Source organism: Amycolatopsis sp. NPDC051903 (genome assembly GCF_044452505.1).
GTDB lineage: Bacteria > Actinomycetota > Actinomycetes > Mycobacteriales > Pseudonocardiaceae > Amycolatopsis.
The window spans coordinates 113,679-169,303 of record NZ_JBITBT010000018.1; the positions used below are offsets into that span (position 1 = coordinate 113,679).

A 55,625-nucleotide genomic window follows, 5' to 3' on the forward strand; every position below is an offset into this window, starting at 1 on the left:
AGCCACAAGACGTGCGACCAGGGATCGCGGCGCTGGCCGAGCGCCTGCGGGCGGCACTGGGTCCCGATTCGGTCATCGACGATCACCAGCGGCTGCGCACCTACGAATGCGACGGCCTCGCGCACTACAAGGTCACGCCCGCGCTCGCCGTGCTCGCCGAAGACACGGCCGCCGTCGAGGAGACCGTGCGCGCCTGCGCGGAGGCCGGCGTCCCGTTCGTCGCCCGCGGGTCCGGCACGGGCCTCTCCGGCGGTGCGCTGCCGCGCGCCGACGGGGTCCTCATCGTCACCTCGCGCATGCGCCACATCATCGAGATCGACCGGGAGAACCAGCGCGCGGTGGTCGAGCCCGGCGTGATCAACCTGGACGTTTCCCGGGCCGCGAACCCCGAGGGGTACTACTACGCGCCGGATCCCTCGAGCCAGCAGGTGTGCTCGATCGGCGGCAACGTCGCCGAGAACTCGGGCGGCGCGCACTGCCTCAAGTACGGCTTCACCGCCAACCACGTCACCGGGCTCACCTTCGTGACCACCGAGGGCGAGGCCGTGCACTTGGGCGGCAAGGCGCCGGATCCGACCGGGTACGACCTGCTCGGCGCCATCGTCGGTTCGGAGGGCACGCTCGGCATCGCCACCGAGGTGACGGTGCGGCTGACCCGGTTGCCGGAAGCGGTTCGCACCCTGCTCGCGGCCTTCCCGGGCACCGACGACGCCGGCGCGGCGGTTTCGGAGATCATCGGTGCCGGAGTCGTGCCGGCGGCCATCGAGATGATGGACGCGCTGGCGATCGAAGCGGCCGAAGCGGCCGTGCACTGCGACTACCCCGGTGGTGCGGGCGCGGTGCTGATCGTGGAGCTCGACGGACCGGCCGACGAGGTCGAGCGGCAGTTCGAGGAGGTCGAGCGGCACTGCCGCACGCACCGGGCGTTCGAGATCCGCATCGCGAAGGACGACGTGGAGCGCGCGCTGTTCTGGAAGGGGCGCAAGTCGGCGTTCGCCGCCGTGGGGCGGATCAGCCCTGACTACATCGTCCAGGACGGCGTCATCCCACGCACGGCGTTGCCCGAAGTGCTGCAGCGGATGGCGGAGCTCTCGCGCACCAGCGGCGTCCGGGTCGCCAACGTCTTCCACGCCGGTGACGGCAACCTGCACCCGCTCGTGCTCTTCGACGACGCGGTGCCCGGCGAAGCGGAGCGCGCGGAGGAGGTCTCAGGGGCGATCCTGGATCTCTGCATCGAGCACGGCGGATCGATCACCGGCGAGCACGGCGTCGGGTCGGACAAGGCGAAGTTCATGCCGCGGATGTTCACCGAGGAGGACCTCGACACGATGCAGCTGGTGCGCTGCGCGTTCGACCCGGCCGGACTGGCCAACCCCGGCAAGGTGTTCCCGACGCCGCGGCTCTGCGGCGAGGTGCCGGGCCGGCACAAGGGTGCGCATCCCTTGCAGGAAGCCGGAATCGCCGAGGTCTTCTGATGACCGCAACCGACACGGAAGTGCTCGACGCGCTGTGCGCGGCGACCGCGAAACACGCCCGTCCCGCGGCGGCGGATGACGAGGTCGACGGCGTCGCGCCGGCGTTCGTCGCGGCACCGGGCAGCACCGCGGAGGCGGCGGACGTCATGCGGATCGCCGCGGCGCACGGCCTCGCCGTGGTCATCCGGGGCTCGGGGACGAAACTCGGCTGGGGGCAGCGGCCCGCGAAGGCCGATCTGGTCGTGGACACCGGCCGCCTGGACCGCGTCGTCGAGCACAGCGCCGGCGACCTCGTCGTCCACGTCGACGCCGGCCTCCACCTCGCGAACCTGCAGGACCGCCTCGCCCCCGCGGGGCAGCGGCTCGCGGCCGATCCGGTGGTGCCGCCCGGTGCGGCCGGCGCCGGCACGGTCGGCGGGCTCATCGCGACCGCCGCGTCCGGCCCGCTGCGGTTCTCCCACGGCGCGGTGCGCGACCTGCTCATCGGCATCACAGTCGTCCGGGCGGACGGCGTGGTGGCGAAGGCCGGCGGAAAAGTCGTGAAGAACGTCGCGGGTTACGACCTGGGCAAGCTGTTCGCCGGGTCCTGGGGAACGCTCGGCCTGGTCACCGAGGCGGTGTTCCGGCTGCACCCGCGCCCGGTGCTGGCCCGCTGGGTCGTGCTGCCGGTGGACTCGGCCGGCGTCGCGTACGAGCGGCTGCGGCGAGTCTTGCACGCCCAGCTCGTGCCGAACGCCGTCGAACTCGACCGCCCGCCCGGCGGCGCGGGAACGCTCGCGGTGCTCGTCGAGGGTATCCCGCAAGGCGTCGCCGGCCGCGTCGAGAAGTTCCTCGACCTACTCGGAAACGGTGCGCAGCCTCAGGAAACCGCGCCGGAGTGGTGGGGCCGGGCCCCGTGGCAGCGAGGAGACGTGGCCCTGCGCCTCACGCACCAGATCACCGGCCTGCCGGCCTTGCTGAACGCGCTCGACGAACAGGCTTCGCGGCACGGCCTGCCGGTTTCGGTGCGCGGTTCGGCGGGCGTCGGTCTCCTGTACGCCGCGGTGCCGGGGTCCGCCGACCCGGCCGTGGTCGCCGGGCTCGTCCAGGCCCTGCGGGACCGTTCGGCCGCCTGGGGCGGGGACGTCGTGGTGCTGGACGCTCCGCCGGCGGTCAAGGCGGCGCTCGATCCGTGGGGGCCGGTGCGCGGCGTGAGCCTCATGCGCCGGGTCAAAGATCAGTTCGACCCCGAGCACCGGCTCGCTCCCGGTCGCTTCGCCGGAGGGATCTAGATGGCCGAGCCTGCCTTCGATGACCACCACCCGCCGTCGGCGGAGCTCGTCGGTGACTGCGTGCACTGCGGGTTCTGCCTGCCGACTTGCCCCACGTACACGCTGTGGGGCGAGGAGATGGATTCGCCGCGAGGGCGGATCTACCTGATGGAAATGGGCCTCGGCGGCGAGCCGATGACCCCGGAGATGGTGCAGCACTTCGACGCCTGCCTCGGGTGCATGGCCTGCGTGACCGCGTGCCCGTCCGGGGTCCAGTACGACAAGCTCATCGAAGCCACGCGCGCGCAGGTGGAGCGGCGGCACCACCGCCCCGCTCGCGACCGGCTGATGCGCCGCGCGATCTTCAGTGTTTTCCCTTACGCCAAGCGGTTGCACGCCCTGCGCGGTCCGCTGCGGGCCTACCAGGCCACCGGCCTCAGCCGCCGGCTGCGGCGCGGCAGCCTGCTGCGCAGGGCTTTCCCGGCGCTCGCGGCGCTGGAATCGCTGGCACCGGAGCTCGAGCCGTTCGAACCGGTGCCGGAACGGTCTCCCGCCCAGGGCGCGAAACGGGGCACCGTCGGCTTGCTCCTGGGCTGCGTGCAGCGGGAGTTCTTCCCCGGCGTCAACGCGGCGACCGCCCGGGTGCTGACCGCGGAGGGCTTCGACGTGGTCGCGCCCGCCGGGCAGGGGTGCTGCGGCGCGCTGAGCGTCCACAATGGCCGGGAGCAGGAGGCGCAGTCCTTCGCCCGCAAGCTGATCGACACCTTCGAGGCCGCCGGGGTCGAGCAGGTCGTGGTCAACGCCGCCGGGTGTGGTTCGGCGATGAAGGAGTACGCGGACCTCCTCGCCGACGATCCCGCCTACGCCGAGCGCGCGCGAGCGTTCGCCGAGGGAGTCCGTGACATCACGGAATTCCTGGTGGAACGGGGCACAGTCGCCACCCGCCACCCGCTGCCGGTCATGATCGCGTACCACGACGCCTGTCACCTCGGGCACGCGCAGGGCATCCGCACGCAGCCGCGCGAACTCCTGCGGGGGATTTCGGAACTGCAGCTGCGGGAGATCGCCGAGGCCGACCTGTGCTGTGGTTCCGCGGGCATCTACAACATCCTCCAGCCCGAGGCCGCCGGGGAACTCGGGGAGCGCAAGGCGCGCAACGTGCTCGCCACCGGCGCCCCCCTGCTCGTGACGGCCAACCCGGGCTGTCTGATGCAGCTGGCCGCCTCCGCCGAGCGGCTCGGTGCGCAGCTGAAGGTCGCCCACACCGTCGAGGTCCTCGATGCCTCGATCCGTGGCCTCCCGGCGCACGCTGTCGGACGGTCCCGCTCCGGGACCTGACCCGGCACACCCGAAGTTGTCGTCCTCACCAGTGAGGTGACACACGTGTACCAGCACATTCTCGATCCTGTCGCGGGTTCGCTCGCGTGGTCGTCGCTCGTGGCGGCCATCCCGCTGATCGTGCTGTTCGTCCTGCTCGGCATCCTCCGGATGGCGGCGTGGCTCGCGGCGCTGATCTCCCTGGCGGTCGCGCTCGGGGTGGCGATCTTCGTCTACCCGATGCCGGCGGGCCCGGCGTTCCTCTCAGCGGCCGAAGGCGCCGCGTTCGGGTTCTTCCCGATCCTGTGGATCGTCATCAACGCGATCTGGATCTACAACATGACCGTCCGCACCGGACACTTCGACGTGTTGCGGCGTTCGTTCGCCCGCGTCAGCGACGACCAGCGGATCCAGGGCGTGATCGTCGCGTTCTCGTTCGGCGCGCTGCTCGAGGCATTGGCCGGGTTCGGCACCCCGGTCGCCATCACCAGCGTCATGCTGATCGCGCTGGGCTTCCGGCCCTTGAAGGCCGCGGTGGTCGCGCTCGTGGCCAACACCGCACCCGTCGCCTTCGGCGCGCTGGCGGTGCCGATCACCACGCTGGCGACCGTCACCGGCCTGCCGCTGCACGACTTGTCCGCGATGGTCGGACGCCAGACCCCGCTGCTGGGGTTCGTCGTCCCGCTCGCGCTCGTGTTCATCATCGACGGCACCCGCGGCGTCCGGCAGACCTGGCCCGTCGCGCTCGTGTGCGGCGTGGTGTTCGCCGTCGCGCAGTTCGCGATCTCGAACTACGTCAGCGCCCCGCTCACCGACATCGTCGCGTCGCTGCTGAGCGCCGGCGCGGTCGTGCTGTTCCTGCGGGTCTGGCGGCCGGTCGAGGGGTTCAGCGAGGCCGGCGCTCCCGGGGGCACCCGCAGTGCCGGGGGCACAGACGGGCGTGCGGCGGCGACCTCGACGGCCACGCTCGCCCGCGAGGCGCCCCCAGCCGGTCCACCGAGCGGAGGTGGCGGCGATTCCGACGTCGGACGGCGTGACAGCGGAGCCGAGGTGTTCCGCGCGTATGCGCCCTACCTGATCATCATCGTGGTGTTCGGCCTCGCGCAGATCCCGGCGATCCAGCACGCGCTGACCAGCGTCACGCGCACCTTCGCGTGGCCGGGGCTGCACATCGCCTCCGCGAGCGGGAAGGTCTCGACGCTGCCGCTGTTCAAGTTCGACTGGCTCGCCGCGGCCGGCACGCTGCTCATCATCGCCGGGCTGCTGACCATTCCCGTCATCCGCATCCGGCCGGCCACGGCGCTGCAGACCTACTTCGCCACGTATCGCCAGCTCGCTCCCGCGATCGTGACCGTGATGGCCGTGCTCGCGCTCGCCTACGTGATGAACGCCAGCGGGCAGACCACGACGCTCGGTACGTGGATGGCGGGGGCGGGCGGGGTCTTCGCGCTCATTTCGCCGATCCTCGGCTGGCTGGGCGTCGCCGTGACCGGTTCGGACACGTCGTCGAACTCGTTGTTCGGTGCGCTGCAGGTGGTCGCCGCGCAGAAGGCCGAGCTGAGTGCCACGCTGCTCGCCGCCGCGAACTCGTCCGGCGGGGTGCTCGGAAAGATGATCAGCCCGCAGAACCTCGCGATCGCCGCGGCGGCGGTGGGCATGTCCGGGAAGGAGGGTGACCTCTTCCGGAGGGTGTTCCTGTGGAGCGTGGTTTTCCTCGCGGTGATGTGTGTGCTGGTTTATCTGCAGTCCACACCGGTGCTTTCGTGGATGGTGCCGTGAACCGGAGGGCCTGAGGTGTGGCCGTATTCGGTGAAATGCTCAGGAAAGTCGCTTTTGGCAGACTGTGAATGAATATCCGCCCTGAAATGGTTTAAGGGGAGCTCTGCGCACGAATTGTGGCAAAGCTCCCCTTTGGGCCTTGAGTCCTGTTCAGTGATGGGCAGCCGGAGTGAGTGGGAAGAGGGGGAGAAGAGTCCGCTTCCAAGTGAAATTGACAACTCCGGCAAAAGAGGCATACCAGGCGAGTATGGCCGTCACCAGACCGAGCCAGCCGCCCACCTGCCCCATTGTCGGCGCGCCCGCCAGTTCCCCGATCGTCAGGAAGAGGAACGTCAGGGTCAGGAAGACGAACACCGCCAGCACGGCGCCGTTGACCCGGGCCGCGGCCACGGTCATGTACGCCGTGAAGATGGTCCACGCCAACAGGAACAACCCGGTCGCGGTCGCCGCGCTCGCCCCGAGGCTGGGCTCGACGAACTTCACGTACGCGGCGAAGGCCATCCAGAAGGCCGCGAACGAGGTGAACGCAAGAGCGCCGAAAGTGTTACCTTTTCGGAACTCCCACATTCCGGCGAGGAATTGGGTGAGCCCGCCGTAGAACAACGCCAGCGGAAGCACGACAGCTTCCAGCGTGGTGTTCTCGATCAGCCCGGCGTTGAACACGCTGAGCACAAAGGTCGTCATCGCGAAGGCGGCCAGTCCTAGCGGGGCGGGATCGGCGATGTGCGCGCCCGGATCTTCTCGGGCGGCCGTCGCTTCGACCGTGGCGGCTTTTTCTGTGTGTACCATCACCACTCCTTCCGCGACTCACCGGCTCCGCGCCGGTGTCATCATGCGTAACACTTCGGGAGGGTAGTCCGCAATCGCGGAATCGGCGCGCTGAACGAAATCGGTCAAGCGAATTCGGTCAGGCGAGCGTGGGCCGAGCACATTGTGGGCAGGAATCAGCGGGAGCCGGCCATTTCCCTGCGCAATATCGGCAGTAGTAGCGGCGCGCCCACCAGGCTACTCCCAGTGCCGGTACCGTCGCAATGAGCAGCAGGCCGACGACCAGACACGCGGTCACGCCGAGGAGGTCGCCGACGGCCACCAGTGCCACCGCGGCCGCGACCACGCCCGAGAGCGCGAGCACCACGTGCAGTGACGCGGGCCCGCCGCGCCGCATCCCGGCGAGCCGGCGATCCAGGCGGGGATCCTCCGCGCGCAGCGCGCGTTCAAGCCTCCCCAGCTCCTGCACTTCGTCGTCACTCAGCACCGCGGACTCCTTCACGACTGCGTGACCAGGATAACCGCCGGCGCACCAAGATCGGCCCGCGGTGTGCGCCCGCCGATTCACCGTCGCCGGCGGCGAACGGTACCCGTCCGAGTGAATTGCGGGTTGTTCACGGACCTCGCCGGTTTCCGGTGTCGCGCTCGCTGGGCGTTGACTGACTCGATCAGTCAATCAATACTGGGCGAGTGCGAGGACGGGTACCGGCGCGGCCGGTGGGGGAGATCGCCGAAGCGGCGGCGCGGGTGTTGGTGGAGAAGGGCTACCGGGCGGCCGGGGTGTCCGACGTGTCGGCGGCCCTGGGGCTCAGTCACGGCGCGATCTACACGTACGCCAAGAGCAAGGAAGCCTTGCTGTACCTGGCTTTGCTGCGCCTGATCCGGCCGGAGTCGCTCGAGGAGCTGGCCACTCCGGTGCCCGCACCGACCCCGGAGGAGATCGTGGCCCTGGTCGAGGGCTGGGCCACCGGCCAGGCGGCTTTCCCCACGCTGATCGCGGCGGCCGGCCGCCGACCGCGCTCCTCGGCGGTCGCCGAGGAGTTCGGTGGCATCGTCGACGAGCTGTACGGGTTCGTCGAACGCAACCGCCACCTGCTGGCCCTGGTCGAGCGTTGCGCTCCCGACCTGCCCGAACTGGCGCAGTACTACTTCGTGCACCAGCGCAGGACGCTGCTGGCGACCCTCGCTGACTACCTGCGCCGGCGGATCCGCTCCCGCGCGCTGCGCCCGGTGCCGGACCTCTCCGCCGCGGCGCGGTTCATCGTCGAAACCATCGCCTGGTTCGCGTGGCACCGGTCCGGCGATCCCGACTCGGCAATGCTCGACGACGAAGCGTGCCGCCGCACCGTGCGCCACCTGCTGCTGTCCGCGTTCTTGCCCGGTCCGGACGCTGCCGAACACTGACCTGAGAACTGGGGAGAAGCCATGCACGACATCGAAAAGCCCGCGGCGGACGAAGTGGCCGGCGCGAGCGGGTCGGCGCCGAGTTCGTCGGGACCGAGCCGGTCGGCATCGGGTCTGTCGGCGCCGCGCGGCTCGGCATCGAGCGCGCCAGCGCAACGGCCGTCGGCGCCGACCGGGTCGGCGCCGAGTCAGTCCGCGCAGAGCGGGTCGACATCGAGTTCGTCGGAGGCGAGTTCGTTGCCATCAAGTGTGTCGGCACCACGCCCGGCCGCGCCGCGGTCGTCGGCGCCGAGTGAGACGGCGCCGAGTGAGACGGCGCCGAGTGAGACGGCATCGGGTCCGTCGGCGCCGGGCTCGTCGGGACGGAGTTCGTGGGGACTGAGTTCGTCGGCGGCGAGCGGGTCGGCATCGAGCGCGTCGGGATCGAGCGAGTCGGCACCGAGTGGGTCGGTATCGGGTCGGTCGGCATCGGGTCCGTCGGCTCCGAGTGCATCGGCATCGGGTCCGTTGGCATCGGGTGGGTCGGTCGGGGGTCTGTCGGCGCCGGGTGGGTCGGTCCCGGGTCCGTTGGCATCGGGTGGGTCGGTCGCGGGTCTGTCGGCTCCGAGTGCATCGGCATCGGGTCCGTTGGCATCGGGTGGGTCGGTATCGGGTCCGTTGGCATCGGGTGGGTCGGTATCGGGTCCGGCGGTATCGAGTGGGTCGGCCCCGGGTCTGTCGGCGCCGAGTGAGTCGGCACCGGGTCCGTCGGCCCTGGGCGCGTCGGCACCGAGCGGGTCCGCGCCGAGCGAGTCCACACCGAGCGAGTCCACACCGGGTTCGTTGGCGCCGAGACCGGGTGCGCGGCTGGCGTGGTGGCCTGTGCTGGCGGTGGTGGCTGTGGCGGGCGCTGTGCACCTGGCGGTGGCGACCCGTTTCGGGTGGCACCGCGACGAGTTCTACTACGTCATCTCCGGACGGCACCTGGCCTGGGGATACCCCGATCAGCCGCCGCTGACTCCACTGCTGGCCCGGCTGGCCGCGGATCTGCCCGGTGGCGTGTTGCCCCTGCGGCTGCTCGCGATCGCCGCGCAGTTGGGGTGTGTCCTGCTGGCTGCCAAGCTGGCCGCCGAGTTCGGTGGCCGGGTTCGCGCTCAGGTCGTCGCGGCCGCGGCGGTCGCGGCGTGCCCGGTGTTCGTCGCGGCCGCGATGTTGTTCGGCACGACGGTGCTGGATCAGCTGGCGTGGGCCGCGGTGCTCGTCACGGTGGCCAGGGCCGTCCGGCTGGGCACGGTGCGAGCGTGGCTGCTGGCCGGGGTGGTAGCGGGTCTCGGGTTGGAGAACAAGGACACCGTCGGGGTGTTGCTGCTCGGCATCGGGGTGGGGTTGGTGCTGTACCGGCGTGCGGTGCTGCGTACCCCCGGGCCGTGGCTGGCCGCCGCCGTGGCCGCGGTCCTGGTCGCGCCGAACGTGGTGTGGAACGCGCGGCACAGCTGGGCGCAGCTCCGCATGGCGGCGGTGCTTTCGGCCGAGCAGGGCGGCCCGCTCGGTGCGCTGGCGCACCTGCCGCTGCTGGTGGTGCTCGCCGGTCCGCTGCTCGTGGTGTGGGTTTTCGGGCTGCGATGGCTGGGTTCGGCGGCCGGCCGCGACCACCGGTGGGTGCTCGTCGTCGCGGTGCTCGCGCTGGTGGTTTTCACGGCCAGCGGCGGAAAGAGCTATTACGCCGCACCGGCCTTGATCGGGCTGTTCGCGGCCGGCGGGATCTGGGCCGAAACCCGCGCCAAGGCTCGCGGCGCCCGGCGGCGATGGGCGGCTGCGATCGCCGTGTCCGGGGTGCTGGCCGTGCTGATCGGCCTGCCGGTGCTCCCCGTGAGTGCGGACGACGCGCTCCGCCCGATCAACCCCCAGCTCGTGGAAACCTACGGCTGGCCCGATTTCGTCCGCCAGGTCACCGCGGCGGCCACCACCCTGCCGCCCGGCGCGAGCATCTTCACCAGCAACTACGGCGAAGCCGGCGCGCTGACCACCCTCGGCCCGGCCGCCGGCCTGCGGCTGCCCGTGTCCAGCGCGCACAACGGCTACCTCCTGTGGGGCCCGCCCCCGGGCACGCCGGACACCGTGCTCTGCGTGGGCGAATGGAACACCGCCTACCTGCACCGGTTCTGGTCCGACGTCCGGGAAATCGCGCCCCTCACCCTGCCCGGCGGCCTCCTGGACGAGGAAACCACCCACCACGCGGCGATCTACCTCTGCCGCCAACCCCACGGCAACTGGGCGCAACTGTGGCCCGCCTTGCGCCATCTCGACTGACGCTTGCCGGCGGTGGCGAGAGGAGCCCCTGATGCAGACCGCCTCGACTGGCAAGCCTGATCAGCCGAGGTCCGCCAGAGTGACTGTATAACGACCTATTCACCACGTCTTATCAGACGGCGATCCGGTGCTCGTCACCTCCGCGGCCTCGGCCAGTTGCAGACCAGCTCAAGATGAGGAACCCGCAGGCGAACGTTCACCCCTGCTCCGGCTCCAGGCCCTTCCGTTCATGATGTCGAGGCCGCCGGCGGCACGCGCTCCGCCGGCGGCCAAGACATCCTCAGGCGCGAGAACCTCGGCTCATGACCGGACCACGCCCGTCAGCGCGGCCACGGCCGCGGCGGTGCGGCGGCCGCTGGTGAAGCAGGCGATGCCGAACTGCTCCGCGAGCTGCAGGCTGCGCGGGGAAGGGCGGGTGTAGCTGTAGATCACCAGCGGCACCCGGCCCGCCAGTTCGGTCAGCTCCGCGGCCTCCCGTTCGAGCTGCTTGGCGTCGGCGAGGGTGGCGACCAGGACGAGGACGTCGACTTCGCCGCTGTCGGCGAGGAGGCGCAGGATCGGGGTCACGCCGCCGCGGCTGAGGACTTGCGCGGTGGTGTCCACGGGGTTCGCCGGGCTGCCGTAGGACGGGATGAGGGTCCGCAGCCGCGTCTGCAGGCCCTCGCTGAGCACGGGCAGGTCCAGGCCCGCGAGGACGAGGTCGTCGGCGAGCCAGGTGCCGGCGCCGCCCGAGGTCGTCACGACGCCGACGCGGCGGCCGGCCGGGGTGCGGGTCCGCGAGAACACCAGGGCGAGGTCCACCAGCGCTTCCTGGTCGGCGGCCGCCACGATGCCGCCTTCGCGTATGGCTCGGGCGAATTCGGTCGCGTCGCCCGGGTCGTGCGCGGTGTGGGCGAGTGCGGCGCGGCGCCCAGCGGCGGTGCTGCCGACTTTAGCCAAGATCACGTGCTTGCCGCGGGCCCGCGCGGCCAGGCCGATCTTCGCCAGCCGTTCCGGGGCAGCCAGGCCTTCGACGAACAGCAGCAGCACCCGCGTCGCCGGGTCGGCCACGAGGTGGGCCGCCACGTCGGCCAGGTCCAGGTCGACCTCGTTGCCGGTGCTGACCACGTGGCTGAACCCGAGCCCGCGTCCGAGGCCGTCGTTGAACAACGCGAACCCCAGCCCGCCGCTCTGGGCGACGACCGCGACGTCCCCGGCGATCAGCCGGTCGAGCCCGCGGTCGTAGTTGATCGTCGGGGAAAACCCGAGCGGGATCGTGTCGACGACGTTCATCGTGCCCTCGGCGTTCGGCCCCAGCACCCGCATTTCGGGGAACCGGTCGCACAATTCGCGCAGCTCGCGCTGGCGCCCGTCGCCGTCGTACTGCTCGGCGAACCCGGAGCTGATGATCACCACGAACCGCACGCCCGCGCGCCCGCATTCGGCGACGACGCCGTTGACGCGTTCGGCGTTCACCACCACCAGCGCGACGTCGACCGGACCCGGCACCGCCTCGATGCCGGGGTAGCAGCGCAGGCCGTCGACGGTGTCGTAGCGGGGGTTCACCGGGTACACGGCGCCGCGGTAGTCGTGCTGGGACAGGATCCGTTGCGGCAGACCGGAAATGATGTCCGGCGTCGCTGACGCGCCGATGATCGCGACCGAGTCCGGGCGCAGCAGCGGGCCCAGGTCGGCGGTCACGCCGTGCGTCCCAGCGCAGCGCCGCCGAGGATGTCGCGCGCGATGAGGAACCGGTGGATCTCACTCGGCCCCTCGACGACCCTGGCCACCCGCAGCCCGCGGAACCAGTGCTCCAGCGGCAGGTCCTTGGTCATGCCCATGCCGCCCAGGATCTGCATCATCGCGTCCACCACGGCGAACCCGGCCTCGGTGCCGTACAGCTTCGCGATCGAGGCCTTCGTCCGCGCGTCGCGGCCCTGGTCGGCGTCCCAGGCCGCCTCCCACGTCAGGTGGCGAGCGGCGCTGATGCGCACCCGCGCGTCCGCGATCGCGAACTGCACGGCCTGCCGGGTCGCCAGCAGCGCGCCGAACGTCTCACGGGACTTCGCCCAGTCGGTCGCGATGCGGACGGCCTCCTCGGCGACGCCGATCGCCTGCGCCGCGTAACGCAGCCGGCCCCGCACCAGCCACTGCTGCGCCAGCCCGAAGCCCTGGCCCTCCTCGCCGACGAGGTTCTCCGCCGGCACGACCACGTCGTCGAAACGCACTTCGGTGGTCCAGTGATCGCGCAGCACGGGCACGGGGGTCACGGTCATCCCGGGAGCGCCGCCGTCGACGATGAGCGCGCTGATCCCGTTGCGCCCGGCGGCGCGGTCGGTGCGGGCGTAGACGATGCCGTAGCGGGCGGAGTCCGCACCGGTGGTCCAGAGCTTGTGCCCGTTGATGCGGTAGGTGTCGCCGTCGCGCGTCGCGGTCGTGCGGATCGCGCGGGCGGGGTCTGATCCGCCGGTCGGCTCGCTGATCGCGGTGAAGGCGGACCAGGAGTTCTCGATCGTGGGCAGCACGTACTGCTCGATCTGGTGCGGGCTGCCCTTGTACAGCACCACCGGCGGCTCGATCCCGAACACGCCGCCGCCCGGGGACGGGAAGCTGTAGCGGTGCTTGGCCATCTGCTCGGTCAGCACCGTGCCCTCGAACGTGCTCAGCCCGCCACCACCGAACTCCTTCGGTGCCTCCAGGCACCAGAATCCGGCGTCCCGCGCCTTCTTCCGCAACGCCGCCAGCTGCTCGGCCGGGATCGCGCGCGCGTCGCCGGGCACCGCCGACTCGGCGGGCACGATCTCCTCGCGCACGAACTCGGCGATCGTGTCCGACAGCATCTTGAGGTCTTCCGGCAGGTCGAAACCCTGGAACGGCAAGGGAAATCCTTTCTGGTCAGCGGCCGAGGTAGACACCGGGGCGCTTCTCCCGGAACGCGGTGAGCGCCTCGGCCGAGTCCTCGGTGGACGTCACCACGGCCATGTGGGACGAGATGAGGTCCAGCGCGGTGCGCAGGTCGCTGCGCGCGGATTGGTAGACGGCCCGTTTGATCGTGCGCACGGCGATCGGGGGAGCGTCGGCGAGCTTGCGGGCGAGCGTGTGCACGGCCGAGGGCAGCTCGTCGTCGTCGACCACGTGGTTGGCGATGCCCAGGCGCGCGGCCTCCTCGGCGTCGATGAAGTCGCCGGTGAGCAGCAGTTCCAGCGCCTTGGCCTGGCCCACGAGCCGCGGCAGGTAGTAGCAGCCGCCGTCGCCGGGCACGAGGCCGACGCGGATGTAACCCTCCGACAGCCGCGCCGACCGGGCGATGATCCGCAGGTCGCACATGAGCGCCATGTCCATGCCCGCCCCGACCGCCGCGCCGTTGATCCCCGCGATCACCGGCTTGTCCAGGTCCTCCAGCGCGAACGGGATGCGGTGGATGTGCTCGCTCAGCTGGTTCTTGCGCTGCAACGGGGCCGCGCGCTCACCGGACATCGACGACAGGTCCACGCCCGAGCAGAACGCGTCCCCCGCGCCGGTCAGCACGAGCACGCGGACGTCCGGGTCCGTGCGGGCGTCGACGAGGATCTGCGCCCACTGGTCGATCATCTCGTGGGTGAAGGCGTTCTTGCGGTGCGGCCGGTTCAGCAGGATCGTGCCGATGCCGTCCGCCTTCGTGTACTCCAGGTCGGCCATGAACAGCTCCTCTAGTCGGTCAGCAGCTTCGAGGGGGACAGCTCGTCGAGGTCGCGCCGCGGCGCGAAGCTCTTGCCGCAGGCCATCACCCCGGCGCCGATCAAGACGAGCGCGGCGGAGATCAGCGGGATCGCGGTCGGCACCGCCGAGTCGATGAGCGCGCCGCCGATGATCGGCATGAACGACAGCGTCAGGAACGAGCAGCCCAGTGAGAACGAGGTCCCGGTGCCGCGCAGTTCGGTCGGGTAGGACTCGGTGGTGTAGCGGGTGTAGCAGCCGAACGTGCCGTTGCCGAAGAACCCGAACGCCACCAGGCTCACCGTCGCGGTGGTGAAGGACAGGCCGGGGATCGCGAGCAGTGCGAGCGCCGCCGCGGCCAGCACCGAGTAGCCCGTCATCAGCCACTTCGAGGGCAGGTAGTCGGCGAGCCACCCCACGAGGATCTGGCTGCCCAGCGCGACCCAGTTGCTCAGGCCGAACAAGAAAGCCGCCCCGCCGAGCGAAAGGTGGTCGACGTGCACCAGATACGTGGTGACCACGCCGATGATCAGCCCGATCCCGCCGTTGATGCAGAACCCGAAGACGCTGGTGACGATCGTCTGCCGGCGCTGCTCGGGCGTGAACAACTTGCGCCAGCCCGGCCGGTGCTCGATCGCGCGCCGCTCGGTCGCGGACTTGACCTGCTTGAACCGCGCGGAGTCCCGCAGGAACCAGCCGGCCCCGAGCACGAGCAGCAACGGGGCGAACGCGAGGTAGAACAGGGGCCGCCAGCCGTGCGCGGGCAGCAGCACCGCGGCGATCGTGCCCGCGATCCCGGCGCCCAGCGGATATCCGGCCTGCACGAACCCCATCAGCACACCGCGCCGGCGCCGGGGTGCTTCCTCGGCGACGAGCGTGTTGATCACCGGTTCGGTGAGCCCGTAGGAGGTCGAAACCAGCAGCCGCACCACGATGAACTGCCACGCGTTGGCCACCAAGGCGGTCAGGCCGCCGAAGATCCCGGTGCCGACCAGGGAGAGCTGGAAGTTCGCGCGGCGCCCGATCCGGTCGATCAGCCGCCCGGCCAGCACCGGGGCGGCGAACGTCACGAACGAGAACACCCCGACGAGATATTCTATTGTGGACAGTGACAGGTGCAGCGCCGGGGCCAGCGCGGGCACGGCGACGCCGAGCATCACGTTGTCCATCGACACCAGTGCCCACGCGAGAAAGGCGAGCACGACCACGAAGGTCACGTAACCGGTGCTGCTGGCGCCGGCCGGCGGGGCGAGGTGTGCGGACCGGGGATGGGCAGAAGTCATGACGGTGCCTCCTTGCACGCGTCGCGGCGCACCCAGGGCAGGGCGGAACCCACCGGCGCGCAGGCCGGTGTCACGGTCCCAGGGGCGCTACCGGTGGGGGTGGGAGAGCACCGAGACGACGTTCTGCTCGCCGGCGCCCCGATGGTCGTCCATGAACTGGATCAACCGGTCTGCATCGCCGCGCCGCAGCGCGTCGATGAGCTTGTCGTGATCGTCCACGATGCGCACCCGGGCGGCGCGCTCGGTGCTGTAGACCAGCCGGTAGGGCGTGGTCTTGTCCCACAGCCGCGCCGTTTCGGCCACGATGTGGGTCAGGCCGGACAGCCGGAACATCCGGAAGTGGAAGTCCCGGTTGAGGTGCCTGAGCTCGCGGGAGGGGTTGTCGATCAGCTCGGCCATCCGCGCGTTGAGCTCGGTGAGCGCGGCCAGCTCGGACTCGGGCACCGACGTGATCCGCCGCAGCAGCTCGGTTTCGAGCAGCCGCCGCATCAGGTAGATCTGGCTCAGCTCGTCCGCCGACAGCCGCGCCACCACGAACCCGCCGCTGGGGGAGGGCTCGACGAGGCCCTCGGCTTCGAGGTTCTTCAGCGCTTCACGCACCGGGACCCGGCTGATGCCCAGCTGCTCGGCGATCGCCGCCTGCCGGATCGGCTGGCCGGGCAGCAGCACGCCGTCGTGCACCAGTTCCCGCAGCGCCAGCACGGCCCGTTCCGCGAGCGAGATCGCCCTTGCCTGAGCGGGTGTCTCGGGCATTCGGGCCTCCTCGCTCGCGGTGAATACAATCATGAATACGCTGTCGTATTCGACCCCGTCAAGCCCCTGACCGTGCTGCGTGGGTTGGGCGAAATGCGGTGAAGGTGACCTTTGACGCGGGCTTCAGCCGTGCGGGAAGCGATCCTGTTCCGCGGTCGGCGACGAGCGTCGCGGCGCTCTCGGTCGAGTGCGGCAGCCGAGGAGCCCGCACGCGGAAAGTCCGGTTCCTCGTGCGCAGCGACAATGACGTATTCCCGGCGAAAGACGCATCGGAAAAGAAAAGGACTGCCCTTTGCCGTGTTTGTCCGTGGCGTTCCGGCGGAACTGCGTGGTGTGCGCGCGGTCACGTTTGCCGGAGCGGGGGTTCGGGCCTACGCTGACCGAGGTTTTGACAGGCACCTCGTTAGGTGAGGCTTCTGTCCGGACACAGGCCACTGATCTGACGACGTCGAGAGACGCCCAAGGTTAGGACAGGTTTCCCCGGGCTAAGGGGTAATCCGAAGTGGCTTCTCGTCGGGAGACGGGACACGCCGGGCAGTGCCAAAGCTCTTACGAGAGGTGGGGTGCGCCGCCCGCGTTCGTCGTGGGTGGCCGTCCGTGCCATGTGTTCGGTGCCGGTGGTCGGCCGGCGCCCGTGGCCGGGTGGAGGTGAGGGCAGTGCCAGACAGTAGTCCGGGTCGAAGTCGACCCCGTTCCCGTTTTCCCGTTTCGCTGTCTTCGCTTTTTCCCGGCATCCGCTGAACCCTGGCCCGCAGCGCCGACACCCCGAGGGGGTGGCTTTGGCGTGCGCTCGCAACGCCCGGGAACCCGGTGCCCTGACCGGTCCCGTCCGGGGCCGTGAGAGGTGGTTTCCATGACCTCGGCCGTGAACCGTTCCGCCGTGCTGGACTCCGCGCACACCGGCGACATCAAGGGTGCCCTGGGCACCATCCGCTTCGACGACGACGGGCCCCGCCGGGGCCTGCCGGCCAAACTCAAGACGCTGCTCGCGATCGTCGGCCCGGGCCTGATCGTGATGGTCGGCGACAACGACGCCGGCGCGTTCGCCACCTACGGCCAGGCCGGCCAGGACTACGGCACCCACCTGCTGTGGACCTTGCTGCTCCTCGTCCCGGTGCTGTACGTGAACCAGGAAATGGTGCTGCGCCTCGGCGCGGTCACCGGCGTCGGGCACGCGCGGCTGATCCTGGAACGCTTCGGGAAGTTCTGGGGAGCCTTCAGCGTGCTCGACCTGTTCCTGCTCAACGCGCTGACGCTGGTGACCGAGTTCATCGGCGTCACGATGGCCGCGGGTTACCTCGGGCTGCCGAAGCTCCTGTCGGTCGTGCTGGCCGCCGGGGTGATCATCGCGGCGGCGTTCACCGGGTCGTTCCGCCGCTTCGAACGCACCGCGGTGCTCTTCTGCCTCGGTTCGCTGCTGCTGATCCCGATCTCCGTGGCCGCGCACCCGCCGATCGGCCGGCTGGTCCACGGTTTCGCCGTGCCCTCGCTGCCCGCCGGCTCGACCGGGATGGCGGCGCTGATGCTGCTGGTGATCGGCATCGTCGGCACCACCGTGGCGCCGTGGCAGCTGTTCTTCCAGCAGTCCTACGTGATCGACAAGCGCATCACCCCGCGGTTCCTGCGCTACGAGAAGGCCGATCTGTGGCTCGGCATCGTGATCGTGGTCGTCGGCGCCGCGGCGATCACGGGCCTCGGGGCGGCGGCGTTCGCCGGGACGAAGGACTTCGGGCACTTCACCGACAGCACCGGCATGGCGAAGGGCCTCGCCGCGTACGCGGGCAAGACCGTCGGGGCGCTGTTCGCCGTGGCGTTGCTGGACGCTTCGATCATCGGCGCGTTCGCGGTGTCGCTGTCCAGCGCCTACGCCTTGGGCGACGTGCTGGGCATCAAGCACTCCCTGCACCGCGGAGTCAAGCAGGCCAAGGGGTTCTACGCCGTCTACGCCGGGCTCATCGGCGTCGCCGCGACGATCGTGCTGATCCCCGGTTCCCCGCTGGGGCTGCTGACCGAAGGCGTGCAAACCCTCGCCGGCGTGCTGCTGCCCTCGGCGACGGTCTTCCTGTTGTTGCTGTGCAACGACCGGCAAGTGCTCGGCCCCTGGGTCAACGGCCGGGCCACCAACGTGTTCACCTCCGTCGTCGTGGGCCTCCTGGTGACCCTGTCGGTGGTGCTGACCGTCGCGGTGCTCTACCCCGGCGTCACGGCGGGGCAGATCCTGAAGATCGTCGCCGTCTGCGCGGGGGCGGGCGGGGCGGCGGGCGGCTACGGCCTGCTGCGCCGGCGTGCCCGCACGGCCGCCTCGCCCGTCGACCGGACCGGTCGTGAGCACTGGCGGATGCCGCCCCTCACCGAGCTGGCCCGGCCCGTGATGACGACCGGGGGCAAGATCGGGATGGGCGCCCTGCGCACCTATCTGGCCGTCGCGATGGTCCTCGTCATCGTGAAGATCGCGCAGGCCGTGCTCGCCGGCTGACCCGGCACGCTGCCGCCCGGTTCCGCGCGGGCGGCAGCGTGCTCCCGGCGAGTCCACAGTGGAATTCCGTGGCCGGCTTGTCCACCCGACAGGATTCCGCCGTGCGGGCGGAACCTCCCAAGGTCGGTTGACACGGGAACCGGAGCCTGACGAGCATGGAGTTCAGATCAGGGCTGACAACGTTGTCAAACGAACCAGCGGGAGCGACGTGACCCAGGTGAATCGCAGACGTTTCCTGTCCGGTGGAATCGCCGTCGCCGGTGGTGGTGTTCTCGGCGCGCTCGGGCTGTCCGGCGTGGCGGGCGCGGCGCCCGGCACCGCGCCCGCCAGTGCCGCGGGCGGCCACCCCCTGCGCCTCGACGGCGACGAGATCACGAGCGGCTGGACCTTCACCGCGGCCGACGCCACGACGGCACCCGCGGACCGGCTGGCGAGCGCGCAGTCCGTCGCCGGCCTGAAGCCGGCCGTCGTGCCGGGGACACCGCTCACGAGCATGATCGCCAACGGCGAGTACCCCGATCCGCTCTACGGCCACATCGTGACCGACACGGTCCCGGACACCCTCAAGGACACCGGCTACTGGTACCGCGTCGCGTTCCCCGTGCCGCGGCTGATCCCGGGCCAGCGGTTCTGGCTGCGGTTCGAGGGCATCAACTACCTCGGGACCATCTGGCTCGACGGCACCGAAGTGGGCACCATCGAAGGTGCGTTCAAACGGGGCGTCTTCGACGTCACGGACATCGTCGCGAAAGCGGACGGCACGGCTCATCTCGCGGTGCTGGTCGGCAAGCTGGATTACGCCGAACAACCGTCGTTGCCGAGCTACGCCAGCGGGGTGACCCGTGGCGGGCGCAACGGCGGCAAGACGGGCATCACCTTGAAGAACGGGCCGACGTTCTTCTGCACGGCGGGCTGGGACTGGCTGCCCACCATCCCCGACCGGGACCTCGGCATCTGGCAGCCGGTCACCTGGTCCACCACCGGTCCGGTCCGGTTGACCGACGTGCACGTCGACCCCGTGATGTCGGCCGATCTGCGCACGGCCGACATCACGGTCGGCCTCACCCTCGACAGCGCGTTCGACAAGCCGAAATCCTTGGTGGTGAAGGGATCCCTCGACGGTCACGACTTCGCGCGGACCGTCACCGTGCCCGCGGGCGCGTCCTCGCTCACACTCACGTCGAAAGACCTCGCCGCTCTGCGGCTGAACCGCCCGAAGCTCTGGTGGCCCAACGGGTACGGCGACCCCTACCGCTACCGGCTGACGATCGGCGTCGAAGCCGGCGGCCAGGTGCACGACGAGCGGACGGTGGACTTCGGTGTCCGGCGGATCGAATACACCCGGCCGATCCAGTCACCGTCCGGCTCGCCGGTCGACTGCCTGGCGGTCACGGTCAACAACCAGCCGATCCTGGTGATGGGCGGCAACTGGGGCCTGGACGAAGCGCTCAAGCGCATCCCGCGGGTCCGGCTGCGCGAACAGGTGCGGCTGCACCGCGACGCCAACCTGAACCTGATCCGCAACTGGAACGGCCAGAGCAGCACCGAAGACTTCTTCGACGCGTGCGACGAGTACGGCATCCTCGTCTGGCAGGACTTCTTCTGCTCGACCGAAGGCCCGCCGCCGGAAAACGTCGCGCGCGACCTGGCCAACATCCGCGACTGCATCGTGCGGTTCCGCAACCACCCGTCGGTCCTGCTCTGGTGCGGCGGCAACGAGGGCCCGCCGCCGCAGCCGCTGATCGACGGCTTGGACGCGCTGGTCGCGGAGCTGGACCCCCAGCGGGCTGCGCTGACCAGTTCGGCCGGCGACACCGGCAAGGACCCGATCGGCGGGTACAGCTCGGGCGGGCCGTACCACTGGGTCACCCCGAGCACCCACTTCTCCCTCAACGACGGCACGCACTGGCCGCCGTTCCACAACGAGGTCGGCTCGTACTCGATCCCGACGCTGGAGTTCATCAGGAAGATGCTCCCCGAGGCGTCGTGGGAGCACCCGGACGATTCCTGGGCCGACCGCGACGTCAACGGCAACGGGGGCAACGGCGGCGGCGCGGGGTACCTCCAGCTCACCGCCCAGCGCTACGGCGAACTGCGCAACCTCCCGGACTTCGCCCGCAAGTCCCAGCTGATGAACTACGAGTGCATCAAGGCGATCTACGAGGCGCACACCGCGAACATGGGCAGTGCCGCACCGGGCAAGCCGTACCCGCGCACCGGCGTCATCATGTGGATGACCAATCCCGCGCAGCCCAGCTTCGTCTGGCAGATGTACAGCCACGACCTCGAGGCGCATTCGTCGTTCTACGCGGTCCAGCACGCGTGCCGGCGGGTGAACGTGATCCTCAACAGCCAGACCCTTGACGTGGTGGTGGCCAACCACACCGGCGCGGCGGTGCGGGGTGCCGTCGCCGTCACGCTGTACGACTTGAACGGGACCGAGTTCGCCGGCGCTTCCTTGCCCGTCGGCGGGGCGGCCGCCGCCGACCACACCGTGATCGGCAGCATCGCCGGGCAGCTGACCGGCGCGCCCTCCGACGTAGCTTTCGTGCGGCTCTCGTTCAAGGACGCACACGGCGCGGAACTGGTCCGCAACTTCTACTGGGTCGAGAACCCCGCGCGGGCAGCGGGATTCGTCAGCCTCGACGACGCGCCCGCGGCCGCCGTTTCCGTCGTGGCCACCACTGAGCACGGGCGCGACGGCCTCGAGCTGACGGTGGACGTCGAGAACACCGGGCCGGCCGTGGCGCTGATGCTGCACCTGCAGGTCTACGACACCCGCACCGGCGACCGCGTCCTGCCGGCCACGTTCAGCGACAACTACCTCAACCTGGCGGGCGGCGAGTCGGCCACGACCCGCGTCCAGCTGACCGGCGACCAGACCCGGCACCGCGACCTCGGCGTCCGCATCGACGGCTGGAAGATCGACCAGCACGCCTCCCGCTTGAAGGGACACGGGCTGGTGGTGACGTTCAACCAGGCGGCGCTGTCCACCCATCCGGCGACGAACACCTTCGGCCGGTAACCGGAACACGCGGGAATGGCCGGCCTCGGCCGGCCATTCCTGTGATCCGGGGTCCAGCCCGTTCGGGCTCGGGCCGGCTAGATGTCGAGGTGGGAATCGACGTCGTCGCCGCGGAGTTCGACGTTCGCGCCGACCGACTTCATCAGGCGCTGCGCCGCCTTGTTGTCCGTGGAGGTCGACGCGACGTACCGGCCGCCGTTGCCTTCGCGGGCCGCGTCGATCAGGGTTTCGGTGACCCACCTGCCGATGCCGCGGCCCCGGGCCCAGCGGGCGACCCAGACCCTGGCCTCGATCTCGACCGACTTGCCGCGGTGGACCGGGTGCAGCCGCGCGGCGCCGACGATGGTGCCGCCGACCTGGATGGTCCAGGCGGTCTCGGTCGCCGTGTCGGGGTTGAGCGAGCGCCGTCGGTGGAACTGCAGGAACGCTTCGCGCCGTTCGGGTGTCCAGCCCGGTGGGCCGTCCACCTCCGGCATGACGTCGATGGGGTCGGCGCCCTTGACCGCCACTTCGAGCAGGCGCGGCAAAGCCTGCTCGTCCAGGGGGGCCAGGACGATCTCGGAATCGGAGCCTCCGGTCACCCGGGAATCTTGCCATGCCGAGCCGCCGGACGCGAAGGCCAGGGCGCCGAGAGGCGGATGTTTTTCCGGCCGCGGGTCTCCGACCTGCACCGCGAGCCCGCGGCCGGGCTCGTGACAGCCGGAGCCGGAGGTCTTCCCGGCGCTCACGGACGGCGCCTGGGCCGGCGCAGGTGCCGGCGGTCGGCGGTCTGGGCCACCGCCGCGGAGGCCACGATCGCGGCCGCGCCGGCCACCCAGAGCGCGGGAAGCCAGATCCGCACGGAGGCGATGTCCGGGTGCAGCCGGACGAAGGCGAGCATGACCAGAGCCAGCGGCAGGGTGGTGGCCAAGACGCTGATCCGGCTGTACCCGAACCGGATGAACAGCGGGAACTGGATCGCGACGTTGAGGGCGAACAACGCCCAGGAGGCACTCAGCATCGTCAGGAGAGTGCGGCCGTCCAACGGCGCAGCTTGGACCCGCGAGAGCAGCAGAGCCAGTGCCGTTCCAGCGGAGGCGGTGCCGAGGAAAGTCGCCAGGGCCCAGGCGTAGTGCCCGTACAGCACCGTCCGGCGGGGCAGCGGCAGGACGGCGTACAGGGTCTCCAGGCCCGCCTTGTCGGCGACGGTGAACGGATACGCGGCTACCTGCGACGTGACCAGCAGGACGAGCGCCGGCACGAGCACGTGGGGACTCTTGACGTCGATCAGCACCACCAGTCCGAACAGCAGGAGGCCCTGGTTGCGGTACGGCGCGACGGTGCGCAGGTCCAGCAGGGCCATGCGCGCGATGCCGGTCATGCCGGCTCCCGCGTGGGCATCGGAGAGCCGGGTTCGCACCGGTGGGGGCCGGATCCGGTGGCAGGGCCCGGATCCTGCGGCGGCCGCGGCGCGCGGGCTCCGATGTGGACGGCGATCTCCTCGAGGGTCGGAGCCTCGACGAGGACGTCTCCGTCGAGCAGATCGGCTTCCTCGGTGCGGACGAGAGCCTGCGCTCCGGCCGGCGTCCGCCGGACCCCGATCAGCTCGACGCCGACGGGGTCGCTGAGGTCGTCCGGGCCGCCGCGCACCACCCGGTAGGCGTCCAGGAGTTCGTCCTTGGTGCCGGTCCGGACGATGCGGCCGTCGTGGATCAGCGTCACGTAGTCGCCGATGCGGTCCAGGTCGGAGGTGATGTGCGTGGAGAACAGCACGCTGTGTCCCTCGTCGACGAGGAAGTCCCCGATGATGCCGATCAGCTCTTCGCGGGCGACGGGGTCCAGACCGCTGGTCGGCTCGTCGAAGACGAGCAGCCGGGCCTGGTGCGAGAGCGCGACGGCGATCATGAGCTTCATCGCCATGCCCCGGGACAGGTCTTTGACCTTGGCCCGCGGATCCAGGCCGAAGTCGTCGAGCAGGCGGCGGTAGCGCCCGGCGTCCCAGCGGTCGTAGAAGGGACGCAGCGTCCGTTCGACCTCGGCCAGCCGCCAGTCGCGCACGAGATAGGTGTGGTCGAGCACCACCCCGACGTCCTGGCGCAGGGCGACCGGTCCGGGCACCGGGTGGCCGAGCAGTTCGATCTCGCCCGCGTCGATCCCGCGCATGCCGAGCAGGCAGCGGATCGTCGTCGTCTTGCCCGCGCCGTTGGCGCCGATGAAGCCCATGACGTAGCCCGTCGGCAGGCTGAAGCTGACATCGCGCAACGCGAAGTTGTCGCCCACCGCGGTGCTCACGCCGCGCAGGGCGAACGCGAGGTCGTCACTCACTGGCAGTCCCTCCGGATTCCGGCCGTGCTCCTGTTTTCCGGCCCTGCTAACGGTTTGCGTCCTGGCTCTCGGCCTCGAGAAGCCCGTCCAGGATCCCGATGACGTCGGCGCGCCGCAGGCCGGCCCGGTGGGCGGCGTCCAGTGCGGTCTGCAGTCCGTCTTCCACCTGGCGCAGCAGCTGCTCCCGGACGAGCTCCGAGTCCAGCGGCAAGACGTAGGCGCCCTTGCCGGGGACCGTGGCGATGAAGCCCTCGGCGGCCAGCTCGGTGTAGGCGCGGGTGGTGGTGATGACGCTGATCCGGAGATCACGCGCGAGGGCGCGGACCGAGGGCAGCACACTGCCCTCGGCGAGCTCGCCCGTGAGGATGGCCGTGCCCACCTGCTCCTTGATCTGGTGGTACAGCGGCACTCCGGCGCTGTTGGACAACACCACCCGCACGACGGACCTCCCGCTCACCGGCTCCTTGCTGACTGTACATGAACACTATATACAGACAGGACGGTGGTGCGGCAAGCGGAATCTCGACTCTGATCGGGCGGGTGCGGCGGGTAAGCCCGGCGCCGGCTCAGCGCTCGTGTCCCCAGTAGACGGTCTTGGACCACGTTTAGAAGTCGACCGCGGCCGGGCCCTGTTCGCGGAACGTGGCCGACGACGAGTCCTTCACGCCGCCGAAGGGCACGTTGAGGTCGAGGCCCGTGGTGGGGCGGTTGACCTTCACGACGCCGGCTTCGGCGTGCGCGGCGAAGTGGTGCGCCAGCGCGAGATCGCGAGTGCACAGGCCCGCAGTGAGGCCATACGGGGAGTCGTTCACCAGCGCGAGCCCCTCGTCGTAGTCGGCGGCCGGGAGGACCGCGACGACCGGGCCGAACACCTCGCGGCGCGCGACGTCGTGGTCGTGGGCGACGCCGGTGAGCACGGTGGCGGGCAGGAACGGCCCGTCGGCCCGCCCGCCCGTCGCGACCGACGCACCCTGTTCGCGCGCCCGCTCGACGGCGGCCAGGTCCGTGGCCAGTTGGTCCGAGCTCACCACCGGACCCATCGTGGTGCCCGCGGCGAGACCGTCGCCGGGGGAGAAGCGGGCGGCTTCCTTGACGAGGGCCTCGGTGAACGCCTCGCGGACGCCCGGTGTGCAGTAGACGCGCGAGGTCGCCGTGCACGCCTGCCCGGTGAGGCCGAACGCGCCCGCCGCGACGATGCGCGCCGCGGCGGCCGGGTCGGCGTCGTCGAGCACGAGGCAGGCGTTCTTACCGCCCATTTCGAGCTGCACGCGGGCCCGCCGCGCGGACAGGACCTGGTGCAGCCGCAGCCCGACCTCGGTCGACCCGGTGAACGAGAGCGCCCGCACCCGCTCGTCGGCGGCGAGCGCGGCACCGACCACGGAACCCTCGCCGTGCACGACGTTGAGCACGCCCGCGGGCAGGCCCGCGGCTACCAGCGCGGCAGCGAGGTGCGTCGCCGACGCCGGGGTCAGCTCGGCCGGCTTGAGCACGACGGTGTTGCCGCTGACCAGCGCCGGCGCGAGCTTCCACGCGGGGATGGCGATCGGGAAGTTCCACGGCGTGATGAGCCCGGCCACGCCGAGCGGTTCGGGCCGGGTGACCACGCTCGTGTCCGGGGTGCCGCTCGGGAAGGACTCGCCCGTGCGCTGCCAGCCGTGCGCGCCGAAGTAGCGCAGCACGTCGATGGCCCGGCGCACCTCGCCGCGCGCCTCGGCCAGCGTCTTGCCCTCCTCCTGGACGAGATCGGTGGCCACTTCCTCGTGGCGGGAGCGCAGCACGTCGGCGGCGTCGAGGAGGATCGCGCCGCGGGCCGGTGCCGGTGTGGCCGCCCAGGCGCGCCGCGCGTCGTCGGCCGCCGCCAGCGCGCGATCCACAGTGGACTCGTCACCGGCCGGGGCGCGCACCGCGATCTCGCCGGGACGGGCCGGGTTGTGCCGTTCCCGTTCGGGCTCGCCCGTCCACCGGCCGCCGATCAGGTGCTTCGCAGTCGTCGTCATGCCGCTCCTTCGCGGTTGTTCAGAGAGCCGGGACCAGGCCGCCGTCGCAGCGGAGTGCGGTGCCGGTGACGTAGGAAGCGGGTGCGCCGCACAGAAATGCGGCCGCCGCACCGAATTCCGCCGGATCGCCGTAGCGGCCCGCGGGGATGGCCGCCCGTGCCGCTCGCCGCACAGCCTCGACGTCCCGGCCGCTGCGCTCGGCGTTGGCGGCGTCCAGCGCCGCGACCCGGTCGGTCGCGATCCGGCCGGGCAACAGCAGATTCACCGTCACCCCGTCAGCGGCGACCTCCCCGGCGAGGGTCTTGAGGTACCCGGCGAGCGCGGCGCGGCCGAGGTTGGACAACACGAGGTTCGGAATCGGCGCGGCGACGCCGCTCGAGCCGATCGCGAGAATCCGGCCCCAGCCGCGCTCGCGCATCGCGGGCAGCAGCCGTGCCACCAGCCGCACGTGCGGGTGCACCAGTGAAGCGACGGCCGAGTCCACGTCCGCCACCGTGGTGCCGGTCGCGGAACCAGGCTTCGGGCCGGGCCCGTTCAGGACCAGTACGTCGATCGGACCGAACCCGGCCGTCGCCGCGTCGGCGAGCCGGTCCGGCCCGTCCTCGGTGGTCAGGTCGGCCTCGAGCCCGATCGCGCCGGGCAGCTGGGCGGCGATGGCCCGCGCCCGTGAGCCCCGCCGTCCGCTCACCGCCACGCGGGCGCCTTCCGCGGCCAGCGCCCGCGCGACCGCCTCGCCGAGCCCACCGGTCGACGCGCACACCAGCGCGGACCGCCCGGTCAGTCCCAGGTCCATCACGCCACCCCGGTCAGCGTCGCGACCGCGTTCACGTGCCGGTTCAGCTGTTCACGCAGCACTTCCGGCAGCGACGCGGCGGGCGGGCGCACCCCCGCCTCCGCGATGAAGCCCCGCCGGCGCAGGCATTCCTTGCGGATCGCCAGCGCCACCTTCGCCTGCTGCTCGAAGTTCACCAGCGGCAGGTACGGCAGGAACGCCTCGCGCGCCGCGGAAAAGCCGCCCGTCCGCCACGCTTCGACGCACGCGAGCAGGCCCTCGGGGAAGGAGAACCCGGTCATCGCGCCCGCCGCGCCCGCGGCCAGCTCGTCGAGGAGCCCGAGTCCGCCGAGCCCGCCGAACACCGGCACGTCGAGGGCTTCGGTGAGCGTCGCGATCGCCGTGGTCGTCGGTGGCGCCTCGGCTTTCACCGCGACCACGCCCGGCGTCGCGGACAGAGCGGCGGCGAGGGCGGACGGTCCGATGTGGACACCGGAGACCAGCGGGTAGTCCTGCACGACCAGCCCGGCGCCGGTGGCCTCGTGCACGGCACCGAGGTGTCGCGAAAGGACGTGCGGGTCCCCGGAGTTGACCTGCACCATCGCCCCGGCCAGCCGCGGCCCGGCGAGCTCGGCCGCCAGCGCGACCTCCTCGATCACCGGCGCGGTCGACAGTCCGGTCGCGCCGACCACCAGCGGCAGGTCGACGCTGTCGAGCACCGTCTCCAGCACCGCGCGGCGTTCGGCGGTGTCGAGCCGGGCGGCTTCGCCGAACACCCCGAGCACGGTGAGGCCCGCGACCCCGAGCCCCGCGTAGTGCTCGACGAGCCGCGCCAGGCCCGGTTCGTCGACCGCGAAGGCCGAGCCCGTGAACGGCGTGGCCACGACCCCCCAGACACCCGCTGCCAGCACCGGCTTCCCGTCCTTCACCGGCCCGGCCAGACGGGCGGGCGCTTCTCCTGGAAGGCCCGCACGCCTTCCGCGCTGTCCTCGCTGTCGAGCGCCGCCATCAGCGCGGGCAGCCGGGCCGCCCACGCCTCCCGCGCGCTCAGCTGCGCCGTCCGCTGCACGATCTGCTTGATCGCCCGCAGCGACGTCGGCGCGCACGCCAGGACGTCCTCGACCCACCGGTCCACGACCGCGTCCAGCTCCGAAGCGGGCGCGACCTCGTTGACCAGGCCCATCCGGTGCAGCTCGGCCGCGCCGGCCCGGCGGCCGGTGAGCAGCAGGCCCATCGCCTGCGTGTGCGGGAGCCGGCGCACGAGCTGCGCGACGCCGCCGCCGAGCGGGAGCCGGCCGACCCGCGGTTCGGTGAGCCCGAACTGCGCGTGCTCCGCCGCGACGACGATGTCGCACCCGAGCACCATTTCCATGCCACCGCCGAGCGCGTAGCCGTTGACCCGCGCGATCACGGGCACGTCCAGCGTCGTGCGCAGGCAGAGCCCGCCGAACCCGGTTTCCGGTTCGCCGGCCCAGAACTGCAGCCCGGTCTTCTCGATCGCGTTCGCCGACATGTCCGCACCGACGCAGAACGCCCGGTCGCCGGCCCCGGTCAGCACGACGACCCGCACCGCGGGGTCGGCCTCGATCGCGTCCCAGATCTCGCCCAGCCGCCGCTGCGTGTCCGGCGCGACGGCGTTGAGCACCTGCGGCCGGTCGATCGTCACCCGGGCGACGTGTTCGTCCACTTCGAACCGCACGTCGTCGCTCATCGCAGCACCCCCGCGGCCTTGAGCGCCTCGATGCGCTCCGCGTCGTAACCGTGTTCGGCCAGCACTTCCTCGTTGTGCTCGCCCAGCCGCGGCGGGACCCGCCGCACCTGCGCGGGCGTGTCGGACAGCCGGATCGGCGCGGCGAGCGCCCGCACGCGCCCGGCCGTCGGGTGCTGCATCTCGAGCACCATCCGGTTCACGGCGGTCTGCTCGTCCTCCAGCGCTTCCGCGAGGCTGCGCACCGGCGCGCAGAGGATGTCCTGTTCCTCCAGCCGTTTCACCCAGTACTCGGTGGTGTTGCCGCCGAACCGTTCCCGGAAGATGGTCTGCAGTTCGGGTTTGTGCTCGAACTGCAACGCAGGCGTCGCGTACTCCGGCCGCGTCGAGAGGTCCTCGGGCAGTTCGAGTGCGGTGCTGATGTCGCGCAGCGGATTTTCCTTGAAGGCGCCGACCATGCACACCGCGCCGTCCGCCGTCGGGAACACGCCGGACAGCGGCATCGCCGCCCAGTTCACCTCCCGGCCGCGGTTGAGCTGCATGCAGGCTTCCTGCATCTGCATGTGCAGCATCGAGTCGTACATCGTCACTTCGACCTTCTGGCCTTCGCCGGTGCGATCGCGGGTGAGCAACGCGAGCAGTACGCCCTGCATCAGGTGCATCCCGGTGGTGTAGTCGCACAACGTCGTCGGGTACACCGACAGCGGCACGTCGTCGGACGCGCGCCGCCACATCACACCGGAGTAGGCCTGCGCGATCACGTCCTGCCCGCCCTTGTGCCGGTACGGGCCCTCCTCGCCGAAACCGGTGCCCGACGCCCAGATCAGGCGCGGGTTGCGGCGCCGGCACTCCTCGTAGCCGAACCCGATCCGCTCCATGACGCCGGAGCGGAAGTTGCTCACCACCACGTCCGCTTCGGCGATCAGGTCGCCGACGACCTGCTTGCCCTCCGCGGTGCGCGTGTCGATCGAGACGCTGCGCTTGTTCCGGTTGATCGACAGGAAGATCGGGTTGTCGGGGCCGTCCGGGTCCGGAATGGACGATCGTGACAGGTCGCCCGCGCCCGGCCGTTCGATCTTGACGACGTCGGCACCGTAGTCGCCGAGCAGCTGGGTGCAGCTGGGGCCCAGGTAGACCTGGGTGAAGTCGACGACGGTGATCCCGTCGAGCGGCAGCGGGGCGGGCATCACGCGACCTCCAGTTCCACGGTGGCGTTCGGGGCGGGTTTGTCGCCGGGATCGGCACCCTGCTCGTGCATCCCGGCCTGGATCAGCGCCGGCTCGACCTCGCGCACGGTCACTCCCCGGTCCACCGCGATCCCGGCGGCGATCCCCGCGGCCTGGCCCATCGCCATGCACGGCGGGATCTCGCGGGAGATCCGCTGGGCGTCGGGGGTGGCCGAGTAGTGCCGTCCGGCGACGAGCAGCTGGTCGACGCCGCGGGGGAGCAGAGCCCGGTAGGGGGTGTAGTAGTCGCGGCCGCGGGCGACCGAATCGGTGAAGTGCCTGCGGTCGTTGATGTCGTCCTTCGTGACGACGTACTCGCCGCGCAGCAGCCGGGTCTGGCGCACCCCCATCTGCTCGGCGACGTCGAGCAGGTAGCAGCGCTCAAAGCCGGGCAGTTCGGCCCGCACGTGCTCGATCACCGCGGAAATCCGTTCCCGCGCGTCGAATTCGGCGGCGGTGAGCGATTCCGGGTCGGCGCCGTCGTAACCGGTGAGGTGCGGGCAGTTGCACCACACGACGCCGGGCACGGGCGTCTTGAGCCACCACAGCTCCCAGGCGCCGCCGAGCATCCGCTTGACCTTGCGGTTGATCGCCCGCGCCGCACGGGGATCCTCCTGCTCGAACCGCTGCGCCGCTTCGGTGTCCACGCCGCCGAGGCGGAACACGAGCGTCACCAGGTAGCTGTCGTGGGTGAAAGAGGCGCCGGCGCGCGACGCGACGTCGATGTCCCCGGTCGTGTCGATCACGACGTCGCCGAGCACCGCCTGCGGACCCGATTTCGTCTCGCACACCACGCCGCGCAGCCGGCCGTCCTCGACCACCGGACGGGAGAACCAGCTGTGCAGCCGCAGGTGCACGCCCGACTCGCGGACCAGGTCGTTCGACACGCGCTTCCAGCCGTCCGGATCGAACGCGACGGCGTAGCAGATGGGTTTCGGGCTCGCGTGCGAGTGGAAGTCGAACGCACCCCAGCGGGCCCACCGGCGCCACATCTCGGGAGACGAGATCCGGTCCGGCTCCGGCGGGTACACGGCGAGCCCGATCCGGTGCAGCCGGTCGACGTACTCGGCGACGATGCCGCGGACGGACACCTCGCTTCCGTTGCACATGTCGTCCAGCACCAGCACCATGCCGCCCGAGGCGAGGCCGCCGAGCGCCGCGTAGCGCTCCAGCAGGGTCACCGACGCTCCGGTGCGGGCGGCGGCGACCGCGGCGCTCACCCCGGCTGGTCCACCGCCGACCACCACGACGTCGCTGCGCCGCACCACGGGTGCGTCGAGCTCGGGCAGGGACACCACGGGGTTCATCGGTTCTCCTCACTCGCCGGCGTAGATTCCGGTGCGGCGCACAGCCGCGAGATAGAGCGCCACGCTGATCAGGCACAGCGCGGCGGTGTAGGCGGGGAACATCCAGCCCGAGCCGTAACGGCCGAGCCACACGAGCAGGTACGACGCGGTGCCGCCGAACAGCGCGACCCCGATGCCGTACCCGAGCCCGACGCCGGTCGCCCGGCACGGCGCGGGCAGCAGCGACGTGCTGACCACGTTGTAGAGCGTCATGTTCAGCACCAGCACGAGACCGCCGCCGAGCAGCACCGCGCTGAACCCGCCGAGTCCCGGCCCCGCGTAGAGCAGCATCAGGAAGACCGCGGGCACGGCCAGCAGCCGCGTGACGGTGAACGTGCGGGACAGCTTCGTGCGGTCGGCCAGCACGCCGGTGAGCACGGAACCGACGACGAGGACCACCCCGAGCAGGGAGGTGATCGCGAAGACCGCGGTCGCGTTCTCCTTGTAGGTACTGCGCGCGAGGGTCGGCAGGCCCACGTTCCACGCGTAGTTGTAGGCCTGCACGGCTCCGACGACGAAGATCATCGCGAGCAGGGCCAGCCAGTGCTTGCCGATCCCGCGCCACACCTCGCGGTTGCTCTGCGCGGGCGGCTGCCCCGTCGACGCGTGCAGGCTCTCCGGCAGCTGCCGTCGCATGTAGACGATCACGATCCCCAGCACCGCACCGAAAGCCATCGGCACGCGCCAGCCCCACGACTGCATCGCGGCGCTGCCGACCGCGGCGCTGGTGGCGAAACTGATCAGGGAGGCGCCCAGGATGCCGAAGTTCACGAACAGGCTCATCACCCCGGCCGCGCGGCCTTCGCGGCCCTTCGCGGTGAGTTCGACGGCGTACGCCGTGGCGAGCGGTCCTTCGACGCCGGTGGAGACGCCTTGCACGATGCGGCAGATCAGCAGGATCACCGCCGCCCCCACGCCGAGGGTGGAGTAGCCGGGGACGACGGCGATGACCAGCGTCGCCAGCGCCATGGCGGCGACCGAGCCGAGCATCACGCGGCGGCGGCCGAACCGGTCGGCGACGAGGCCGAGGAGCACGCCGCCGAGCGGCCGGAACGCGAAGCCGACCGCGAACACCGCGAGCGCGCTGAGCGTCGCGGCGACCGGGTCGTGGCCGGGGAAGAACTCCGGCCCGATGAACGCGGACAGGAGACCGAAGATCTGCCAGTCGTACCACTCGAGGGTGCCGCCGAGGCCGAGTGCGACCAGCGGTCTGCGGGCGGTGAACGAGCCGGTCTGCCGGTCGGGTCGGGTGGACGTGGACGCCATGGTTTCCGCCTTAGGGGAAAGCGGTCGGCAAGAGTGTCTGCCACGAGGGCAGGGCGGGGAAAGCCGGACCGGCGTGGGCGCGGGCCGACCGCGCGACGGGCGCAGTGGCCCGTCGCGTGCTCAGGGAGTGGTGGTCACCAGGTGGGCGGGGTGATCACCCAGACGGCGACGCACGTTTCGCCGCCGGAGTTCACGTACCAGTGCGGGATGGTGGACGCGTACCGGATGGAGTCGCCGGCTTCGAGGTGGTGCCGGACGCCGTCGAGGTACACGTCTTTCGCGCCGGAGAGGATGAGGCCGAATTCCTCACCGTTGTGCCGGTAGGGCGTGTCGCTGCTGTCGTACCCGGGCGGCGTTTCCACCCAGGTGGCCTCGAGGGCGCCGTTGAGATCGGGGGTGAGGAGTTCGTAGAGACCGCCGTCGTCCTCGGCCAGGCCGTGCCCGTCGATGCGGCGCCGTTCGTGCTTGCGCACCACGGGCTCCCGGTGCCCGTCGTCCTCGATCAGCTGGGCGATCGAAATGCCCAGCCCGTGCGCGATCTGCACCAGCGTGGAGAACGACGGATTCGCCTTCCCCCGCTCGACCTGGCTCACGATGCCGGTCGAGACGCCCGACAGGTCGCCGAGCCGCTCGACGGTCAGGCCGCGGTCCTTGCGCAGGGCGCGGATCTTCCCGCCGATGACGTGCAGCATCGACGCGCCGGGCAACCCGTTCGCCTCGTCCGCTGCCGCCATGGCCGCCGCCCCCGTCCTTCACTGGATCGCTGGTGGAGTTCAGCATAGTGAAGGCCTTCACTGAGTCAAGGGTCGTCTTCATCTTTGTGAAGACGGGCACCGTCGACGGGACGGCGACACACCACGGTCTCTGCCCCGATTCCGTGCCGGACCCGGCCAGGATCGCCCCCATGGCGTACCTGCAGCTCACGGCGATCCTGGTCGACGACTACGACGAGGCGATCGCGTTCTTCACCCACGCACTGGGTTTCGAACTGGCCGAGGACTCACCGTCGCTCACCAACGACGGGCGGCCCAAGCGGTGGGTGGTCGTCCGCCCGCCGGGTGGCGAGACCGGGATCCTCCTGGCGCGCGCCGACGGTGACCACCAAGCCGGCGCGGTCGGCGACCAGCACGCCGGTCGTGTCGGCTTCTTCCTCCGCGTGGACGATTTCGAGGAGAGCCACCGGCGGATGCGGGCCGCCGGCGTCGAGTTCGTCACCGAGCCCCGGGTGGAACCGTACGGTCAGGTCGTGGTTTTCCGGGACATCGCAGGCAACCGGTGGGATCTGCTCGGCCCGCCCCGGTCGTGACGGTCAGCGCAGCTGGGCGGCGATCCGCTCCAGGCCCCGCTTGATCAGCTGCCCGTACTCGTCGTCGCCCAGCGCGCCGATCCCGGCTCGCGCGCGGCGGAGGTGGTCACGAGCCCGGTCGAGGTCGCCGAGCTTGCGGTGGCACTCGCTCAGGTTCAGGTGCAGCGACGGGTACAAGGCGGCCACCGGAAGCGGCACCCCGGCCTCCGCCATTCGCGCGTCGGTCAGCAGTTCGGCGGCCGCGAGTGCTCGCTCGTCCCAGACCAGCTCCTGGCGCGCGTCGTCTTGCACGTCGGCCATCGCGTGCGCGAGCGTGCACCGGTGCAGGGGCTCGCCGTGCTCGCCGCCGATCCCGGCCCAGATCTCCGCGAACTCCAGGCGAGCGGCTTCGCGTTCGCCCGCGTGCGCGCGGTGCACCGCCGCGCCGATCCGGCTGAGCGTCGGGTCCGTGATCATCGCGGGCTCCTTCCTCCCGCTCCAGCTTGCCCGGAGACCGCGGCGTGGTCCACAGTGGATCTTGCCGGTTCGCCGAACCCGTTGCAGGCAGCCGTACCGGGTGACCGCCAGCCAGCAGGTACGGTCGGTACCGGCTGGCCGGTACCCGGGTATTCCGGCCAGCAACGGGCGCGCAACGGCCGCTGGCGGCAATGTGCGCGAGCGCCGGCGATGCGATTCTGTCTGCATGGCATCGATTCACGAGCAGTCTCCTCGGGACCCCGACCCCGAGGACCTCACCACGGTCACCGGGCGCACCGGTACGCAGTACCCGTGCCCGGACCTGGCTGCTGTCGACCAGCACATCGCGCAGCTGCGCCAGCAGATCGAGGACACCCCGTCGTGCCGGCGCGATCTCGCGCGCGAGCTCTGGGCCGACATCGACCTCCTGCTGGACCGCCGGATGTGGCTGGAGCTGACGACGCTGACCGCGGCGAGCTGACCGCTCGGCAGACCCGCCCGGCGGCCGACGGTGTCCCCGTCGGTCGTCGGGTGCACCACGTCCGCGCTGTCGTGCCGGCGCGGCACGGACCTGAACACACGAGCGTCCGCGGGCCGGGTTCTGTCGGTGGGCGCGGGTAGCGTTCCGGGTCGTGGACGCACGGGAGCGGATTCAGGAACTCGCCGATCAGGTCGTGGTGCTGCGCGACGCCTACTACCGCGGTTCGCCGGTGGTGGCGGACGCGGAGTACGACGCGGTCGAGGACGAGTTGCGCGGGTTGATCGAGGCGAACCCCGAGCTGGCGCCCGACCCGAATCCGCTGGAGCAGGTGGGTGCGCCGGCGGTGCTGCACGCGCCGATCCGGCACTCGCGGCCCATGCTGTCGCTGGAGAAGGCGACGCGGCCCGAGCAGGTCGCGGCGTTCTTCGACCGTTTTCCGGGCCAGCCGGTGGTGGTGATGCCGAAGCTGGACGGGCTGTCGCTGGCCCTGGTCTACGAGCAGGGGCGGCTGGCGCGTGCGATCACCCGCGGCGACGGGACGACCGGCGACGACGTGACCGTGCTGGTGCGGGCGCTGACCGACGGGATTCCGGACCGGGTCGGTGCGCCGGGGCGGGTCGAGGTGCGGGGTGAGGCGGTGATGCTGCGTTCGACGTTCGCGGCCTACAACACCGCGCACCCGGACAAGCCGCTGATCAATCCGCGCAACGCCGCGGCGGGCACGTTGCGGGCGAAGGATCCGGCCACCGTCGCCGAGCGGCGGCTGCGGTTCTTCGCGTTCGACTTGGACACCGGCCCCGAGGGTGCGGATCCCGACCTGGAGCGCGGGCTGCGGGCGCTCGGGTTCACCGCGGCCGACATGCGGCGCTGCGCCGACGCCGGCGCCGCCCAGACGGTGATCACCACCATCGAGCACCAGCGCAACGACCTCGACTACGACCTGGACGGCGCCGTGCTGCGCCTGGCCGACCGCGATGCCTACGCCGCCGCCGGCACCCGCTCGAGCTCACCGCGCGGGGCGCTGGCGTTCAAGTTCGCCGCCGAGGAGAAGACCACCGTGCTGGCCGATGTTGTCTGGGACGTCGGCAAGACGGGCAAGATCGCCCCGGTCGCCTGGCTGGAGCCGGTGTTCGTGGGCGGGACCACGGTCACGCGCGCGACGTTGGCCAACCAGGAGGTGATCCGCGCCCGCGGCATCAAGATCGGCGACACCGTGCTGGTGCGGCGCGCCGGTGATGTGATCCCGTTCGTCGCGGGTGTGCTCGACGCGTCGAAGCGCACGGGGGCGGAGCGGGACATCGTGGCGCCCACGCGTTGTCCGTCGTGCGGGGAGCCGCTGACCGAGCAGGGCAACAGCCGGGAACTGTTCTGCACCAACGTCGCCTGCCCGGCCCAGACCGTGCGGCGGCTGATCCACTGGGCGTCGCGCGCGGCGGCGGACATCGACGCGATCGGGGGCGTGTGGATCGAACGGCTGGCCGAAGCGGGGATCCTGGAGCACCCGTCGGACTTCTACCGGCTGACGAAGGAGCGGCTGCTGGAGTTCGACCGCATCGGCGAGGTCTCGGCCACGCGCATGATCGAGTCGATCGACGCGAGCCGCCGGGTCGGGCTGCGCCGGGCGCTGATCGGCCTTGCGATCCCGATGGCGTCCGAAGGTACGGCCGCGCGGTTGTGCCGGGCCGGGTTCGCTTCGCTGGAGCTGGTGGCCGAAGCCGGCGTCGACGGGCTCGTGGCCGTGGAGGACATCGGGCCGAAGGTCGCCGCCTCGCTGATCGAGCACCTCACCCGCCTCAGACCCGAACTCGACCGGCTGCGGCAGCGCGGCGTGTCCCTGGACGTGCTCGAGGAGGACCTCCCGCCGGCCGTCGTCGCGGGTGCGCCCCTGGCCGGCAAGACGGTCGTGATCACCGGCGCGATCAGCGACCCGCGTTCCGGGGAGAAAGTCGCCCGCCCAACCTTCCAGCGGCTGTGCGAAACGGCGGGCGCCACCACCGCGGCGTCGGTCTCGGCGAGCACCGACCTGCTCATCACGGGCGCCGACGTCGGGGCGAGCAAGCTCACCAAGGCCGAGAAGCTCGGCGTCGAGGTCGTGGACCAGAGCGTGATCTGGGAACAGCTGATCGCCGCCGGCGTCGTCTGACCCAGCGCGATGCTTCACGATCCGCCGGGTGCTCGGCCGGCCGAGGGCGGTGCGGCGCGGGGATGGAGCTGAGTCCAGGCGAGCAACGCCACCAGCCCGGTCAACCCGAACACGGCGGCCAGCCCGATGGCGGACGCCGCGGCGCCGGCGAGCGGTGACGCGGCCGTCTGGCCGGCGCCGAGCCCGAGGAAGGACCACGTGACGCCGCGGGCGGGCCGCGCGGGGAAGACGCGGGAGGCCCACAGGATGCACAACCCGGTCAGCGCCAGGTAGGTGACGCCGAAGAGCGCGCTGGACACCAGTGCCGCGGGAAGTCCCGGATCCGGCAGGGCGAGGAGGACGATGCCGGCCGCGGCGAGCGTCCACGTCGCCAGGTTGGTGGGGCGCAACCCGATGCGTTCGGCGACCCGGCCCGCCGAACCGCCGAGCAGCCCCGCGACGCCGATGGCGAACCAGCACCAGGTCGCGGCGGCCGGGCTGAGACCGGATTCGGTGAGCCGGGAGCTGGAAAACGTCCAGTAGGGCGCGCTCGTCACCCCGATGAGGACGGAGTTGAGCACCAGCGGCAGCACGCCGCGAGCCGAGCCGGTGACCACTTCGGCGGGTTCGGTTCGCGGCAGGGCCCGCCAGGCGATCAGCGTCAGCACCCCGCCCAGCACGGCGAACGTCGCCCAGATCGCGGGCCAGCCGAAGACGAGCAGGGGAGTGAACGCCGACGCCGCGAGACCCAGCCCGGTGCCGGTGTTGGCCCAGGTCTGCGCCCGGGCACGGACGCGGCGGCCGACGGTCTCGCCGATGACCTGGGCGACACCGGGTGACACGAGCCCCGCGCTGCCACCGGCGATGACGATCCCGGCTCCGAACACCGCGACGTTCGGGGCCAGGGCCATGAGCGCGAGCCCCGCGGTGGCCGCGGCTCCGGCCAGCAGCACCGTGCCGCGCGCGGACCGTGCCGACGTTTTCGGCGACACGAGCAGCCCGAGGCCGTACCCGGCGGTCGACAGGCCGCCGAGCACACCTACGGAGACGGGCGTGAGCCCGAACGTGGCGCTGAACCGCGGCACGAAGGGCCCGTAGGCGTAGCGCGCGAACCCGTAGCACAGGGCGATCACGCCCGCGCCGGCCGCGGCGGTGGACCACCACCTGCCCGTCTTCTCCTTCGCCTTCGTCACCATGCCGCCCACCAAACAGACAGGTCTGTCTGTTGTCAAGCCATGGTACGATCACTGCAGTTCACCAACTAGACTGATCGGTACGGAGGCGACGTGGCCAGGACTCGCCCGGGCGACGCGGGAGCGAAGGTGCTCAAGGCCGCGTCGGCGCTGTTCTACCGCGACGGCATCCACGCGGTCGGCGTCGACACGGTCGCGGCCGAGGCCGGCGTGACGAAGGCGGCGCTGTACGGCAACTTCGGGTCGAAGAGCCGCCTGGTCGTCGCCTACCTGCGTGAGCGCGACCGCCGGTGGCAGGAGCAGATCGACGCCATCACGGCTGAGCACGACGACCCCCGTGAGCGCGTGCTGGCGGTGTTCGACGCGTACGAAGCCTGGCTGTCGCGCGACGGGTACCGCGGCTGTGCGTTCCTCAACGCGTCCGCCGAGTTCCCCGATCCCGCGGACCCGGTCCGGGAAGTGGTCCGCCACCACAAGACCGCGCTGCACGGCTACCTGGAAACCCAGCTCAAGCGACTTGGCTCGGACCGCGCGGAGGAGCTGATGCTCCTGCTCGAAGGCGCGACCGTCAGGTCGGTGGTTTCCCAGGACGCCCAGCCGTTCCGGGCGGCGAAGCGGCTCGCGGAAACGCTGATCGCCTGACGGAGAAGTCCACGTCGTCCGTCCTTTGTAGACGATTTTGTGGTGTCGAGCGTTCGGGTAGCCGGGATCGCTTGGTTCGTGGGAGAGACCCACCTGAGTCATGATCAGACCTTGGCCTCGGCGTGCGTCCGGATTTCGGTCAGCCATTCGCGGTCGGTGGGGACGGTCAGGGCGCCCGCAGGGTGCCGTCGTCGCTGCGTCCAGGCGGCCGGCTCAACAGTTCGAGGGTGTGTGTCGCAACCCGCTCGGCGGGGGAGGTTCCCTCGAGCGCAGGCACGTCGCGGCGAGCGGAGTGCAGCCAGGACCGGCGGATGAGACTCCGGGCGCCGGTCATCCGGTCCGACGGCCGGACCGGGGTTAGTCTCGACGGGTGACCGTGGGCCGGGTGCTCCCGGCGCCACCAGCCGCCGCGATTTCGCGCGGGGGCGGAAGGGACCACAGCATGGGTTCCGCATCGCCGGTCAGCGTCACGACCGTTCGGACACCGGCGGGGCTCGTCGCGCGGGTCAGTGGCGAGCTCGACGGGGGTACCGCGACCGAAAGCGTCCGGCTGTTGTTCGCCGGCGCGGACGTGCTGCCCGCGCCGGAGCTGGTGGTCCTCGACCTCACCGCGCTGTCCATGCTCAGCGCGGCGGGACTGCGCGCGCTGCTGCGCTTCGCGCGCGACTTCCGCGAGCGGGGCGTGCGCATCCACCTCGTGTGCCCCGACGACAGCGTCACCCGCCGGGTCCTGAACGCCGTGAGCGTCGGCGAGAGCATCCCCGTGTTCGCCACGGTCGACCAGGCCCTGAACGGCAGTCCCGCGTAACCGGCGCCGCCTCGACCACCGAACGAGCCTGGTGACTTCCACCGGCACTGCCACGGGGTGGCGGCGCGCTCGCACCCCGTAGCCGGTGGAGATCGCGTGCGACAGTCTCGAACGCGCCGGGTGCGGGGTGCCCGGGCGTCCGCCCATGCCGAAGGCCGTCGACACCGGCCCTGCCGGCGCCGACCATTCCTGCCTGAGAAATGCAGGAAAAGCAGCCGAGAGCACCCCTGAGGGCGGGGGCGCAGTCCCAGCTTCAGCGTAAGCCGGGGTGTGATTCACGGAGCCTCGGCAAGATCCCTCCAGGAGTCCGGAATGTTCTGTCGACGTGGCTCAATGGCTCTCGCGGTGGTGCTCATCGGTGGCACCCTCGCCGCCTGCGGGGCCGGTGAGCCGAAAGCCTCCGCGGGATTGTCGGGAAACGCACTCGAGGCGTGCGTCGCGAAGGCGGCCGAGTTGAAGAAGTCCAAGCTCGCCGAGCCGCCGCTGAAGGTGCTCGCGCCGTTCGAAATGTCGAAGAACAAAGGCAAGTCGATCTGGATCATCAACGCCGCGCGCGTGCCGTTGCTGCAACGGGTGTCGGACGGTGCGCAGGCCGCCGCGAGCGCGGCCGGGATGTCCGTGAAAATCGTCTACGGAGACGGTTCCACCAACTCGGCACAGGCGGCGATGCAGCAGGCCATCGCGCAGGGCGCCGACGGCATCGCGCTCGTGGCGGTCGATCCCGGCACGATCCAGGCTTCGGTCGACCAGGCTTCGAAGGCCGGCATCGTCGTGACCGACGTCGGCAACCGCAGCGTCCAGGATTCCCTGCGTCCCGGTGTCGCCGGTCAGCTGGGCTACGACGTGCCCGCCGAGATGGCGGCGATGGCCGGCTGGATCATGGTCGACTCGAAGTGCTCCGCGAACACCCTGATGTACTCGCCCTCGGCGCTGTCCATCACCTCCGCCGGAGCCAAGGCCTTCCAGGCCGAGTACCGGGAACTCTGCCCGGACTGCGCTTTCGAGCTGAAAGATCTCGATTACGGAAACTTCGCGAGCACGCTGACCGCCGAGGTGCAGACGGATCTGCGGCGCAACCCGGATCTCGACTACATCTTCGCGATCATCGGCTCGTCGGTCCCCGAGGTCGACGCTGGGCTGCGCGGAAACGACCACGTCCGGGTGCTCACGCACGACGGCCTCGACGACAACCTCGACGGGCTGCGCAAGGGAAACACGCACGTGGTCGCCGACTTCGCTTTCGCGCCGAACGAAGCCATCGGCTGGCAGGTGATCGACCAGCAGGGCCGGCTCATGCTCGGGGAGAAGGACGCCGTCACCCTCACCATTCCCACGCGCATGGTCGATGCGAGCGACATCGGCGCCACCAACGGCGACATCTGGCCGAGCTTCACCCGGGCTCAGCAGGCGTACACGGCGGCGTGGAAATAGCGGTCGATCGACGACGGGAAAGGTGCCGGAAATGGTGAAGAGAAGCAGCGGTTCGCTTCGGCGCAGAACCGCACCGGGATTCGTGGCGATCACCGTCGCGCTGGGACTCGCCGGCTGCGGTGCGGGCGAACGCGACAGCGCGGTCACGATGTCCGACCAGGCTCGTACTTCGTGTGTTTCGAATGCCGGGCGCCTGCGCGACTCGATGCTGAAGGAACCGAAGCTGAAGATGCTCGGTCCGTTCGGCATGTCGTCGGCCGCCGGCAAGTCGTTGTGGATCATCAACGCCGCGCGGGTGCCGTTCCTCCAGGGGATCTCCGACGGAGCCGCCGCGGCGGCGAAGGCGGCCGGGATGGAGGTCAAGGTCGTCTACGGCGACGGCACGACCAACTCGGCCCAAGCGGCGGTCCAGCAGGCGATCGCGCAGGGCGCCGACGGGATCGCGCTCGTGGTGGTCGACCCCACGACCATCCGGCACTGGCTGCCGCCGCGGTGCAGGAACGCATCGCGCTGCTGACGGCCGGCTGATCCGGCTTCCCAGCCCTGCTTCGTCGACCCCGTGTCCCATGTGGACACACGTCGGCGGGATCCGTACTCCCTGACCCCCTGAACTGCTCCTCGGAAGTTGTCACCTTGTGTCGCCGATCGAAATAGTTGACGCCAACTAGTTGACTCTGACTAGTCGATACTGGATAGTTGCCGTACGGACCGGAACGGACTGCGGAGGACGAGATGGCGACCCGGCGGAAGGTGTCCAACCTGCTCGGCCTGGCGGTGATGGCGTACCTGAGCCGGCAGCCGATGCACCCCTACGAGCTGGGGCGGACCCTGAAGTCGAACGGCGATGAGCGGTCCATCAAGTACAACCACGGCTCGCTCTACATGGTCGTGCAGCAGCTGGCCAAGGCGGGGTTCGTCGCCCCGCGGGAAACCGAGCGGGACGGCTCCCGGCCGGAGCGCACGGTCTACGCGCTCACCGACGCGGGCCGGGCCGAACTGCGCGACTGGCTGTGTGAGCTGATCGAGCAGCCGCAACGCGAGTACCCGAGCTTCATCACCGCGTTGTCGCTGGTCGCCGGTCTGCCGCCGAGCGAGGTCGTGCCGCGGCTGCGCATCCGGGCGGACGCGCTGGGCGAGCAGCTCGCCGAGGCGCAGGGCGTCATCGACCGCTCGCTGGCCGAGGGGGTCAGCCGGCTGTTCCTGATCGAGGAGGAGTTCCGGGTCGCGATGCTGACCACGGAGCTGGACTTCGTCCGGCGGTTCATCGAGGAAATCAACCAGCCCGACGGCTACGGCCGGATGTGGCGCGAGTTCCACGAGGAGAAGTGACATGACCGGCAAGGTGACGACGGCCCTGATCATCGGCGGCGGGATCGCGGGCCCGGTGGCCGCGATGGCCCTGCAACGGGCCGGGATCGAAGCGGCCGTCTACGAGGCTTACGCGCGGACGGCCGACGGGGTCGGCGCCGGCCTGTCGATCGCGCCCAACGGCCGGCGCGCGCTCGAGGTGCTCGGTGCCGGCCACGTGGTCGACGACATCGGCGTCCCGATGACGAGCATGGTGTTACGCAGCAGTACCGGCAAAAGATTGGCGACCTTCCCCGTCGAAGGGGCGCGCACGGTCGCGCGCGCCGAGCTGTACCGCAACGTTTACGACGAGGCCATCTCGCGCGGCATCCGGTACGAGCACGGCAAACGCCTGGTCCGCGCGGAGCAGGACGCCGACGGCGTGACCGCGCACTTCGCCGACGGCACCAGCGCCCGGGCGGACGTGCTCATCGGCGCTGACGGCATCCGCTCGACCGTGCGCACCCAGCTCGACCCGAACGCCCCGGAGCCGAGCTTCACCGGCCTCAACAGCGCCGGCGGCTGGGCCCGCGGCACCGGCCTGCCCTCCACCCACGGCGAGACGCACATGGTGTTCGGCAAGCGCGCCTTCTTCGGTTACCAGGTCTTCGACGACGGCGACGCCCTCTGGTGGATCAACCTGCCCAGCGCCGAACCCCTGACCGTCGCGCAGATGCAGCGGACGCCGAACGCCGAATGGCTGCGCCGCTTCCGCGAACTCGCGGCCGAAGACAACTCACCCGTCACGTCGATCATCGACGCCGTCACCCCGCAGGAACTGGTGCTCACCGCGGCGTCGGAATACCTCCCGCACGTTCCGACGTGGCACCGCGGCCGCATCACGCTCATCGGCGACGCGGCGCACGCCCCCTCGTCGAGCTCCGGCCAGGGCGCGTCCCTGTCCCTCGAGGACGCCGTGGAGCTGGCCCGCTGCCTGCGCGACCTCCCGACCGCGGCCGAAGCCTTCGCCGCGTTCGAATCCCTGCGCCGGCCGCGCATCGACCGCGTCATGAAAGACACCGAACGCACCAACAGCGGCAAAACGGCGAGCGCCTTCGGCCGCGTCCTGCGCGACCTGCTCTTCCCGGTGGCGATGAAGCTGTTCGCCAAACCGGAGAAGTCGGCCTGGCTGACCGGCTACGCGATCGACTGGAACGCCCCGGTCACCGCGGCACCGGTCGCCGCCTGACCGCCCGGGGGCCGGGCCTCGAACCGGGCCCCCAGGAATCCGACGCGTGGTCGATCACGCCGACCGCTCGGAGGAGTTCGGCAGTTCCTCAACGCACCGCGGGGGAGTTCAGCGCGGCAGCGCCTGGGCGAGCTGGGCGCGTGAGGTGACGCCGAGCTTGGCGAACACCTTGCGCAGGTGGTACTGCACGGTGTGGGCGCTGATGAACAGGCGGGTCGCGATCTCCGGGTTCGACAGGCCGTTGCGGGCCATGGCGGCGATCTGGGTTTCCTGGGCGGTCAGCTCGTCGAAGCGGCAGGCGTCGACGCGCTTGCGGACGGTGCTGCCCGCGGCGCGCAATTCGCGGGCAGCCCGGTCCGCGAAGGCGCCGATGCCCGTGGCCTCGAGCCGGGCGTAGGCGGTGCGCAGGTGCTCGCGCGCTTCGAGGTGCCGGCGTTCCCGGCGGAGCCATTCGCCGTACAGCAGGTGGGTGCGGGCGAGCTGGACGCGCATCCGCGTGCGGCCGAGGTGTTCGAGCGACTCGCGGTAGCGGTCCCCGGCTGCTTTTCCTTCGGCCAGCAAGGCTTCGCCGCGCACCTGAATCCCCAGAGCCCAGTCGCTGCCACAGACAGTCGTCATCGCGGCGAGACGGGCCTGAGCGTCGAGCGCGAGGTCGTGGTGGTCGCTGCGCACGGCAGCCTCGACCAGCTCGGGATACACCCAGATCAGCTGCCCGGGGTCGTGGTCGTATTCGACGGCGCGCAGCCCGGCTTCGAGCGCTTCGCCGTAGCGGCCCAGCCCGTTGCACAGCACCGCCGTGGCCCACTCGGCGAACGTGATGCCGACTCCCTCGCCGCGGTTCGTCACGTCGCCGACGGCGTCGCGGATCACGGTTCGCGCCACCGGTTCGTCGCCGCGGAACGCGGCCAGGGCCAGCGCGCCGTAGGGGGCGAGGTTGCTGCCCGTCAGCTCCTCGATGGCGCGGACCTCGTCGCTCAGCGATGCCGCGCCGACGAGGTCGCCGGAGAACAGCAGCAGGTACGAACGCGACGTCAGCGCGAGGGGGAGTTCGCTCAGTGCGCCGGTGTCCCGGGCTAGTCGGAGGTGCCGGGCCGACAGCGTGTCCCACGCGCCGTCGTCCCAGATCCGCAGCGCGACGATGCTCGCCAGGTACAGCCAGTGCAGCTCTTCCTCGACGGTCAGGCCGGCTCCGAACTCCCGCACGGCTTCACGGAGAACGGGGAGCCCGGCCGCGTAGCCGTGGTTGACGGTCGCCGCCACGCCGTCGAGCAGGAGGTCGGGCCCGCGCCGGTCGTCTCGCGACGGCGGCGCGTCGCCCGCGGCCCGCGCGACTTCCAGCAGGTCCCCGCCGCGTCCCGCGAGGCGCCCGGCGAAGATCGCGGCGAGCAGCGCGTCGAGGTAGGTCGCCCGCGACAGGCCTGGGTCGACGGATTCCAACCGCCGAGCCGCGTTCACCAGCAAGAGGGGCGCGTCGCTGCCGCGATTCGTGACGAAGGCCAGCCGCGCCCGGACGAGGTCGGCCTGCGCCTGCTGGAAGTCGTTCGCCGGCCCGGCCTCGGCGAGGACGAGCAGGTCGACGGTCGCGTCGAGCGCGCCGGCCGCCAGTTCGGCCTGAGCCGCGGACAGCGCTCGATCCACCCGTCGTTCAGGGCCGGGAGTCAGGGTGGCCGCCTGCTGCAGGAACGCGGCCGCCGCGGCGAGGCCGGCGCGGGCCTTCGCGCGATCCGCCGACTGCGCCAGTTCGGCGGCCACCTCTTCGTCGGGTCCGGGAACGGCCCGCGCGCGGTGCCAGGCGCGGCGGTCGGGGTCGGCCCGTGGGTCGGTGACTTCGGCGAGCGCGCGGTGCACGCGGAGCCGGTCGGCCGGCGGCGCGCAGTGGTAGACCGCGGAACGCGCGAGGGGGTGGCGGAACCGGATCCGCGCACCGAAGTCGGCCAGCCCCGCTTCGTGCGCCGTTGTCGCCGCGCCGGTTTCGATCCCGAGCCCGGCGACCGCGCGGTAGACGAGCGAAGGATCACCGGACGGGTCGCTCGCCGCGGTGAGCAGCACGAGCCGGGCTGGCTCGGCGAGTGCGCGGTACCGCCGGCCGAACGCCTCCTCGACGCTGCCCGGCAACGGTGTCGCGCCCGGGAGCCCGAACCCGCCGGCCAGCTCGGCCGGAGTCAGGCTGAGGGGAAGTTCGAGGAGCGCGAGCGGGTTTCCGTCGGTCTCGGCCACGAGCTGATCGCGCACCCGGGCGTCGATCGGGCCCGGGAGCACGTCGTCGAGCAACGCCCGGGCGTCGGCGGGGCGCAGGCCGTCGACGCGCAGGCGGGGCAGCGCGGCGAGGTCGCGGCCGGCCTCGCGGGTCGCGAACACCAGGCCGACGGCTTCGGCGCCCAGCCGTCGCGCGACGAAAGCGAGGATCTGCGCCGAGGTCCGGTCGAGCCACTGCTGGTCGTCGATGAGGCAGAGCAACGGCCGGTGGTCGGCGGCCGCGGAGAACAGGCTCAGCACGGCGAGGCTCACCAGCAGCCGGTCGGGCGCCGGCCCGGCGCTGATCCCGAACACCGCGCCCAGTGCCGCGCGTTGCGGTTCCGCCAGCTCGCCGAGGTGGCCGAGCAACGGTGCGCACACCTGGTGCAGCCCGGCGTACGCGACTTCCATTTCCGCCTGGACACCGCCGCCCGGCACCACTCGGCAACCCGGCGCACCGGCGAGGTGCTCCAGCAACGCGGTCTTGCCGATACCGGGTTCGCCGTGCACCACCAGGGTGCGGCTCCGGCCCGCGCGAACGTCGTTCACCAGTGCGTCGAGCACTGCGCATTCGGCGCGCCGGCCGATCAGTCCCGCTCCGCGCCGCGCACCGGACGTGTCCGACGGCATCCGCACCGGGACACGGTACCTCGCCGGATGGCTGGCCACTGGCGGATGCGGCCTGGGTGGCCCGGGAAGCAGAGTGGACCGTGCACCGATGTCGGAAGGAGCGAATCGATGGGCCTGTCCTGGCAGCAAGGGCCGCTCGCGCCGGGCTCGGCCGGGCGCTTCCTCGTCCTGGATCCGCTGCCCGAACGGATACCGTTCGCCGAGCCGCCGCTCGACCTGACTCTCGACGAGGCGCCGTGATGTCCGCGAGGGTGTTGTCGGTCAACGTCGGGATGCCGGAGGACGTGTCCTGGCGGGGCAGGACTGTCCACACGGGAGTGTGGAAGCGTCCGGTCGAGGGGCCGGCGATGGTGCGGCGGCTCAACATCGACGGGGACGGGCAGGGGGACACGGCCGGGCACGGTGGTGAGCAGCGGGCGGTGTTCGTGTACCAGCTCGGGGCGTATCGGCATTGGGAGCGGCATTTCGGCCGGGCGGGGCTGGAGTTCGGGTCGTTCGGGGAGAACTTCACGGTCGAGGGCCTGGCCGATGACGAGGTGTGCATCGGGGATCGGTATCGCATCGGTGAGGCCGAGTTCGAGGTGACGCAGCCGCGGGTGACGTGTTATCGCGTCGGTCTGCGGATGGGGGAGCCGCAGTTGCCGGCGTTGCTGGTGGCTCACCACCGGCCCGGGTTCTACTTCCGGGTGCTGTGGGAAGGGCACGTCGCGGCCGGTGATGAGATCGTGAAGACCCGCACCGGACCCGGTGCGCTGAGCGTTGCGGACACCGACGCGTTGTTGTACTTGCCCGGCAAGGACACCGGAAAGCTGCGCGTCGCGGCGGGGATTCCGGCGCTGAGCCCGGGGTGGCGGCAGTCGTTCGAAGACCTGCTGGCCGCCGGCTCCGAGCCGGCCGGGCCCGCGTGGGACGGGTTCCGGCGGCTGCGGGTCACCTCGGTGGAACCGGAGAGCGCCACGGTGTCGTCGGTCTACCTCGACGCCGAGGACGGCAGTGTGCTGCCCGCGGCGCGCCCGGGCCAGTACCTCACGGTCCGCGTCGCCGGGGCCGCTGAACCGGCGCCGGTGCGCAGTTACTCGCTCTCGTCCGAGCCGGGGTCGGACGGTTACCGGATCAGCGTCAAACGCGAGGGCGTGGCGAGCACCTTCCTCACGACCCGGGTGCCGGCCGGAGCGGAGCTGGACGTCGCGGCTCCTCGCGGCGACTTCGTGCTCCGCGACGGCACCGGCCCGGTGTTGTTGGTGTCGGCGGGCATCGGTGTCACGCCGGTGCTGGCGATGCTGTACGACCTCGCCGCGCGCGGCAGTTCACGCGAGGTGTGGTGGATCCACGGCGCGCGCGGGCCGGGGGAGCACCCGCTGGCCGACGAAGCGTCCGAACTGGTGGCCTCCCTGCGACAGGGCTGCTCACACGTGTTCTACAGCCGCGCGACGGAGGCCGAACGCGGGCTGGTCGGTGCCCGCGAGGGACGGCTCACGAAGGACGCGCTGGCCGAGCTCGCCATCCCGGCCGACGCGACCGCCTACGTCTGTGGGCCGGCCCCGTTCATGAGCGACATGACCGCCGCGCTGACCGCGGCCGGGCTCGACGCCGCCCGCATCCACACCGAACTGTTCACCGCCCTTGACGCCATCAACCCCGGGCTGGTCGGACAGGCCACCCGCCCGCCGCACCCGCCGGCCGGACCGCCCGGCACCGGACCGGTCGTGACCTTCGCCCGCAGCGGCGTCGCCGCCCCGTTCCCCGGCGGCAGCCTGCTGGACTTCGCCGAAGCCTGCGACGTGCCCGCCCGCTGGAGCTGCCGCACCGGCGTCTGCCAGACCTGCCTCACCCCTGTGCTCTCGGGCGCCGTCGACTACGCGCCGGCACCGCTGGAGCCACCGGCCGCGGGCCAGGCGCTGCTGTGCTGCTCCACCCCGCGCGCCGACCTCGTCCTGGACATGTGAAAGCCCCGGCGCGAGCAGGATTCGTTGCACCGACGAGGCTTCCGGACAGCTCACGACGTCCCCAGCGTCTCCCGCACGTCGCCGCACACCTGCTGCAGGAGGGCGGCGATGCGGTCGATGTCGGTGACGGCGAAGCGGGCCGTGGGCACGGCGACGACGAGTGCGGCGTGCTGGGTGTCGACGTGCCCGATGGAGGCGCCGATCGCGGTGACGCCCGGCTCGCTCTCGTCGTGGTTGACGCCGAAGTGCTTGCGGCGCACGGCGCCGAGCGACTTGCGCAAGGCGGCGACGTTGTGGATCTTCTCGCCCGGCCACGGCGTCAGCCCGTCGGCGTGCAGCGCCGCGAGCTCCGCCGGTTCGAGTTCGGCGAGCATCGCCTTGCCGCCGGAGGTGCAGTACGCCGGCATCCGCGCCCCGGTGCGCAGGCCCACCCGCAACGGCCGGCGGCTTTCGATCCCGTCGACGAACCGGACGTCGGGCCCGCTGCGGACCATGAGGTGCACGGTCTCGCCGACCTGCTCGTAGAGCCGCTCCAGGTACGGGCGGACGCGATCGGTCAGCGGTGGCGCGGCACCGGCGGCCAACCGGGTCAGCTCCGGGCCGGGGCTGTACTTGCGCTTGTCGCTGCGGACGGCGAAACCCCGGTGGCACAACGTCGACAGCAGCCGGTGCGCGGTCGAGGCCGCCACGTCCAGTTCCCGGGCCGCGTCGGTCACCGTCACCTGGCGCCGCTCCGCGAGCAGGGTCAGCAACGTCAGCGCCCGGTCCACCGTCTCGATGCGGTAGGCGTCGTTATTCCGCTCCACAGAAAAACCGTACGTCGACTTTGCCTTCAGCGGAAGTTTCTCTTTAGGCTCGCCCGGGAGCGCAGCTGACCCCGGGAGGAACCATGACGCCGGAGACGGACCAGGCGGTCGAGCACGGCACCGTCGTGAACGAGATGGGCCAGGACGACAGCCCTGAGCTGGCCGGGCTGTACGAGGATTTCGAGTCCGCTCATCTCATTCCGTTGTGGACGCAGATCGACGACCTGATGCCGATGCACCCCCGGCCGAAGGCGGTCCCGCACGTGTGGCGTTGGTCGGCGCTGTACCCGCTGGCGCAGCGGGCGGGGGATCTGGTGCCGGTCGGGCGGGGTGGCGAGCGGCGGGCGATCGCGCTGGCGAACCCCGGGTTGCCCGGCCGTGCCTACACCACGCCGACCTTGTGGACGGCCATCCAGTACCTCGGTCCGAAGGAGACCGCGCCCGAGCACCGGCATTCGCAGAACGCGTTCCGGTTCGTGGTGGAGGGTGAGGGGGTCTGGACGGTCGTCGACGGGGACCCGGTCCGGATGTCGCGCGGCGACTTCCTGCTCACCCCCGGCTGGCACTTCCACGGGCACCACAACGAAACCGACCAGCCGATGGCGTGGATCGACGGGCTGGACATCCCGTTCTCCCACTACGCCGACGTCGGGTTCTTCGAGTTCGGCTCGGACCGGGTGACCGACGACGCCACGCCGAACTTTTCGCGCAGCGAGCGGCTCTGGGGTCATCCCGGTCTGCGGCCGCTGTCGGGCCTGCAGAACACCGTCTCCTCACCGATCGGCGCCTACCGGTGGGAACACACCGACGCCGCCCTGACCGAGCAGCTGCTGCTCGAGGACGAGGGCCGGCCGGCCACCGTCGAGCAGGGCCACGCCGCCGTGCGCTACGTCAACCCGACGACCGGTGGCGACGTGATGCCGACCATCCGCGCGGAGTTCCACCGGCTGCGCGCCGGTACGGCGACTCCGGCGCGGCGCGAGGTCGGCTCCTGCGTGTTCCAGGTCTTCGAGGGCCGTGGCCACGTGGTGCTCGAGGGCACCGAGCACAGCCTGGACAAGGGCGACCTGTTCGTCGTGCCGTCCTGGGTTTCGTGGTCGCTGCGGGCGGAGACGCCGTTCGACCTGTTCCGCTTCTCGGACGCTCCGATCATGGAGCGTCTGCACTTCAACCGGACCCACCTCGAAGGAGCACCCCAGTGAAGCTGGCGACCATCCGCCTCGGCGGGACGACCACGGCCGTGCGGGTCGAGGGCGGTACGGCGATCGAGACCGGCTTCGCCGACGTCGGCGCGCTCCTGCGCGAGGGTGGGCTCGAGGCCGCCGCGGCCGCCGACGGTGCCCGGCACGAGCTCGCCGGCGCCGACCTGGCGCCGGTGGTGCCGGGCCCGGGCAAGATCGTGTGCGTGGGGCTGAACTACCGCAACCACATCCTGGAGATGGGCCGCGAGTTGCCCGAGTTCCCGACGTTGTTCGCCAAGTACCCCGAGGCGTTGATCGGGCCGCGCGACGAGATCCGGTTGCCGCCCGAGTCGGATGCGGTGGACTGGGAGGGCGAACTCGCCGTCGTCATCGGCTCGCGCGTGCGCCGCGCGTCGGCCGAGGAGGCGCGGGCGGCGATCGCCGGGTATTCGGTGCTCAACGACGTCACCATGCGCGACTACCAGTACCGCACGGCGCAGTGGTTCCAGGGCAAGACGTGGGAGAACAGCACGCCGCTGGGTCCGGTGCTGGTCACCCCGGACGAGCTGCCCGCCGACGCGCAGCTGGTGACTTCCCTCGACGGCGAGGAACTGCAGCGCACCCCCGTGGACGACCTCGTGTTCGGCGCCGTGGAGCTGGTGCGCTACATCTCGACGATCGTCACGCTGCAGCCCGGCGACGTCATCGCGACGGGCACCCCCGGCGGGGTGGGCCACGCGCGGAAACCACCGCGGTACCTCGCGCCGGGGCAGACGCTGACCACCCGCGTCGACGGGATCGGCGAGCTGGTCAACGCGGTGGCAGAGGAGAAGGTGGCCGGCGCGGCATGAGCGTCACCCCGGAGGAAGCGGCGCGGGCGGCCCTGCGGGAACGGCAGGGCCCGGGCGCGCGGTACGACTCACCCCACGCGCCCGGCCGGGAGCTGCGCTGGGCCCGCCGGGGGACCGCCTACTTCGCCCGCAAGCTCGGCGAGCTCTCCGACGCCGAGCTCGACCGGCCGAGCCTGCTGCCGGGCTGGTCCCGGCGGCACGTGATCGCCCACGTCGGCTACAACGCCCGCGCCCTGACCCGGCTGCTGGCGTGGGCGCGCAGCGGCGTCGAGACCCCGATGTACTCCTCGCCGCGGCAACGGGCAGCCGAGATCGAAGCCGGTGCCACCCTGCCGGCCCGGGCGTTGCGCAGCCTCTTCGCCCACGCCGCGACCCACCTCGACGTCGAGTGGCGCGACCTGCCCGACACCGCCTGGGACGCCGAAATCCGCACGGCACAAGGAAGACTGGTGCCCGCGCGCGAGACCGCGTGGATGCGCACCCGCGAGGTCTGGCTGCACGCCCTCGACCTCGACCACGGCGGCAGCCCCCGCGACTTCCCGCCCGAACTGCTCGACGCGGTGCTGGCCGACGTGCTGGGGGCCTGGCAGCGGCGGCAGGAACCGGTGCACCTGGTCCTCGCCGCACCCGGCCGCCAGCCCCTCACCATCGGCGACGGCGGACCCGTGGTGTCGGGTGCCGTCCCCGAACTCGTCCGCTGGCTGACGGGCCGGGGGAGCGCCGGGGTGAGTGCGGACAGCGCCTTGCCCGCCCTTCCCCGCTGGTTTTGACCGGCGGCTACTCCGGCTCGTTCGCGCTGTCACCCTCCATCGCCCGCCGGAGGGTGCTCAGCGCGGCCAGCGCCGACGCGATGTCCTCCTCGCTCAGCGACTCCAGCGAGCAGAACGACGTCGAGATCCGGCGCATGGCGTCGTCGGCGACCTCCCGGCCGCGGGGCAGCAGCCGGATGAGCACGCCGCGCAGCTGTGCGGGATCGGCCACGCGCTCGACCATGCCGAGATCCGCGAGCCGGTCCACCTGTTTGCTCACCGCGCCGGAGGTGACCAGCAGCTGCCGGAACAACGTCGTCGGACTCAGGGCGTACGCCGGACCGGAACGGCGCAGCGCCAGCAGAATCCGTAAATCGCCCGTGCCCATCCCGTAGCTCCGGCTGATCGCGCTGAAGCCCCGGTCGACGTGCAGCGCGAGCCGTTGCAGTGTCCCGGCGACCAGGAACGGGCCCAGGTCGAGGTCGGGCAGTTCCCGGGCCCACCGGCGCGCCAGGTCGTCGACGGATGGCCCCGGCTCGGCCTGGGGCAGCGAGCTGGTGGCAGGCGTGGTGGGGGGCGTCGTGGACAAGCCGGCACCTTTCCGTTGTTTGACCGCGTTCCCATCCTAGGTTACCTTCCTTGGAAGCTTACTTCCACGGAAGTCTGCTGGTCGGACTCGTTCGCGCGACAAAGGAGTCCTGATGACGACCAAGAACATCTCCCTCACCGGCGAAGCGTTGCCGATCGCGTCTGTCGACAACGCGCTGCGGACGCTGACACTGCTCGGGGAGAAGCAGAACCTGCGGGTCATGGACGTGGCGGCCTATCTGGGCGTCGCACGGTCGACCGCGCACCGGCTGCTGACGGCCATGCTGCAGCGGGGGTTCGTCGTGCAGGACGCGCGCAAGATCTACCGGCCCGGCCCCGCTTTCACCCGGCTCGGCCGGCCCGGCGTGGTCCGGCCCGGGCTGACGGAGCTCGTCCGGCCCAGCCTGGTCGAGCTCAGTGAACGCGTCGGAGAGACGTGCCACCTCGGGGTGCTCGAGGGCAACGGAACGCGGTTCGTCGACTGCGCCAAGGCCCCCGGGTCGCACCGGGTCGGCTCCCGCGTGGGCATGTTGATGCCGGCGCACAGCAATTCGATCGGCCGGGCGCTGCTCGCCGAGCTGTCACCGGCCGCGTTCCAGGCGCTCTATCCGCGAGGGCTCCCCGCGCCGCGCGGCTCCGAGATCGCGCGCAGGGCAGACCTCCAGCGCGCGCTGGCCGTCGTGCGCCAGCAGGGTTACGCCCTCAACTTCGAGGAGAGCGGCCCCGGGATCGTGGCCGTGGGGACGTGCGTTCGCGACGACGCGGGTCAAGCGGTGGCGGGGATCGCCGTCGCGTGTGCGTCGAGCGGGTGGACGGCGCACCGGCTTCCGTCGTTCGTCGAAGCGCTGTCGCTGGCAGCCGAGCGGGTTCGGCGCGAATGGGGTGCCGCTCGGAGCGAGCCGGTTCCCGGCGCCGTTGCCGGGTGAACCGGACCCGGTGGGACCGGCACTCGCCGGCCCGACCGGTGTTCGTCAGCGCGCTCGCAACGCTTCGTGCGAGTAGCCGGCGACGTCGCGGTAGCGGTTGAGCACCGCGGCGAGATCGTCGGTGCTGATCACGTCTTCGATGCGGTCGAACGGTTGGTCCCCGGTCCGTTCGTAGACCTCGCGCAGGATCGCGTCCGGCGGGTTGGTGCGGTTGAGGCGGACGACTTCGCCGGTCGCTTCGCGTCGTTCGGTGTCGTAGGCGGCCAGGGCCCGCACCGGGTCGTCGATCTCGACGAGCCGGTCGGTGAGCGCGCGGGTGTCGAGGATGGCCTGGCCGGCGCCGTTGGATCCCCGGGGAACCATGGGGTGGGCCGCGTCGCCGAGCAGGGTGACGCGACCGAAGCTCCAGCGCTCGAGCGGTTCCTGGTCGACCATGGGGTATTCGAGGACGCGGTCGGCGCCGCGGATCAGCTCGGGCACGTCGAGCCAATCGAAGCGCCAGCCGGCGAACGGCGCGAGCACGTCGTCCAGCGCCCCTTCGCGGTTCCAGTCGCGGTCGCTGCGCTGCGGGGTCTCGAGTTCGGCCACCCAGTTGACGAGCTGCCGGCCGCTGCCGTCGACGTTGTCGCGGATCGGGTAGACGACCATCTTGCCGGTGGCGAGCCAGCCGGCGCGGACCATGCTGGCACCGCTGAGGAAGGGCTCCGACAGAGTGGTTCCGCGCCACATCGTGTAGCCGGAGTACCGCAGGCCCTCCTCGCCGGGGTGCAGCTGCTTGCGGACGACCGAGTGCACGCCGTCGCAGCCGATCAGCACGTCGGCGCGGGTGCGGGTGGTCCCGGCGGGAGTCTCTACGGCGGCGGTGACCCCGTGGCCGTCCTGCTCGAAGCCGGTCAGGCGGTGGCCGAGGGCGATCGCGTCGGGCCCGAGCCGATCGCGGACGGCGTCGGCCAGCAGCAGCTGCAGATCACCGCGGTGGATGGAGTACTGGGGCCAGCCGTAGCCCGCTGACGTGCCGGCGGGCTCGGCGTAGATGAGCTGGCCGAACCGGTTGTAGAACACGGATTCGCGGGTCCGCACGCCCGCGGCGTCCAGAGCGGGACCGAGGCCGAGCCGGTGCAGCTCCCGCGCCGCGTGCGGCAGGATGTTGATGCCGACGCCCAGCGGGGCGAGCTGCGGTGCCGCTTCGAGAACGCGGCACGGGATGCCGGCCCGGTGCAGTTGCAGGGCCAGGGTCAGCCCGCCGATGCCGGCGCCGGCCAGCAGGACGTCAGGGCGGTTCTGCACGGGTGTTCTCCTCGGATGAGGCCGGTCAGGCCGGCGTGATGCGGACGGGCAGGGACGCCCAGCCGCGCAAGGTGTTGTTGAGCAGGCGTTCGGGTTCGCCGTCGAGCTCCACGGCGGCGACCCGGGTGGCGAAGGTGGTGAGCAGGACGTCCGCTTCGAGACGCGCGATGGGCGCGCCGACGCACTGGTGGATGCCACGGCCGAACCCGACGTGACCGCCGGCGTTGCGGGTGAGGTCGAAGTCGCCGGCGGTGTCACCCCAGCGTTCGGGGTCGCGGTTGGCGGCGCCGAGGACGAGCATCATCTTCTGTCCTTCGTGGACGCGAATGCCGCCGATCTCCGTGTCGCGGGCCGGGGTGCGGAAGATCTGGCGGACCGTGGTGTCCACGCGCAGGGCTTCGTCGAACGCGAACTTTCCGCGACTGGGCCGGGCCCGCAGCAGCGCCCACTGGTCCGGGTGGTGCACGAGCAGGGCGAGGGTGTTGGCCAGGCTGTGGATCGTGGTGTCGACGCCCGCACCCACCAGTGATCGCACGAGGTTCGGGGCCTGGGCCTCGGTCAGCTCGCCGCGGTCGACGGCGGCCCAGATCAGCGCGCCGAAGCTGTCGGGCGAGACGTTCTCTCGCAGGCAGCTGTCCCGCACCCAGCCGATCGCCGCGTCGACGTCGCCGAGGTCGCCGAGGACCCGGCGGGCACGTGGAGTGCGCGGGCCCATCGATTCGAACAGGAACACGCTGTAGCGCAACAGGTTGCCGCGACCTTCGTGCGGTGCTCCCATGACGGCGTCGGGCACCACCTTCACCGGGAACGCCTCGGCGAACTCCGTCTGCGCGTCGAAGCTCCGCAGGTCGAGCAGCCGGTCGACGAGCTCGTCGGCGGCCCGCTGGAACTGCTGCCGCAGCTTGCGCACGTGGCGGGGCGAGATGACCTCGGACATCACGGTGCGGATCGCGGTGTGGCCGGGCGGGTCGTTCTCCTGCAACAGCCCGGGTTCGCGGAACGGTTCGTCGCGGGCGAGATCGAGCACGCCGCCGCCGCGGCTGTTGACGAACAGCTCGGGGTCGTCGAACACGGCGCGGACGTCGCTGTCGCGGCCGAGCGCGACCAGGTCGAGGCCTTCGCTCTGCCGGACCCGGACGACCGGTCCGGCGGCGCGCAGCGCGCGGTGGAATCCGGCCGGATCACGCAGGACGTCGTCGGAGTAGGGGTCGAGGTCGAGCGAGGGGAGGGTGGCAGGCATGGCGTGTCCTACCTTCTTTGTTGGGTCTGAACTGGTCATTCGTAGGATCGGTGGGCCCTGGGGCTCCGGGTATGGCTTGCATGGCGTCGCCGTTGGCA

Annotated in this window: 50 protein-coding genes and 1 riboswitch (1 of these 51 only partly in view); of the genes, 23 read left to right on the forward strand and 27 right to left on the reverse strand. The window is 71.3% G+C overall.

Annotated elements, in window-relative coordinates; translation table 11 throughout:
• The 4 genes in view from ACIA77_RS30805 to ACIA77_RS30820 are tightly spaced (at most 45 nt apart) and all read left to right on the forward strand, a layout consistent with a single transcriptional unit that may run on beyond the window.
• On the forward strand, positions 1–1,475 hold the 3' portion of the coding sequence (locus ACIA77_RS30805; protein WP_395889510.1) for an FAD-linked oxidase C-terminal domain-containing protein. Its footprint begins 13 nt before the window's first position; the window shows 1,475 of its 1,488 coding nt (coding positions 14–1,488); its start codon lies beyond the left edge, outside the window; it ends in the stop codon at positions 1,473–1,475.
• Entirely contained in the window at positions 1,475–2,746 is a 1,272-nt protein-coding gene (locus tag ACIA77_RS30810; protein WP_395889511.1) for an FAD-binding oxidoreductase, read from the forward strand. The genes ACIA77_RS30805 and ACIA77_RS30810 overlap by 1 nt, the downstream gene beginning before the upstream one ends.
• Positions 2,747–4,063, forward strand: coding sequence for a (Fe-S)-binding protein (locus ACIA77_RS30815; RefSeq protein WP_395889512.1), 1,317 nt, complete (start codon positions 2,747–2,749; stop codon positions 4,061–4,063).
• A 45-nt stretch (positions 4,064–4,108) separates the two neighbouring features.
• The gene (locus tag ACIA77_RS30820; protein ID WP_395889513.1) at positions 4,109–5,821 is read left to right on the forward strand and encodes an L-lactate permease; all 1,713 of its coding nucleotides are present in this window, start codon (positions 4,109–4,111) and stop codon (positions 5,819–5,821) included.
• Positions 5,822–5,971: 150 nt separating this feature from the next.
• On the opposite strand, the gene ACIA77_RS30825 is transcribed toward ACIA77_RS30820, so the two are convergent.
• A complete protein-coding gene (locus ACIA77_RS30825; protein ID WP_395889514.1) occupies positions 5,972–6,610 on the reverse strand; it encodes an acetate uptake transporter in 639 nt (212 codons plus the stop codon).
• 118 nt (positions 6,611–6,728) lie between these two features.
• Entirely contained in the window at positions 6,729–7,076 is a 348-nt protein-coding gene (locus ACIA77_RS30830) for a DUF3040 domain-containing protein (RefSeq protein WP_395889515.1), read from the reverse strand.
• Positions 7,077–7,279: 203 nt separating this feature from the next.
• On the opposite strand from ACIA77_RS30830, the gene ACIA77_RS30835 reads away from it, so the two are divergent.
• Positions 7,280–7,993 (forward strand): helix-turn-helix domain-containing protein, encoded by a 714-nt coding sequence (locus tag ACIA77_RS30835; protein WP_395889516.1) that lies wholly within the window; start codon positions 7,280–7,282, stop codon positions 7,991–7,993.
• Positions 7,994–8,181: 188 nt separating this feature from the next.
• On the opposite strand, the gene ACIA77_RS30840 is transcribed toward ACIA77_RS30835, so the two are convergent.
• Positions 8,182–8,805 carry a hypothetical protein gene (locus tag ACIA77_RS30840; protein WP_395889517.1) on the reverse strand — a complete coding sequence of 208 codons (624 nt, stop codon included), beginning with the start codon at positions 8,803–8,805 and terminating at the stop codon, positions 8,182–8,184.
• A gap of 67 nt (positions 8,806–8,872) precedes the next feature.
• Here ACIA77_RS30840 and ACIA77_RS30845 point away from each other — a divergent pair, with 67 nt between their 5' ends.
• Positions 8,873–10,282 (forward strand): glycosyltransferase family 39 protein, encoded by a 1,410-nt coding sequence (locus ACIA77_RS30845; protein WP_395889518.1) that lies wholly within the window; start codon positions 8,873–8,875, stop codon positions 10,280–10,282.
• A gap of 300 nt (positions 10,283–10,582) precedes the next feature.
• On the opposite strand, the gene ACIA77_RS30850 is transcribed toward ACIA77_RS30845, so the two are convergent.
• The 5 genes from ACIA77_RS30850 to ACIA77_RS30870 form a co-directional block, all read right to left on the reverse strand.
• Positions 10,583–11,962, reverse strand: coding sequence for a CoA-binding protein (locus tag ACIA77_RS30850; protein WP_395889519.1), 1,380 nt, complete (start codon positions 11,960–11,962; stop codon positions 10,583–10,585).
• Complete coding sequence (locus ACIA77_RS30855) at positions 11,959–13,140, reverse strand: acyl-CoA dehydrogenase family protein (protein WP_395889520.1); 1,182 nt, start codon at positions 13,138–13,140, stop codon at positions 11,959–11,961. The genes ACIA77_RS30850 and ACIA77_RS30855 overlap by 4 nt, the downstream gene beginning before the upstream one ends.
• 16 nt (positions 13,141–13,156) lie before the next feature.
• Positions 13,157–13,939 carry an enoyl-CoA hydratase/isomerase family protein gene (locus ACIA77_RS30860; RefSeq protein WP_395889521.1) on the reverse strand — a complete coding sequence of 261 codons (783 nt, stop codon included), beginning with the start codon at positions 13,937–13,939 and terminating at the stop codon, positions 13,157–13,159.
• An 11-nt stretch (positions 13,940–13,950) separates the two neighbouring features.
• Positions 13,951–15,240: an MFS transporter gene (locus tag ACIA77_RS30865; protein WP_395889522.1), complete on the reverse strand. Its 1,290-nt coding sequence runs from the start codon at positions 15,238–15,240 to the stop codon at positions 13,951–13,953.
• 87 nt (positions 15,241–15,327) lie between these two features.
• A complete protein-coding gene (locus ACIA77_RS30870; protein WP_395889523.1) occupies positions 15,328–15,993 on the reverse strand; it encodes a GntR family transcriptional regulator in 666 nt (221 codons plus the stop codon).
• A gap of 392 nt (positions 15,994–16,385) precedes the next feature.
• Positions 16,386–16,558, forward strand: a riboswitch (M-box (ykoK) riboswitch).
• Positions 16,559–16,846: 288 nt separating this feature from the next.
• On the opposite strand from ACIA77_RS30870, the gene ACIA77_RS30875 reads away from it, so the two are divergent.
• Complete coding sequence (locus ACIA77_RS30875) at positions 16,847–18,469, forward strand: NRAMP family divalent metal transporter (RefSeq protein ID WP_395889524.1); 1,623 nt, start codon at positions 16,847–16,849, stop codon at positions 18,467–18,469.
• 208 nt (positions 18,470–18,677) lie between these two features.
• Entirely contained in the window at positions 18,678–21,494 is a 2,817-nt protein-coding gene (locus ACIA77_RS30880; RefSeq protein WP_395889525.1) for a glycosyl hydrolase 2 galactose-binding domain-containing protein, read from the forward strand.
• Positions 21,495–21,571: 77 nt separating this feature from the next.
• Here ACIA77_RS30880 and ACIA77_RS30885 read toward each other — a convergent pair whose 3' ends face one another.
• The 12 genes from ACIA77_RS30885 to ACIA77_RS30940 form a co-directional block, all read right to left on the reverse strand.
• Positions 21,572–22,075 carry a GNAT family N-acetyltransferase gene (locus ACIA77_RS30885; protein WP_395889526.1) on the reverse strand — a complete coding sequence of 168 codons (504 nt, stop codon included), beginning with the start codon at positions 22,073–22,075 and terminating at the stop codon, positions 21,572–21,574.
• Between the two features lie 143 nt (positions 22,076–22,218).
• Positions 22,219–22,854: an ABC-2 transporter permease gene (locus tag ACIA77_RS30890; RefSeq protein WP_395889527.1), complete on the reverse strand. Its 636-nt coding sequence runs from the start codon at positions 22,852–22,854 to the stop codon at positions 22,219–22,221.
• Positions 22,851–23,798, reverse strand: coding sequence for an ABC transporter ATP-binding protein (locus ACIA77_RS30895; protein WP_395889528.1), 948 nt, complete (start codon positions 23,796–23,798; stop codon positions 22,851–22,853). The genes ACIA77_RS30890 and ACIA77_RS30895 overlap by 4 nt, the downstream gene beginning before the upstream one ends.
• Positions 23,799–23,844: 46 nt before the next feature.
• Positions 23,845–24,255, reverse strand: a complete 411-nt coding sequence (locus tag ACIA77_RS30900) for a GntR family transcriptional regulator (RefSeq protein ID WP_395889529.1) — start codon at positions 24,253–24,255, stop codon at positions 23,845–23,847.
• Positions 24,256–24,403: 148 nt separating this feature from the next.
• Positions 24,404–25,795 carry an aldehyde dehydrogenase family protein gene (locus ACIA77_RS30905; protein WP_395889530.1) on the reverse strand — a complete coding sequence of 464 codons (1,392 nt, stop codon included), beginning with the start codon at positions 25,793–25,795 and terminating at the stop codon, positions 24,404–24,406.
• Positions 25,796–25,814: 19 nt separating this feature from the next.
• Complete coding sequence (locus tag ACIA77_RS30910) at positions 25,815–26,588, reverse strand: SDR family oxidoreductase (protein ID WP_395889531.1); 774 nt, start codon at positions 26,586–26,588, stop codon at positions 25,815–25,817.
• Positions 26,588–27,478, reverse strand: a complete 891-nt coding sequence (locus tag ACIA77_RS30915; RefSeq protein WP_395889532.1) for a dihydrodipicolinate synthase family protein — start codon at positions 27,476–27,478, stop codon at positions 26,588–26,590. The genes ACIA77_RS30910 and ACIA77_RS30915 overlap by 1 nt, the downstream gene beginning before the upstream one ends.
• A gap of 14 nt (positions 27,479–27,492) precedes the next feature.
• Positions 27,493–28,278: an enoyl-CoA hydratase-related protein gene (locus tag ACIA77_RS30920; protein ID WP_395889533.1), complete on the reverse strand. Its 786-nt coding sequence runs from the start codon at positions 28,276–28,278 to the stop codon at positions 27,493–27,495.
• Positions 28,275–29,462, reverse strand: coding sequence for a CaiB/BaiF CoA transferase family protein (locus ACIA77_RS30925; RefSeq protein ID WP_395889534.1), 1,188 nt, complete (start codon positions 29,460–29,462; stop codon positions 28,275–28,277). Before ACIA77_RS30925 ends, ACIA77_RS30920 begins: the two co-directional genes overlap by 4 nt.
• Entirely contained in the window at positions 29,462–30,808 is a 1,347-nt protein-coding gene (locus ACIA77_RS30930; RefSeq protein ID WP_395889535.1) for an FAD-dependent oxidoreductase, read from the reverse strand. The genes ACIA77_RS30925 and ACIA77_RS30930 overlap by 1 nt, the downstream gene beginning before the upstream one ends.
• A gap of 9 nt (positions 30,809–30,817) precedes the next feature.
• Positions 30,818–32,113, reverse strand: a complete 1,296-nt coding sequence (locus ACIA77_RS30935; protein ID WP_395889536.1) for an MFS transporter — start codon at positions 32,111–32,113, stop codon at positions 30,818–30,820.
• Positions 32,114–32,247: 134 nt separating this feature from the next.
• Positions 32,248–32,847, reverse strand: a complete 600-nt coding sequence (locus tag ACIA77_RS30940) for a helix-turn-helix domain-containing protein (RefSeq protein ID WP_395889537.1) — start codon at positions 32,845–32,847, stop codon at positions 32,248–32,250.
• 170 nt (positions 32,848–33,017) lie between these two features.
• Here ACIA77_RS30940 and ACIA77_RS30945 point away from each other — a divergent pair, with 170 nt between their 5' ends.
• Positions 33,018–33,419, forward strand: a complete 402-nt coding sequence (locus ACIA77_RS30945; protein ID WP_395889538.1) for a VOC family protein — start codon at positions 33,018–33,020, stop codon at positions 33,417–33,419.
• Positions 33,420–33,422: 3 nt separating this feature from the next.
• Here the strand turns inward: ACIA77_RS30945 and ACIA77_RS30950 are convergent, their stop codons facing one another.
• Positions 33,423–33,875, reverse strand: a complete 453-nt coding sequence (locus tag ACIA77_RS30950) for a hypothetical protein (RefSeq protein WP_395889539.1) — start codon at positions 33,873–33,875, stop codon at positions 33,423–33,425.
• Positions 33,876–34,101: 226 nt separating this feature from the next.
• Between ACIA77_RS30950 and ACIA77_RS30955 the strand changes: the two genes are divergently transcribed.
• Together ACIA77_RS30955 and ligA are read left to right on the forward strand one after the other, a co-directional pair.
• Positions 34,102–34,356 carry a hypothetical protein gene (locus ACIA77_RS30955; protein ID WP_395889540.1) on the forward strand — a complete coding sequence of 85 codons (255 nt, stop codon included), beginning with the start codon at positions 34,102–34,104 and terminating at the stop codon, positions 34,354–34,356.
• A gap of 151 nt (positions 34,357–34,507) precedes the next feature.
• Positions 34,508–36,499, forward strand: coding sequence for an NAD-dependent DNA ligase LigA (gene ligA, locus ACIA77_RS30960; RefSeq protein ID WP_395889541.1), 1,992 nt, complete (start codon positions 34,508–34,510; stop codon positions 36,497–36,499).
• Positions 36,500–36,513: 14 nt separating this feature from the next.
• On the opposite strand, the gene ACIA77_RS30965 is transcribed toward ligA, so the two are convergent.
• Complete coding sequence (locus ACIA77_RS30965; protein WP_395889542.1) at positions 36,514–37,674, reverse strand: MFS transporter; 1,161 nt, start codon at positions 37,672–37,674, stop codon at positions 36,514–36,516.
• Between the two features lie 90 nt (positions 37,675–37,764).
• Here ACIA77_RS30965 and ACIA77_RS30970 point away from each other — a divergent pair, with 90 nt between their 5' ends.
• From ACIA77_RS30970 to ACIA77_RS30995, 6 genes are all read left to right on the forward strand, one after another.
• The gene (locus tag ACIA77_RS30970; RefSeq protein WP_395889543.1) at positions 37,765–38,313 is read left to right on the forward strand and encodes a TetR/AcrR family transcriptional regulator; all 549 of its coding nucleotides are present in this window, start codon (positions 37,765–37,767) and stop codon (positions 38,311–38,313) included.
• Positions 38,314–38,755: 442 nt separating this feature from the next.
• On the forward strand, positions 38,756–39,121 hold the full coding sequence (locus ACIA77_RS30975) for an STAS domain-containing protein (protein ID WP_395889544.1): 366 nt from the start codon (positions 38,756–38,758) through the stop codon (positions 39,119–39,121).
• Positions 39,122–39,454: 333 nt separating this feature from the next.
• A complete protein-coding gene (locus ACIA77_RS30980; protein ID WP_395889545.1) occupies positions 39,455–40,552 on the forward strand; it encodes a sugar ABC transporter substrate-binding protein in 1,098 nt (365 codons plus the stop codon).
• 31 nt (positions 40,553–40,583) lie between these two features.
• On the forward strand, positions 40,584–41,069 hold the full coding sequence (locus ACIA77_RS30985) for a substrate-binding domain-containing protein (RefSeq protein ID WP_395889546.1): 486 nt from the start codon (positions 40,584–40,586) through the stop codon (positions 41,067–41,069).
• Positions 41,070–41,284: 215 nt separating this feature from the next.
• The gene (locus ACIA77_RS30990; protein WP_395889547.1) at positions 41,285–41,881 is read left to right on the forward strand and encodes a PadR family transcriptional regulator; all 597 of its coding nucleotides are present in this window, start codon (positions 41,285–41,287) and stop codon (positions 41,879–41,881) included.
• 1 nt (position 41,882) lies between these two features.
• Entirely contained in the window at positions 41,883–43,088 is a 1,206-nt protein-coding gene (locus ACIA77_RS30995) for an FAD-dependent oxidoreductase (RefSeq protein WP_395889548.1), read from the forward strand.
• Between the two features lie 108 nt (positions 43,089–43,196).
• Here the strand turns inward: ACIA77_RS30995 and ACIA77_RS31000 are convergent, their stop codons facing one another.
• Positions 43,197–45,953 carry an AAA family ATPase gene (locus ACIA77_RS31000; RefSeq protein ID WP_395889559.1) on the reverse strand — a complete coding sequence of 919 codons (2,757 nt, stop codon included), beginning with the start codon at positions 45,951–45,953 and terminating at the stop codon, positions 43,197–43,199.
• A gap of 108 nt (positions 45,954–46,061) precedes the next feature.
• Here ACIA77_RS31000 and ACIA77_RS31005 point away from each other — a divergent pair, with 108 nt between their 5' ends.
• Both ACIA77_RS31005 and ACIA77_RS31010 read left to right on the forward strand, forming a co-directional pair.
• Positions 46,062–46,193: a hypothetical protein gene (locus tag ACIA77_RS31005; RefSeq protein WP_395889549.1), complete on the forward strand. Its 132-nt coding sequence runs from the start codon at positions 46,062–46,064 to the stop codon at positions 46,191–46,193.
• Entirely contained in the window at positions 46,193–47,899 is a 1,707-nt protein-coding gene (locus ACIA77_RS31010; protein ID WP_395889550.1) for an MOSC domain-containing protein, read from the forward strand. Before ACIA77_RS31005 ends, ACIA77_RS31010 begins: the two co-directional genes overlap by 1 nt.
• Positions 47,900–47,949: 50 nt before the next feature.
• Here ACIA77_RS31010 and ACIA77_RS31015 read toward each other — a convergent pair whose 3' ends face one another.
• Positions 47,950–48,705: an IclR family transcriptional regulator gene (locus tag ACIA77_RS31015; RefSeq protein ID WP_395889551.1), complete on the reverse strand. Its 756-nt coding sequence runs from the start codon at positions 48,703–48,705 to the stop codon at positions 47,950–47,952.
• A gap of 83 nt (positions 48,706–48,788) precedes the next feature.
• On the opposite strand from ACIA77_RS31015, the gene ACIA77_RS31020 reads away from it, so the two are divergent.
• Genes ACIA77_RS31020 through ACIA77_RS31030 form a run of 3 tightly spaced genes read left to right on the forward strand, consistent with a single transcriptional unit; the run spans position 48,789 to position 51,507 of the window.
• On the forward strand, positions 48,789–49,907 hold the full coding sequence (locus tag ACIA77_RS31020) for a cupin domain-containing protein (RefSeq protein ID WP_395889552.1): 1,119 nt from the start codon (positions 48,789–48,791) through the stop codon (positions 49,905–49,907).
• The gene (locus ACIA77_RS31025) at positions 49,904–50,737 is read left to right on the forward strand and encodes a fumarylacetoacetate hydrolase family protein (RefSeq protein WP_395889553.1); all 834 of its coding nucleotides are present in this window, start codon (positions 49,904–49,906) and stop codon (positions 50,735–50,737) included. The genes ACIA77_RS31020 and ACIA77_RS31025 overlap by 4 nt, the downstream gene beginning before the upstream one ends.
• The gene (locus ACIA77_RS31030) at positions 50,734–51,507 is read left to right on the forward strand and encodes a maleylpyruvate isomerase family mycothiol-dependent enzyme (protein ID WP_395889554.1); all 774 of its coding nucleotides are present in this window, start codon (positions 50,734–50,736) and stop codon (positions 51,505–51,507) included. The genes ACIA77_RS31025 and ACIA77_RS31030 overlap by 4 nt, the downstream gene beginning before the upstream one ends.
• 7 nt (positions 51,508–51,514) lie before the next feature.
• Here the strand turns inward: ACIA77_RS31030 and ACIA77_RS31035 are convergent, their stop codons facing one another.
• A complete protein-coding gene (locus tag ACIA77_RS31035; protein WP_395889555.1) occupies positions 51,515–52,075 on the reverse strand; it encodes a MarR family winged helix-turn-helix transcriptional regulator in 561 nt (186 codons plus the stop codon).
• Between the two features lie 112 nt (positions 52,076–52,187).
• Here ACIA77_RS31035 and ACIA77_RS31040 point away from each other — a divergent pair, with 112 nt between their 5' ends.
• Positions 52,188–53,000 carry an IclR family transcriptional regulator gene (locus ACIA77_RS31040; protein ID WP_395889556.1) on the forward strand — a complete coding sequence of 271 codons (813 nt, stop codon included), beginning with the start codon at positions 52,188–52,190 and terminating at the stop codon, positions 52,998–53,000.
• A 45-nt stretch (positions 53,001–53,045) separates the two neighbouring features.
• On the opposite strand, the gene ACIA77_RS31045 is transcribed toward ACIA77_RS31040, so the two are convergent.
• Together ACIA77_RS31045 and ACIA77_RS31050 are read right to left on the reverse strand one after the other, a co-directional pair.
• On the reverse strand, positions 53,046–54,287 hold the full coding sequence (locus tag ACIA77_RS31045) for a flavin-dependent oxidoreductase (RefSeq protein WP_395889557.1): 1,242 nt from the start codon (positions 54,285–54,287) through the stop codon (positions 53,046–53,048).
• A 25-nt stretch (positions 54,288–54,312) separates the two neighbouring features.
• Positions 54,313–55,527: a cytochrome P450 gene (locus tag ACIA77_RS31050; protein WP_395889558.1), complete on the reverse strand. Its 1,215-nt coding sequence runs from the start codon at positions 55,525–55,527 to the stop codon at positions 54,313–54,315.
• Between the last annotated feature and the right edge of the window lie 98 nt (positions 55,528–55,625).

Bases quoted from the DNA above. Each gene is read 5' to 3' on its own strand.
- ACIA77_RS30825 (WP_395889514.1), bottom strand. From the start codon at position 6,610: ATGGTACACACAGAAAAAGCCGCCACGGTCGAAGCGACGGCCGCCCGA.
- ACIA77_RS30865 (WP_395889522.1), bottom strand. From the start codon at position 15,240: ATGACTTCTGCCCATCCCCGGTCCGCACACCTCGCCCCGCCGGCCGGC.
- ACIA77_RS30995 (WP_395889548.1), top strand. From the start codon at position 41,883: ATGACCGGCAAGGTGACGACGGCCCTGATCATCGGCGGCGGGATCGCG.
- ACIA77_RS31050 (WP_395889558.1), bottom strand. From the start codon at position 55,527: ATGCCTGCCACCCTCCCCTCGCTCGACCTCGACCCCTACTCCGACGAC.
- ACIA77_RS30925 (WP_395889534.1), bottom strand. From the start codon at position 29,462: ATGCCCGCCCCGCTGCCGCTCGACGGGATCACCGTCGTCGACTTCACC.
- ACIA77_RS30860 (WP_395889521.1), bottom strand. From the start codon at position 13,939: ATGGCCGACCTGGAGTACACGAAGGCGGACGGCATCGGCACGATCCTG.
- ACIA77_RS31040 (WP_395889556.1), top strand. From the start codon at position 52,188: ATGACGACCAAGAACATCTCCCTCACCGGCGAAGCGTTGCCGATCGCG.
- ACIA77_RS30910 (WP_395889531.1), bottom strand. From the start codon at position 26,588: ATGGACCTGGGACTGACCGGGCGGTCCGCGCTGGTGTGCGCGTCGACC.
- ACIA77_RS30940 (WP_395889537.1), bottom strand. From the start codon at position 32,847: ATGGCGGCAGCGGACGAGGCGAACGGGTTGCCCGGCGCGTCGATGCTG.
- ACIA77_RS30980 (WP_395889545.1), top strand. From the start codon at position 39,455: ATGGCTCTCGCGGTGGTGCTCATCGGTGGCACCCTCGCCGCCTGCGGG.
- ACIA77_RS30890 (WP_395889527.1), bottom strand. From the start codon at position 22,854: ATGACCGGCATCGCGCGCATGGCCCTGCTGGACCTGCGCACCGTCGCG.
- ACIA77_RS30815 (WP_395889512.1), top strand. From the start codon at position 2,747: ATGGCCGAGCCTGCCTTCGATGACCACCACCCGCCGTCGGCGGAGCTC.
- ACIA77_RS30985 (WP_395889546.1), top strand. From the start codon at position 40,584: ATGGTGAAGAGAAGCAGCGGTTCGCTTCGGCGCAGAACCGCACCGGGA.
- ACIA77_RS31010 (WP_395889550.1), top strand. From the start codon at position 46,193: ATGTCCGCGAGGGTGTTGTCGGTCAACGTCGGGATGCCGGAGGACGTG.
- ACIA77_RS30945 (WP_395889538.1), top strand. From the start codon at position 33,018: ATGGCGTACCTGCAGCTCACGGCGATCCTGGTCGACGACTACGACGAG.
- ACIA77_RS30955 (WP_395889540.1), top strand. From the start codon at position 34,102: ATGGCATCGATTCACGAGCAGTCTCCTCGGGACCCCGACCCCGAGGAC.
- ACIA77_RS30930 (WP_395889535.1), bottom strand. From the start codon at position 30,808: ATGAACCCCGTGGTGTCCCTGCCCGAGCTCGACGCACCCGTGGTGCGG.
- ACIA77_RS30935 (WP_395889536.1), bottom strand. From the start codon at position 32,113: ATGGCGTCCACGTCCACCCGACCCGACCGGCAGACCGGCTCGTTCACC.
- ACIA77_RS31005 (WP_395889549.1), top strand. From the start codon at position 46,062: ATGGGCCTGTCCTGGCAGCAAGGGCCGCTCGCGCCGGGCTCGGCCGGG.
- ACIA77_RS31030 (WP_395889554.1), top strand. From the start codon at position 50,734: ATGAGCGTCACCCCGGAGGAAGCGGCGCGGGCGGCCCTGCGGGAACGG.
- ACIA77_RS30905 (WP_395889530.1), bottom strand. From the start codon at position 25,795: ATGACGACGACTGCGAAGCACCTGATCGGCGGCCGGTGGACGGGCGAG.
- ACIA77_RS30920 (WP_395889533.1), bottom strand. From the start codon at position 28,278: ATGAGCGACGACGTGCGGTTCGAAGTGGACGAACACGTCGCCCGGGTG.
- ACIA77_RS30975 (WP_395889544.1), top strand. From the start codon at position 38,756: ATGGGTTCCGCATCGCCGGTCAGCGTCACGACCGTTCGGACACCGGCG.
- ACIA77_RS31020 (WP_395889552.1), top strand. From the start codon at position 48,789: ATGACGCCGGAGACGGACCAGGCGGTCGAGCACGGCACCGTCGTGAAC.
- ACIA77_RS30810 (WP_395889511.1), top strand. From the start codon at position 1,475: ATGACCGCAACCGACACGGAAGTGCTCGACGCGCTGTGCGCGGCGACC.
- ACIA77_RS30875 (WP_395889524.1), top strand. From the start codon at position 16,847: ATGACCTCGGCCGTGAACCGTTCCGCCGTGCTGGACTCCGCGCACACC.
- ACIA77_RS30870 (WP_395889523.1), bottom strand. From the start codon at position 15,993: ATGCCCGAGACACCCGCTCAGGCAAGGGCGATCTCGCTCGCGGAACGG.
- ACIA77_RS30950 (WP_395889539.1), bottom strand. From the start codon at position 33,875: ATGATCACGGACCCGACGCTCAGCCGGATCGGCGCGGCGGTGCACCGC.
- ACIA77_RS31000 (WP_395889559.1), bottom strand. From the start codon at position 45,953: ATGCCGTCGGACACGTCCGGTGCGCGGCGCGGAGCGGGACTGATCGGC.
- ACIA77_RS30965 (WP_395889542.1), bottom strand. From the start codon at position 37,674: ATGGTGACGAAGGCGAAGGAGAAGACGGGCAGGTGGTGGTCCACCGCC.
- ACIA77_RS30990 (WP_395889547.1), top strand. From the start codon at position 41,285: ATGGCGACCCGGCGGAAGGTGTCCAACCTGCTCGGCCTGGCGGTGATG.